Annotated in this window: 51 protein-coding genes and 1 pseudogene (2 of these 52 only partly in view); 19 read left to right on the top strand and 33 right to left on the bottom strand. The window is 57.0% G+C overall.

Features of this window, described 5'->3' with window-relative positions:
* Window positions 1–273 carry the beginning of a 2-hydroxyacid dehydrogenase gene (locus ABIE16_RS09645; protein WP_349734147.1) on the bottom strand. Its footprint begins 654 nt before the window's first position, so only the first 273 of its 927 coding nucleotides appear in the window; its start codon is at window positions 271–273; the stop codon falls past the left edge of the window.
* Window positions 274–283: 10 nt separating this feature from the next.
* Window positions 284–1,264: an isopenicillin N synthase family dioxygenase gene (locus tag ABIE16_RS09640; protein ID WP_349734146.1), complete on the bottom strand. Its 981-nt coding sequence runs from the start codon at window positions 1,262–1,264 to the stop codon at window positions 284–286.
* Window positions 1,265–1,456: 192 nt separating this feature from the next.
* Between ABIE16_RS09640 and ABIE16_RS09635 the strand changes: the two genes are divergently transcribed.
* The 3 genes from ABIE16_RS09635 (at window position 1,457) to ABIE16_RS09625 (ending at window position 5,120) form a co-directional block, all read left to right on the top strand.
* Window positions 1,457–3,493, top strand: a complete 2,037-nt coding sequence (locus ABIE16_RS09635; RefSeq protein ID WP_429521162.1) for an FAD-dependent oxidoreductase — start codon at window positions 1,457–1,459, stop codon at window positions 3,491–3,493.
* 55 nt (window positions 3,494–3,548) lie between these two features.
* Window positions 3,549–4,673, top strand: coding sequence for an S-(hydroxymethyl)glutathione dehydrogenase/class III alcohol dehydrogenase (locus tag ABIE16_RS09630; RefSeq protein WP_429521161.1), 1,125 nt, complete (start codon window positions 3,549–3,551; stop codon window positions 4,671–4,673).
* Between the two features lie 63 nt (window positions 4,674–4,736).
* Window positions 4,737–5,120, top strand: a complete 384-nt coding sequence (locus tag ABIE16_RS09625) for a VOC family protein (RefSeq protein ID WP_349734144.1) — start codon at window positions 4,737–4,739, stop codon at window positions 5,118–5,120.
* A gap of 69 nt (window positions 5,121–5,189) precedes the next feature.
* Here ABIE16_RS09625 and ABIE16_RS09620 read toward each other — a convergent pair whose 3' ends face one another.
* Complete coding sequence (locus tag ABIE16_RS09620; protein WP_429520975.1) at window positions 5,190–5,966, bottom strand: pyrroline-5-carboxylate reductase family protein; 777 nt, start codon at window positions 5,964–5,966, stop codon at window positions 5,190–5,192.
* Window positions 5,956–6,663, bottom strand: coding sequence for a TetR/AcrR family transcriptional regulator (locus ABIE16_RS09615; RefSeq protein ID WP_349734140.1), 708 nt, complete (start codon window positions 6,661–6,663; stop codon window positions 5,956–5,958). The genes ABIE16_RS09620 and ABIE16_RS09615 overlap by 11 nt, the downstream gene beginning before the upstream one ends.
* Before the next feature lie 231 nt (window positions 6,664–6,894).
* Between ABIE16_RS09615 and ABIE16_RS09610 the strand changes: the two genes are divergently transcribed.
* Entirely contained in the window at window positions 6,895–7,953 is a 1,059-nt protein-coding gene (locus tag ABIE16_RS09610) for an aromatic ring-hydroxylating dioxygenase subunit alpha (RefSeq protein ID WP_349734139.1), read from the top strand.
* 113 nt (window positions 7,954–8,066) lie between these two features.
* Window positions 8,067–9,017, top strand: a complete 951-nt coding sequence (locus tag ABIE16_RS09605; RefSeq protein WP_349734137.1) for a PDR/VanB family oxidoreductase — start codon at window positions 8,067–8,069, stop codon at window positions 9,015–9,017.
* A gap of 10 nt (window positions 9,018–9,027) precedes the next feature.
* Here the strand turns inward: ABIE16_RS09605 and ABIE16_RS09600 are convergent, their stop codons facing one another.
* From ABIE16_RS09600 to ABIE16_RS09580, 5 genes are all read right to left on the bottom strand, one after another.
* Window positions 9,028–9,741 carry a GntR family transcriptional regulator gene (locus tag ABIE16_RS09600; RefSeq protein ID WP_349734136.1) on the bottom strand — a complete coding sequence of 238 codons (714 nt, stop codon included), beginning with the start codon at window positions 9,739–9,741 and terminating at the stop codon, window positions 9,028–9,030.
* 98 nt (window positions 9,742–9,839) lie between these two features.
* Window positions 9,840–11,081 carry a thiolase family protein gene (locus ABIE16_RS09595; RefSeq protein WP_349734135.1) on the bottom strand — a complete coding sequence of 414 codons (1,242 nt, stop codon included), beginning with the start codon at window positions 11,079–11,081 and terminating at the stop codon, window positions 9,840–9,842.
* The gene (locus ABIE16_RS09590; RefSeq protein WP_429520974.1) at window positions 11,078–12,961 is read right to left on the bottom strand and encodes a feruloyl-CoA synthase; all 1,884 of its coding nucleotides are present in this window, start codon (window positions 12,959–12,961) and stop codon (window positions 11,078–11,080) included. Before ABIE16_RS09590 ends, ABIE16_RS09595 begins: the two co-directional genes overlap by 4 nt.
* A gap of 154 nt (window positions 12,962–13,115) precedes the next feature.
* Window positions 13,116–14,564, bottom strand: a complete 1,449-nt coding sequence (locus tag ABIE16_RS09585; RefSeq protein ID WP_429520973.1) for an aldehyde dehydrogenase — start codon at window positions 14,562–14,564, stop codon at window positions 13,116–13,118.
* Window positions 14,565–14,692: 128 nt separating this feature from the next.
* The gene (locus ABIE16_RS09580; protein ID WP_429520972.1) at window positions 14,693–15,523 is read right to left on the bottom strand and encodes a p-hydroxycinnamoyl CoA hydratase/lyase; all 831 of its coding nucleotides are present in this window, start codon (window positions 15,521–15,523) and stop codon (window positions 14,693–14,695) included.
* A gap of 212 nt (window positions 15,524–15,735) precedes the next feature.
* On the opposite strand from ABIE16_RS09580, the gene ABIE16_RS09575 reads away from it, so the two are divergent.
* Window positions 15,736–16,224, top strand: coding sequence for a MarR family winged helix-turn-helix transcriptional regulator (locus ABIE16_RS09575; protein ID WP_429520971.1), 489 nt, complete (start codon window positions 15,736–15,738; stop codon window positions 16,222–16,224).
* A gap of 57 nt (window positions 16,225–16,281) precedes the next feature.
* Here ABIE16_RS09575 and ABIE16_RS09570 read toward each other — a convergent pair whose 3' ends face one another.
* Window positions 16,282–17,592 (bottom strand): OprD family porin, encoded by a 1,311-nt coding sequence (locus ABIE16_RS09570; RefSeq protein ID WP_349734128.1) that lies wholly within the window; start codon window positions 17,590–17,592, stop codon window positions 16,282–16,284.
* Window positions 17,593–17,926: 334 nt separating this feature from the next.
* On the opposite strand from ABIE16_RS09570, the gene mhpT reads away from it, so the two are divergent.
* Complete coding sequence (mhpT, locus tag ABIE16_RS09565) at window positions 17,927–19,162, top strand: 3-(3-hydroxy-phenyl)propionate transporter MhpT (protein ID WP_349734126.1); 1,236 nt, start codon at window positions 17,927–17,929, stop codon at window positions 19,160–19,162.
* 126 nt (window positions 19,163–19,288) lie between these two features.
* On the opposite strand, the gene ABIE16_RS09560 is transcribed toward mhpT, so the two are convergent.
* The 5 genes from ABIE16_RS09560 to ABIE16_RS09540 form a co-directional block, all read right to left on the bottom strand.
* Window positions 19,289–20,899, bottom strand: coding sequence for a gamma-glutamyltransferase family protein (locus ABIE16_RS09560; RefSeq protein ID WP_429520970.1), 1,611 nt, complete (start codon window positions 20,897–20,899; stop codon window positions 19,289–19,291).
* An 84-nt stretch (window positions 20,900–20,983) separates the two neighbouring features.
* Window positions 20,984–21,763, bottom strand: coding sequence for an amino acid ABC transporter ATP-binding protein (locus ABIE16_RS09555; protein ID WP_349734123.1), 780 nt, complete (start codon window positions 21,761–21,763; stop codon window positions 20,984–20,986).
* Between the two features lie 2 nt (window positions 21,764–21,765).
* A complete protein-coding gene (locus ABIE16_RS09550; protein WP_057399498.1) occupies window positions 21,766–22,539 on the bottom strand; it encodes an amino acid ABC transporter permease in 774 nt (257 codons plus the stop codon).
* Window positions 22,540–22,551: 12 nt separating this feature from the next.
* Window positions 22,552–23,358 carry an ABC transporter substrate-binding protein gene (locus tag ABIE16_RS09545; RefSeq protein ID WP_349734121.1) on the bottom strand — a complete coding sequence of 269 codons (807 nt, stop codon included), beginning with the start codon at window positions 23,356–23,358 and terminating at the stop codon, window positions 22,552–22,554.
* Between the two features lie 72 nt (window positions 23,359–23,430).
* A complete protein-coding gene (locus ABIE16_RS09540; RefSeq protein WP_349734119.1) occupies window positions 23,431–24,099 on the bottom strand; it encodes a GntR family transcriptional regulator in 669 nt (222 codons plus the stop codon).
* A 353-nt stretch (window positions 24,100–24,452) separates the two neighbouring features.
* On the opposite strand from ABIE16_RS09540, the gene ABIE16_RS09535 reads away from it, so the two are divergent.
* A complete protein-coding gene (locus ABIE16_RS09535) occupies window positions 24,453–25,064 on the top strand; it encodes a TetR/AcrR family transcriptional regulator (RefSeq protein ID WP_349734118.1) in 612 nt (203 codons plus the stop codon).
* An 89-nt stretch (window positions 25,065–25,153) separates the two neighbouring features.
* Window positions 25,154–26,107: an aldo/keto reductase gene (locus ABIE16_RS09530; RefSeq protein ID WP_429520969.1), complete on the top strand. Its 954-nt coding sequence runs from the start codon at window positions 25,154–25,156 to the stop codon at window positions 26,105–26,107.
* A gap of 69 nt (window positions 26,108–26,176) precedes the next feature.
* Here the strand turns inward: ABIE16_RS09530 and ABIE16_RS09525 are convergent, their stop codons facing one another.
* From ABIE16_RS09525 to ABIE16_RS09500, 6 genes are all read right to left on the bottom strand, one after another.
* Window positions 26,177–26,356 carry a hypothetical protein gene (locus ABIE16_RS09525; protein ID WP_349734114.1) on the bottom strand — a complete coding sequence of 60 codons (180 nt, stop codon included), beginning with the start codon at window positions 26,354–26,356 and terminating at the stop codon, window positions 26,177–26,179.
* Window positions 26,357–26,557: 201 nt separating this feature from the next.
* Entirely contained in the window at window positions 26,558–27,661 is a 1,104-nt protein-coding gene (locus ABIE16_RS09520) for a polyamine ABC transporter substrate-binding protein (RefSeq protein ID WP_349734112.1), read from the bottom strand.
* 39 nt (window positions 27,662–27,700) lie between these two features.
* Window positions 27,701–29,038, bottom strand: coding sequence for an alginate export family protein (locus tag ABIE16_RS09515; protein WP_429520968.1), 1,338 nt, complete (start codon window positions 29,036–29,038; stop codon window positions 27,701–27,703).
* A gap of 118 nt (window positions 29,039–29,156) precedes the next feature.
* A complete protein-coding gene (locus tag ABIE16_RS09510) occupies window positions 29,157–30,419 on the bottom strand; it encodes a serine hydrolase domain-containing protein (RefSeq protein ID WP_429520967.1) in 1,263 nt (420 codons plus the stop codon).
* A gap of 220 nt (window positions 30,420–30,639) precedes the next feature.
* Window positions 30,640–31,761, bottom strand: a complete 1,122-nt coding sequence (locus tag ABIE16_RS09505) for a mandelate racemase/muconate lactonizing enzyme family protein (protein ID WP_429520966.1) — start codon at window positions 31,759–31,761, stop codon at window positions 30,640–30,642.
* Entirely contained in the window at window positions 31,748–32,866 is a 1,119-nt protein-coding gene (locus tag ABIE16_RS09500; protein WP_429520965.1) for an alcohol dehydrogenase family protein, read from the bottom strand. Before ABIE16_RS09500 ends, ABIE16_RS09505 begins: the two co-directional genes overlap by 14 nt.
* Window positions 32,867–33,404: 538 nt before the next feature.
* Between ABIE16_RS09500 and ABIE16_RS09495 the strand changes: the two genes are divergently transcribed.
* Window positions 33,405–34,172: an SDR family NAD(P)-dependent oxidoreductase gene (locus ABIE16_RS09495; RefSeq protein WP_429520964.1), complete on the top strand. Its 768-nt coding sequence runs from the start codon at window positions 33,405–33,407 to the stop codon at window positions 34,170–34,172.
* Window positions 34,173–34,184: 12 nt separating this feature from the next.
* Window positions 34,185–34,940 (top strand): SDR family NAD(P)-dependent oxidoreductase, encoded by a 756-nt coding sequence (locus ABIE16_RS09490; protein ID WP_150813136.1) that lies wholly within the window; start codon window positions 34,185–34,187, stop codon window positions 34,938–34,940.
* A gap of 78 nt (window positions 34,941–35,018) precedes the next feature.
* On the opposite strand, the pseudogene ABIE16_RS09485 reads toward ABIE16_RS09490, so the two are convergent.
* A pseudogene (locus tag ABIE16_RS09485) lies at window positions 35,019–35,108 on the bottom strand (short-chain dehydrogenase); the annotation flags it as partial.
* A gap of 208 nt (window positions 35,109–35,316) precedes the next feature.
* On the opposite strand from ABIE16_RS09485, the gene fdhA reads away from it, so the two are divergent.
* Window positions 35,317–36,516 (top strand): formaldehyde dehydrogenase, glutathione-independent, encoded by a 1,200-nt coding sequence (fdhA, locus tag ABIE16_RS09480; protein WP_019690396.1) that lies wholly within the window; start codon window positions 35,317–35,319, stop codon window positions 36,514–36,516.
* Between the two features lie 103 nt (window positions 36,517–36,619).
* On the opposite strand, the gene ABIE16_RS09475 is transcribed toward fdhA, so the two are convergent.
* From ABIE16_RS09475 to ABIE16_RS09430, 10 genes are all read right to left on the bottom strand, one after another.
* On the bottom strand, window positions 36,620–37,549 hold the full coding sequence (locus ABIE16_RS09475; RefSeq protein WP_349734100.1) for a DMT family transporter: 930 nt from the start codon (window positions 37,547–37,549) through the stop codon (window positions 36,620–36,622).
* A 36-nt stretch (window positions 37,550–37,585) separates the two neighbouring features.
* Window positions 37,586–38,599 (bottom strand): GlxA family transcriptional regulator, encoded by a 1,014-nt coding sequence (locus tag ABIE16_RS09470; protein WP_429520963.1) that lies wholly within the window; start codon window positions 38,597–38,599, stop codon window positions 37,586–37,588.
* Window positions 38,600–38,701: 102 nt separating this feature from the next.
* The gene (locus ABIE16_RS09465; RefSeq protein WP_150813140.1) at window positions 38,702–39,700 is read right to left on the bottom strand and encodes a 4-hydroxyproline epimerase; all 999 of its coding nucleotides are present in this window, start codon (window positions 39,698–39,700) and stop codon (window positions 38,702–38,704) included.
* Between the two features lie 12 nt (window positions 39,701–39,712).
* Complete coding sequence (locus ABIE16_RS09460) at window positions 39,713–40,561, bottom strand: ABC transporter permease (RefSeq protein WP_349734094.1); 849 nt, start codon at window positions 40,559–40,561, stop codon at window positions 39,713–39,715.
* Entirely contained in the window at window positions 40,558–41,406 is an 849-nt protein-coding gene (locus ABIE16_RS09455; protein WP_349734092.1) for an ABC transporter permease, read from the bottom strand. Before ABIE16_RS09455 ends, ABIE16_RS09460 begins: the two co-directional genes overlap by 4 nt.
* Window positions 41,403–42,521 (bottom strand): quaternary amine ABC transporter ATP-binding protein, encoded by a 1,119-nt coding sequence (locus ABIE16_RS09450; RefSeq protein WP_429521160.1) that lies wholly within the window; start codon window positions 42,519–42,521, stop codon window positions 41,403–41,405. Before ABIE16_RS09450 ends, ABIE16_RS09455 begins: the two co-directional genes overlap by 4 nt.
* Before the next feature lie 74 nt (window positions 42,522–42,595).
* Entirely contained in the window at window positions 42,596–43,447 is an 852-nt protein-coding gene (locus ABIE16_RS09445) for a glycine betaine ABC transporter substrate-binding protein (protein ID WP_429520962.1), read from the bottom strand.
* 68 nt (window positions 43,448–43,515) lie between these two features.
* A complete protein-coding gene (locus ABIE16_RS09440; protein WP_429520961.1) occupies window positions 43,516–44,862 on the bottom strand; it encodes an NAD(P)/FAD-dependent oxidoreductase in 1,347 nt (448 codons plus the stop codon).
* Window positions 44,859–46,376 carry an aldehyde dehydrogenase gene (locus ABIE16_RS09435; RefSeq protein ID WP_429520960.1) on the bottom strand — a complete coding sequence of 506 codons (1,518 nt, stop codon included), beginning with the start codon at window positions 46,374–46,376 and terminating at the stop codon, window positions 44,859–44,861. The genes ABIE16_RS09440 and ABIE16_RS09435 overlap by 4 nt, the downstream gene beginning before the upstream one ends.
* Window positions 46,369–47,280, bottom strand: a complete 912-nt coding sequence (locus ABIE16_RS09430) for a dihydrodipicolinate synthase family protein (protein ID WP_429520959.1) — start codon at window positions 47,278–47,280, stop codon at window positions 46,369–46,371. Before ABIE16_RS09430 ends, ABIE16_RS09435 begins: the two co-directional genes overlap by 8 nt.
* Before the next feature lie 780 nt (window positions 47,281–48,060).
* On the opposite strand from ABIE16_RS09430, the gene ABIE16_RS09425 reads away from it, so the two are divergent.
* A complete protein-coding gene (locus ABIE16_RS09425; RefSeq protein ID WP_429520958.1) occupies window positions 48,061–49,296 on the top strand; it encodes an aromatic ring-hydroxylating oxygenase subunit alpha in 1,236 nt (411 codons plus the stop codon).
* Between the two features lie 106 nt (window positions 49,297–49,402).
* Here ABIE16_RS09425 and ABIE16_RS09420 read toward each other — a convergent pair whose 3' ends face one another.
* On the bottom strand, window positions 49,403–50,365 hold the full coding sequence (locus ABIE16_RS09420) for a LysR family transcriptional regulator (protein WP_429520957.1): 963 nt from the start codon (window positions 50,363–50,365) through the stop codon (window positions 49,403–49,405).
* A gap of 448 nt (window positions 50,366–50,813) precedes the next feature.
* On the opposite strand from ABIE16_RS09420, the gene ABIE16_RS09415 reads away from it, so the two are divergent.
* The 6 genes from ABIE16_RS09415 to ABIE16_RS09390 all read left to right on the top strand — a co-directional run.
* Window positions 50,814–51,851, top strand: a complete 1,038-nt coding sequence (locus tag ABIE16_RS09415) for a quaternary amine ABC transporter ATP-binding protein (RefSeq protein WP_349734080.1) — start codon at window positions 50,814–50,816, stop codon at window positions 51,849–51,851.
* Window positions 51,852–51,859: 8 nt separating this feature from the next.
* A complete protein-coding gene (proW, locus tag ABIE16_RS09410; RefSeq protein WP_223508088.1) occupies window positions 51,860–52,864 on the top strand; it encodes a glycine betaine/L-proline ABC transporter permease ProW in 1,005 nt (334 codons plus the stop codon).
* 67 nt (window positions 52,865–52,931) lie between these two features.
* Window positions 52,932–53,975: a glycine betaine/L-proline ABC transporter substrate-binding protein ProX gene (gene proX, locus ABIE16_RS09405; RefSeq protein ID WP_174245515.1), complete on the top strand. Its 1,044-nt coding sequence runs from the start codon at window positions 52,932–52,934 to the stop codon at window positions 53,973–53,975.
* A gap of 87 nt (window positions 53,976–54,062) precedes the next feature.
* The gene (locus ABIE16_RS09400; protein ID WP_429520956.1) at window positions 54,063–55,412 is read left to right on the top strand and encodes an MmgE/PrpD family protein; all 1,350 of its coding nucleotides are present in this window, start codon (window positions 54,063–54,065) and stop codon (window positions 55,410–55,412) included.
* Between the two features lie 47 nt (window positions 55,413–55,459).
* On the top strand, window positions 55,460–56,494 hold the full coding sequence (locus ABIE16_RS09395) for a GlxA family transcriptional regulator (RefSeq protein WP_159389924.1): 1,035 nt from the start codon (window positions 55,460–55,462) through the stop codon (window positions 56,492–56,494).
* Between the two features lie 97 nt (window positions 56,495–56,591).
* On the top strand, window positions 56,592–57,671 hold the 5' portion of the coding sequence (locus ABIE16_RS09390; RefSeq protein WP_429520955.1) for an MFS transporter. It continues 72 nt past the right edge of the window; only the first 1,080 of its 1,152 coding nucleotides appear in the window; the start codon lies at window positions 56,592–56,594; its stop codon lies beyond the right edge, outside the window.

Raw genomic sequence — 57,671 nt, 5'->3', positions numbered from 1 at the left:
CATCGAGCTGTCTACCAGCCGTATTAGCGACACGTGAGCAGGCAAACGGGCCAAATCGAACTGATCAACTCCAGCCCCGGCAGCGTAGATGAGCCGAAGATTACCAAACTGCTCCGAAACGTTGGCAAGAGGCTCCCAAGCCAGGATGTAATGCACCTCTGCCGGGTCACCGATATCAGGCCATTGGCGGAACTCTAGTTCAGGGGCGAGCGTTGACAGGCAATCTCGCCATTTCTGCGCATCGGCGGGGTCGGCCATGTATAGGATGCACATAGAAAACTCCCTATTCGCCTTTCAGATGCGCATAGCTATCTACGAAACGCTTAAATTTGTGTTTACCACAAGTGTACGCTTCATACTTCGCGGGTAGGGCCTCACTCACGCAGGTTGGCACAGCCTCAACAACCGCATCGAAATCCAAATCAATAAAGAACGGTATTGAATAGCGCTCTAGACCGCTGGTATTTATGACGCGATGCATTGTCGAGGTGTAGCGATCGTTGGTGAGGGTTTGAACTAGATCACCAATGTTGACGATAAAAGTGCCTTCAACGGGTGGGGCGGTAACCCACTCCCCTGCCCGGTTCTTGACTTGTAAACCGCCAACTGTGTCTTGAGACAGGACTGTCAGGAAGCCGTAATCCGTGTGAGCACCAATACCGATCTCTTCCAGGGAGACCTTTCCTGTCTGAGGCGGATAACGCAAAACTCGCTGAATAGTGATGGGTTTGCGTTGGCGTTGTTCAAAATAATTTTGCGGCAAGTCCAGACTCAGCGCGATGCCGCCGATGAGCATTCTCGCAAGCGCCAATACAGCTGAATGATAAGCCTCGGCAACCGTTTCGAATTGCGGCAGTCCGGATGGCATTTGATTAGGGCCAAAAAACGGAGAAACCTCATCGTAATGGGCTCCGTAATCAAAGCACTCTTTGAAGTCGCGCGTATTAGCAGGGTCTACGTTTTCCGCATACATCGGGATGTAACCACGTAGCGTAAGCCCGGAGTTCACGATGTTAAGTGTGTTCTTCTCCTCGGATGGAAGCTTGAAAAAAAGTTTGGTGAGCCTGTACATCTCATCTATCAGTTGCTGCGAAACACCATGGTTTTTTATATAAAAAAAACCCACTTTTTCGCACGCTTCACCTATCTGGCTTGCCACCCGCAGCGGATTTTCGCCGTTTATGAGTGGCGAAATATCTATGACCGGGATTTCAGTGAACGCAGTTTGTTTGCTGGCCAAACGAACATCAAATAACTCAGTCACGCTTCTCTCCTTTCTAAATGGATGACAGACGCGGACGAGCCACACTCGTCCTTGTTTTGACGGATGTTAATCTTGGTTTTTTTGGCACGCAAGCAAAATGTACACCTGTGTCATCAATCGTTGACACAGGTGTACATTTATCCTAATTTTAAGTCACCGAGTCTGATGAAGCCCACTTTGGAGCGCACCACGATGTCCAGCGATCCCTTGCTGCAACCCTATAAAATCAAGAATCTGACCCTCAGAAACCGGATCATGACCACCTCCCATGAACCGGCCTACCCTGTGGACGGCATGCCCAAGGATCTCTACCGCGCCTACCACGTGGAGCGCGCCAAAGCCGGTGTCGCCCTGACCATGACTGCCGGTTCCGCTGCCGTATCCCGAGACAGCCCGCCGGTGTTCAACAATGTGCTCGCCTACAAGGACGAAGTAGTCGGATGGTTGAAGGACCTGACCGATGAATGCCACGAACATGGCGCGGCTGTGATGATCCAGTTGACTCACCTGGGCCGTCGCACCCGCTGGGACAAGGCCGACTGGTTACCGGTGGTGTCGCCATCGCACCGTCGGGAGGCTTCACACCGCTCCTTCCCGAAGAAAATGGAGGAATGGGACATCGAGCGGATCATCAAGGACTATGTAGATGCTGCGGAGCGCATGAAGGCAGCAGGTCTCGATGGCCTGGAGCTTCAGGCTTACGGGCATTTGATGGACCAGTTCTGGTCGCCGTTGACCAATGACCTCGACGGCCCTTACGGCGGGTCGCTGGAAAACCGCATGCGCTTTACCTTCGACATCCTGCGTGGCATCCGCCAGCGGGTCGGCGAAGATTTCCTGCTTGGGGTTCGCTACACCGGTGATGAAGAATTGCCCGGTGGCTTTACTGCCAGTGAGGGCATGCAGGTTTCTCACATGCTCAAGGACAGCGGACTGGTCGACTTCCTGAACGTAGTGCGCGGTCACATCGATACGGATGCCGGCCTGACTGATGTCATCCCGATTCAGGGTATGCGCAACTCGCCCCATCTCGACTTCGCTGGCGAGATCCGCTCCTCAACTGGCTTCCCGACCTTCCACGCAGCGAAGATTCCCGATGTCGCCACCGCGCGCTACGCGATCGCCTCGGGCAAAGTGGACATGGTGGGCATGACTCGCGCGCACATGACCGATCCGCACATCGTGCGCAAAATCATCGAGAAGCGCGAAGAAGACATTCGCCCGTGCGTGGGCGCCAACTATTGTCTGGATCGCATCTACCAGGGCGGCGCGGCCTACTGCATCCACAACGCAGCGACGGGTCGGGAAACCACCATGCCTCACGACATTCCCAAAGCCGCCGTCAAGCGCAAGGTGCTGGTGGTCGGTACCGGCCCTGCTGGGCTGGAAGCGGCGCGCGTCGCCGGTGAGCGCGGCCATGATGTAACGGTGCTTGAGGCGGCTGACCAACCTGGCGGGCAGATTCGTCTGACTGCACTGAGTGAGCGGCGCCGCGAGATGATCAGCATCATTGATTGGCGCATGGCGCAATGCGAACGACTGGGGGTGAAGTTTCACTTCAATACCTGGGCCGAAGCCGACACCGTGCAAGCCTTCGAGCCAGACGTGGTCATTATTGCGACCGGCGGCCTGCCGGATACCGAGGTGCTCCGCGCGGGCAACGAACTCGTGGTTTCAACCTGGGACATCATTTCCGGCGACATCAAGCCCGGTCGCAACGTACTGATCTTCGACGATGCGGGGGATCATGCTGCCCTGCAGGCTGCCGAGGTCATCGCGCAAAGCGGTGCGAGAGTCGAAATCGTCACCCCTGACCGCTCGTTTGCACCTGAAGTCATGGCCATGAACCTAGTGCCCTACATGCGCAGCCTGCAGGATCTGGACGTCACCTTCACCGTCACCTACCGGGTCGATACCGTGGAAAAACGTGATGGCGGGCTCGTTGCAACCTTTGGCAGCGATTACGGACAGGTTCACAAACAGCGCGTGGTCGATCAGGTGGTCGTCAACCATGGCACCCTCCCCCTGGACGACTTGTACTTCGACCTGCGTCCTCTCTCCACCAATGGCGGCGCGGTAGAGCAGCATGACCTGATCGCCGGCACGGCACAGAACATCGTCACCAATCCCGAAGGACGCTTCCAGCTGTTCCGGATTGGCGATGCCGTGTCTGCTCGCAACACCCACGCGGCCATCTACGACGCTTTGCGCCTGGTGAAAGAAATCTGAATCCGAACCTCCATTCCTGTTGGAACGGAGGCTCGCCATGAACAAGAGGGAAACCATGTCAGCAGTGACCATTAAATCGAAGGCGGCAGTCGCTTTCGGCCCAGGGCAGCCGTTACAGCTGGTGGACATCGATGTCGCACCGCCCAAGGCTGGCGAAGTACGGGTACGAATCGTGGCAACCGGTGTCTGCCACACGGATGCTTTTACCCTGTCGGGCGATGATCCCGAGGGGATCTTTCCTGCCGTGCTGGGTCATGAGGGCGGCGGGATCGTCGAGTCGATCGGCGAAGGCGTTACGTCATTGTCGATCGGCGACCATGTGATTCCGCTGTACACGGCCGAGTGCCGGCAATGCAAATTCTGTCTGTCGGGCAAGACCAACCTGTGCCAGGCAGTCAGAGCGACACAGGGCAAGGGCCTGATGCCTGACGGAACATCGCGCTTCTCCTTTCAGGGCCAGCCTGTGTTCCACTACATGGGCTGCTCGACCTTTTCCGAATACACGGTACTGCCGGAGATCTCCCTGGCCAAAATCCCCAAGGATGCACCGCTAGAACAGGTGTGCTTGCTGGGATGTGGCGTGACCACAGGCATTGGTGCCGTACTCAATACCGCCAAGGTCGAGGCCGGGGCGAGCGTAGCGATATTCGGGCTCGGCGGGATCGGGCTAGCGGCCATCATCGGCGCGAAAATGGCCAACGCCGGGCGAGTCATCGCCATTGATATCAACCCGGGCAAGCGGGACGTCGCCCTATCGCTCGGTGCAACCGATTTCATTAATCCCAAGGACTATGACAAGCCCATCCAGGACGTGATCGTCGAACTAACCGACGGTGGCGTGGACTATTCCTTCGAATGCGTCGGCAACGTCAACTTGATGCGAGCGGCTCTGGAGTGCTGCCACAAGGGCTGGGGTGAATCAATCATCATCGGTGTCGCCGGCGCAGGCCAGGAAATCAGCACCCGCCCTTTCCAACTGGTGACCGGGCGCGTCTGGCGCGGCAGCGCGTTTGGTGGGGTCAAGGGCCGCACTGAACTTCCCAGCTACGTCGAGAAAGCGAGCACCGGGGAAATTCCGCTGGAAACCTTCATTACCCATAACCTCGGCCTTGAAGACATCAACAAGGCTTTCGAATTGATGCATGCCGGGCAAAGCATTCGCACCGTCATTCATTTCTGACCAAGGCACTGCCGTGATAACGGCCAGCGCTCACACCCGCATCACAACCCCAAGGAAATCAGAATGTCTGTTTTTACCCATGTCACTGTCGGTACCAATGACCTTGCCAAAGCACGGAATTTCTATGATGGCGTTCTCAAAGAAATTGGTCTCAGCCGTGTTGCCGACCTCGATGAATCAGGCTCCATCTGGGGCGTGGATAAACCGTCGTTCTTCGTGCTGAAACCCGCCAATGGCAATCCTGCCAACGTTGGCAATGGCGTGACTATCAGCTTCGAAGCTCCAAATCGCGCAGCGGTCCATGCATTCCACGAAACCGCACTCGCCGCCGGTGGTACCTGTGAAGGCCAACCGGGTTCGCGTAACTGGGCAGAAAATGCCTATGCCGCTTACGCTCGGGACCTTGATGGCAACAAACTGGCTGTCTATTGCTTCAAGGCCGAATAATCGCAACCGTCTGACGCCTTTTGCAGTGAAGGCCCTTCAGCGGGCCTTCACTGTAGTCCCCTGCCCTGGCTACATTCCCCGCCGTGCAACCTCAGCGCCTGCCTTCACTGCCTGCCCCACAATGGACTCGATGTTCTGATCGGCCATCGACTGCAGCGCTGCCGCCGTCACGCCACGGTAAGCCATCAACGACTCAATCATTTGCTGCGGATCGCGGCTGGCAAGCATCTGACCGCCCCCCACTACTACGCCTTGTGCAGCGCGCTGCGCGATCACAAGGGGAATTCCCGCAGCCACCGCCTGATTAGTCAGTGCCATTTGCAACATTGCCGGGAAAGCCGGCCCAGTCCCGGACAATGCGCTGAGGTAATCGATACAGTCTTCATCAGGCACTTCGTCCGATGAACCTACGCACTCGAACAGTCGCTGCACCCACTTGCGGTCGCGTTCAACAAGATTTCCAACACTGTACCAGGGCGTGAAAGACTGCCTGATTTCGACGGCTGCATTCGGCATGGCCCGCACCACTGCATCCGCACCGGTGGCCGCGCTGATGGTTGCCGCCGGTACTCCAGCCATCAGGGAAATCACCAACTTGCCGCGGGCGTTGATCTGCAGTTCACGAAACTGCTCCGGCCGGATGGACAACACGACAATATCGCTGAGGTCCACCAACTGCTGGTTGTCGGCCAGCAGTCTCACGCCTGGCTCGAAGTTACTGACGCCGGAGCGGTTCGAGATCAACAAATGGTCAGGCTTGATGAAACCGCTATCAAGGAGTGCCTCGGCGATTGCACGCCCGAGCCAGCCAGTACCTCCGATGATGCCCAGGGTTCTACTCTCCATCGGCAAGGGACTCCTCGAATGTTTCGGCCAAGGGAACGAAAACGCCGGGTTCTTTTTCTGCGTAGCCGAACTTTCCATAAAAGCGGTCCAGCTCGCGCCGCTTAGGTACTTTGCCGGTAAACACACTCACGTACTGAGGAATCCGTCGAAATCGAACGACGATGTCTTCGCTGGTTTTCATGGAGATGTAGCCGATCTGCGTGAGGTAGATCGTCCTGGCCCGAACGTCGGCCCCCTCTGCGTCGTAGCCAAACCGTCGGAACATCGCGGCCAGGGCATTCATCCGTGCTTCATCGGCTAAAGCGATTTCAGCTGTGACCTCGTCCGATTGCAGCGCCCAACTGCGCACGGCAAATTCGAATTGCGAGTCGAACAGCTCAGGGTTCACCCAGCACTCGAAGACGTTGAGAATCGCTTCGGAAATACTTTCTGCGTAACTCTCGCATTGGCTGACCATACCGCCGGTGTTCTTGTCCCGCCATCGAGCCAGGAGTGCCGCGAGCAGCTGTTCCCGATCTTCATAGAACCAGTAGAAGCTGGTACGAGACAAATTCAAGCGTTTGGCCAGCGGCATCACCCGCACAGCATCCACACCCGACTCTTTAAGAGCATCGTAGGCGGCGTCCAGCCAGCCATCGACGGAGCCTCGCCAGCCTGCGTCCTGCGCTTTGGTTTTCGCCCTTCCTGTCTGTGACATCCGGGTTGCACCCTTAATCTGAAAATTCTCCTCCACTGTACACCCCAAGATCTGTCGCGTACACGGCATGTACACGGGCGTACATTTTCGAGACGCTCATTCGTAAATCTTGTGAGCGAATCACTAATGGATCCATTGATTATCGTTTATCGGGATTAAATTTGACATTTTGAGCGATAATTCACTTTAATGGATCCACTAAATAACAACAAATAACCTTGGAGAATCTCCATGTACCCCAAGAACACGTGGTATGTCGCCTGCACGCCCGATGAAATCACCAACAAGCCACTGGGCCGTCAGATCTGTGGTGAGAAGATGGTTTTTTATCGCGGGCACGAAGGCAAGGTGGCCGCTGTCGAGGATTTTTGCCCCCATCGCGGCGCACCGCTGTCCCTCGGTTATGTGGAAAACGGCAATCTGGTATGTGGCTATCACGGCCTGGTGATGGGGTGCGACGGCAAGACCGTGGAAATGCCTGGGCAACGGGTTCGCGGTTTTCCGTGCAATAACACATTTGCCGCGGTCGAGCGCTATGGCTTTATCTGGGTCTGGCCCGGCGATCAGGCGTTGGCCGATCCGACGCTGATCCATCACCTGGAATGGGCGGTCAGCGACGAGTGGGTCTATGGCGGTGGCCTGTTCCACATTCAGTGCGACTACCGGCTGATGATCGACAACCTGATGGACCTGACTCACGAAACCTACGTCCACGCGTCCAGCATCGGCCAAAAGGAAATCGACGAAGCGCCGCCGCTGACCACGGTCGAAGGTGACGAAGTTGTTACCGCCCGACACATGGAAAACATCATGGCGCCACCCTTCTGGCGTATGGCCCTGCGCGGCAACAATCTGGCCGACGATGTACTGGTGGACCGCTGGCAGATCTGCCGCTTCACCCCGCCCAGCCATGTGCTGATTGAAGTCGGCGTGGCCCATGCCGGCAAAGGTGGTTATCACGCCGACCCGCAGTTCAAGGCGTCGAGCATCGTCGTCGACTTCATCACACCGGAAACCGAAACCTCGATCTGGTACTTCTGGGGCATGGCGCGCAACTTCAACCCGCAGGATGAAGCCTTGACAGCGAGCATTCGCGAAGGTCAGGGCAAGATTTTCAGCGAGGACCTGGAGATGCTCGAGCGCCAGCAACAGAACCTGCTTCGCCATCCTCAGCGCAACTTGCTCAAGCTCAATATCGACGCCGGCGGCGTGCAGTCACGCCGCGTCCTGGAGCGCTTGATCGCCCATGAACAAGTGCAGCAGGAATCGCTGATCGCCTCCGCAAGCTAGAACGCTGCAAGCACGCAACCCTCCTCCCAAAATGCCGTGCCCCGTCACGGCATGAACCCCGTGAACAATAACCGGAAGTGACCACGTCGCTGGCAACACTCTGAGGATCGAACATGATCGAAGTGCTGGTGGTATCGCGCAATAACGAAGCCCAGGACATCTGCAGCTACGAATTGGCCAGTGTCGATGATCGACCGCTGCCGGCCTTCAGCGCCGGTGCGCATATCGATGTTCATTTGCCTGACGGCTTGATCAGGCAATATTCCCTGTGCAACCACCCCGAGGAACGCCATCGCTACCTGATCGGCGTGCTCAAGGACCCGACGTCTCGGGGCGGCTCACTGGCCATGCACGAGCAGATCCATCCCGGCACGCATCTGACAATCAGTGAGCCGCGCAACCTGTTTCCATTGAGCCATGAAGCCAGGCGCAGCCTGCTCTTCGCCGGCGGTATCGGCATTACCCCCATTCTCTGCATGGCCGAACGCCTGGCCCACAGCGGCGCGGATTTCGAACTGCATTACTGCGCCCGATCACGGGAGCGCGCGGCTTTTGTCGAACGCTTGCAGCACTCGCCTTTTGCCGACCGGGTGTTCCTGCATTTCGATCAGGAGCCCGAGACTGCACTGGACGCATCCAAGGTGTTGGCTGCGCCTCAGAACGACGTCCATTTGTATGTGTGTGGCCCTGGCGGCTTTATGCAACACGTGCTGGACTTGGCCAAGGCCGAAGGCTGGCAGGAGCAATGCCTGCATCGTGAGTACTTCGCCGCCGCCCCCATCGACACTCGCGCCGATGGCAGTTTCTCGATCAAGGTCGCCAGCAGCGGTCAGGTCTTCGAGGTCCCGGCCGACAAGAGCGTGGTGCAGGTGCTGCAAAATCAGGGAATCGAGGTCGCCATTTCCTGCGAACAGGGTATTTGTGGCACCTGCCTGACGCGGGTTCTGGAGGGCGTGCCGGAGCATCGTGACCTGTTCCTCACCGAGGATGAACAGGCCTGCAACGACCAGTTCACCCCATGCTGTTCGCGCTCGAAAACACCGCTGCTGGTGCTGGATATCTAGAACGTCGCGCCTATTCCGAGCGGAGAATAACCTTCATCCGCTCGCCTGCCGCCACCGAGCCGAAGATCTCGGCGTAGCGCAACGTGGCGTTGGCGTGCTCGCGCATGATCGCTTCGGCACGTGCGCCCTGGCGGTTGACCAGGGCATCGAACACCGAATGATGTTGCATGTGGGCGTAGTTGAAGCGTCGGTATTCCCGCACCATGTCGTTGCGGTCCACTGCCAGGGCTGTCACCGAAGCGAACGGCAAATGATCGTTGCGCGCCAGTGCGTCGGCAATTGCCGGGTTATGGCTGCCTTCGACGATCACCTCATGAAATCGCATGTTGAGGTCGTGATAGATCTCAAGGTCCTCTACGGTTACGTAGCCCTTGTCGAACAGCTGATCACCCTGCAACAGGCACAACTCAAGGGTCGCACGGGCTTCGTCCGACAACCCTCGCTCGGCGGTCTGGCGCGCCGCGAGGCCTTCGAGCACACCCCGCACTTCAACCGCACCGGCAATGTCATTGGGACTGACCGAACGCACTTGAAATCCGCGACCGCCAAAGCGCACCAGCAAGCCTTCCTGCTCCAGCGTGCGGAACGCCATGCGTACCGGCATCCGCGAGACACCAAACAGCTCCGCCGTGGGTATTTCCATCAACCGCTCGCCAGCCGCCAGTTCGCCCGAGGCGATCATCTTGCGCAACGCGACCAGCACCGTTTGACCGGGCTTACTCATCCAGGCAACTTCCAGAAAGGTGGGTCTGCATAGTAACGCAAGATAGTGACGCACGGCTTGGGCAGCGCACTTACACCGAAAGGCAGCGGTGTCCTGCCTCAGCCTTGATACGCAGGGTTCTCGATCAGCAGTGCCATGCCCTGCCCACCCCCGACACAGGCGGCGGCAATGCCATAACGCAGATTGCCCTCGCGCAGTTGCCGGGCCAGGGTCAGCACCAGACGCAATCCACTGGCGGCCAAGGGATGCCCCAAAGCGATGGAGCCGCCTCGCCGGTTGAGCCGGTCGCCGTCCAGTTCCAGCACCTGCGCCACGGCGAGCACTTGAGCCGCCTGGGCCTCGTTGATTTCTAGCAGATCGATGTCGCCAAGGGCCAGCCCGCTGCGTTGCAGTAACAGCTGGATGGCCGGCGCCGGCCCTATACCCATGAATTCCGGTGCCACGCCCACCACGGCACTGGCCAGCAAATGAGCCAACACCGGACGCCGGGCCGAAGAAGCTCGCCCTACCAGCGCGGCCGCGGCACCATCGACTACCGCGCAACTGTTGCCGGCCGTTTGCACACCACCGGCATGCACCGCCCGCAACCGGCGCAAGCCGTCCAGATCGGTGGGCCGTGGGTGGCTGTCACGTGTCACCCTGTCCACACCCCGTGGCAACTGAATACTTCGTGGCTGATAACCGGCCAGTTCAAAGCGCTCATTGCCGAGCGCCACGAGTTCCGGTTCAAACCAGCCGTCAGCCTGGGCCTGCAGCGCCAGTTGATGACTGTCGAGGGCGAAGCGATCCACTTCGTCGCGGCTCAGACCATGCCGCCGGGCCAGGTTGTCGGCGGTGGTGATCATGTCTACGCCCGGGGCCGGGTCGTAGAGGGCTTCCCAGAGAAAGTCCTTGAACGCTACCTGCGCACCGAGCCGGAAGCCGCTGCGGTGGGTGTAGGCGGCAATCGGATTTCGCGACATGGACTCGGCCGCCACGCATAAGGCCAACTGCACACCGTCATCCAGCTGCCTGGCGGCTTGCCGCAAGAGTTCGAAACCGGTGGCGCAGATGCGCTGCACTCCCAGTGCCGGAGTCTCTTGCGGCACGCCGCTGTAAAGGCCGATATGCCGAGGCAGCAAGTAGGCATCGAAACTGGCTTGAGCCATGGAACCGGCAAGCACGCTGTCCACCGAGGACGGATCGATAGCGGCGCGGGCCAGTACCTCGCGCCCGACCTTGATCCCCAAATCGATCGGCGAGACCTGAGCCAATGCACCGCCGAGGTCGACCCAAGGCGTGCGCACGGCTTCGAAAATCGCCACATCGCTAAAGCTCGAATACTGCCCCGCGCCACTCACGGCAGAGATCCGGCACGCAAGATGGAAGGTTCTTCGCCGCGATACAGCGCCTCAACCTTTTCGGCCCGCCACTGCAGCACCGCACGTTGGTTGATCGAGCCCTTGTCGGTGATTTCACCACGGTCGATGGACGCGGGTTCGTCGAGCAGCGCGATCCATTCCAGGCGGCTGGCATTACCGGTGGCGTTGCGGTTGAGCCGTTGCAGCCAATCGCCGAACCACTGACGCACCGACGCGCTGGTCAGGACCTCGGCATCGCTGGCGTCCGGACTCAAACCGGCCAGACGTCGGCATTCGTACAACCGAGGAAAGACCAGCGCACCCAGGCATTCGCGGTCCGGCGCGGCCACCACCAGATCCTGAACATAAGGCGAGCCCTCAAGCACTGCGCGATTGCGCAACGGGCCGACACTGACAAACACGCCGGAGCTGAGTTTGAAGTCTTCCGCGATGCGCCCGTCGAACATCAGCCCCAGTTGCGGATCACGGGCGTCGGCCAGTTTCAGCGCATCACCGGAACAATAGAAACCCTGCTCGTCGAACACCTCGGCGGTCTGCTGCGGCGCGCGCCAGTAACCGGGCATGATGTGCGGCCCACGGAAACGCCCTTCCAGCTTGCCGTCCACCGGGACCAGCCGCACTTCACAACCGGGAGCCGGCAGACCGATATAACCGGCCATGGACAGTGGCCCGGTGGTGAAGGTGCAGGACGGTGCCGCCTCAGTCATGCCGAGCCCGGCCATCATGAGAATGCGTTCGCCACAATGCTGTTCGGCGACCCGATCCAGGCGATCCCAAATCCTCTGGGACAAGCCGGCAGCGGCGAAGAAGAACAGCTTCATGCGCGAGAAGAAACATTCGCGCAACTCACCGTCCTGCTCCAGGGCGTTGACCAGTTCTTCCCAGCCCTTGGGCACGGTCAGGTAGGCGGTGGGCGATACCTCTTTGAGGTTGCGCAGGGTCTCGGCAAAGCCCTGGGCGGTGGGCTTGCCGTCGTCCAGGTAAAAGGTGCCGCCGTTGTACAGCACGATGCCGACGTTGTGGCTGCCGCCGAAGGTGTGATTCCACGGTAGCCAGTCCACCAGCACCGGTGGTTCTTCGCCGAACACCGGGAAGGTTTGCAACAGCATCTGCTGATTGGCGCAGAGCATGCGCTGGGTGGTGACCACCGCCTTGGGCAGCTTGGTGGAACCTGAGGTAAACAGAAACTTGGCGATGCTGTCCGGCCCAGTGGCCGTGAACGCGCAATCGGCCTCGGCACCGCCGGGCTGTTCCAGCAGGCTGGCAAAGCTCACCTGACTCCGGCCCGGTATTTGGCCACGCACGGTAATCAGCGGCGTTTGCGCCGGCAGCACCGCATCGATCGCCCGCTGATAGATCGCGGCGTCGCTGACGAACACCAGACCCGGTTGCAGCAGGTCGCAGACATGCCGCAACTTGGCGAAATCCTGAGACAACAACGAATACGCCGGTGAGACCGGGCTATAGGGAATGCCGGCGTACATGGCGCCCAGCGCAATCTGCAAATGCTCGATGTCGTTGCCCGAGAGGATCGCCAGCGGTCGCTCGGCCGAAAGACCGTAACTCAGCAGGCGTTGGGCAATGGCGCGGACGCTGGTCAGCATCTCGGCGTAACTCACCCGGCGCCAGTCGCCGCCGTCCTGGCGAGCAGCGATAAACGTCTGTTGCGGGCGCACCTGGGCCCAATGCACCAGGCGATCCAGCAAGCGGGCCGGCAACTCGGCCAAAGGTTCCAGGGAGCGCATATGCAGGATGCCCTGCTCTTCGCTGACCTCGACCGCAGGACGACCGATGGATACCTGCCGATAGCGCGTCGCACTGGCTTCGTTCTGGGTTGGCGATCTGAATTCGGAACTCACGTGGTTGTTCTCCATCAAGGCACACCACGGCTCGCAGAAATGCGTTCACCGGGGCATGGCAGCCTGCGACTGCAGCCTCGTTATTGTTATGTATGGCCTACACGCGGGCGACGATCGCTCTCAAGCGTTCGTCGCCCTACGGTGCGACGGCTGCTCAGATCGGGTAATGCCGTGGTCCGTTTTGCACGGTCACCCAACGTAATTGAGTGAAGTGCTCGATGGACGCCTTGCCGCCAAAACTGCCATAACCGCTGGACTTGACCCCGCCGAAGGGCATCTGCGCCTCGTCGTGCACGGTCGGTCCGTTGATATGGCAGATACCCGATTCGACCCGCTGAGCCAAGGCCAGAGCACGGCTGGTGTCGCGACTGAAGATCGCCGCCGACAAGCCGAACTCGGAATCGTTGGCCAAGCGCAACAGTTCTTCATCGCCCTCACCTCGCAGCACCACCGCCACCGGGCCGAAGGACTCTTCGCGGTACAGGCGCATGGCATCGGTGACGCCGTCGAGCAAGGTTGGCTGCAGAATGCTGCCCTCCAGCTGTCCACCCGTGACGGGGGTTGCGCCCTTATCGAGGGCATCGTCGATCATCAGTTTGATGCGCTCACCGGCATTGCTGTCCACCAGAGAACCGAGTACCGAACCTTCGGCATTGGGATTGCCCGCGGGCAAGGTGGCGATCTTCGCCGCCAGCCTGGCGACAAAGTCATCGGCCACTTTGGCATCGACGATCAGGCGCTCGGTAGACATGCAAATCTGCCCCTGATTAAAGAAGGCGCCAAAAGCCGCCGCCTCCACCGCCGCATCCAGATCGGCATCCTCCAGCACCAGAAACGGCGCCTTGCCGCCCAGTTCCAGCAACGCCGGTTTGAGATGACGCGCCGATAGTTCACCGACGATGCGCCCGACATGGGTCGAGCCGGTGAAGTTGACCCGACGCACCGCCGGGTTAGCGATCAGCCGCTCGACAATCGCCGCGGCATCCTGGGGTGCGTTGCTGATGACGTTGACCACGCCGTCACCAAGGCCGGCATCTTGCAACACCTGACCGATCAGCCGGTGCACCGCCGGGCTCAGTTCCGACGCCTTGAGCACCACGGTGTTGCCGCAGGCCAACGGCATGGCGATGGCGCGAGTGGCGAGGATCACCGGCGCGTTCCAGGGAGCGATGCCCAGCACCACGCCGCAGGGTTGACGCAGGGCCATCGCGAAGCTGCCGGGCACATCCGAGGGAATGATTTCGCCGTTGATCTGGGTGGTCATGCACGCGGCTTCGCGCAGCATGTTGGACGCCAGGTGCACATTAAAGCCGTACCAGTTGGCCATGGCACCGGTCTCGCCGGCGGCGGCGATGAATTCCGCGCTGCGCGTCTGCAACTGCTCGGCGGCGCGCAGCAAGCGGGTGCGTCGTTCATTGGGGGCCAGCGCTGCCCAGGCGGGGAATGCTGCTTTGGCCGCGGCCACCGCAGCATCGGCATCTTCCAGGGTGGCGGCGGCAACCCGCGACACAACTTCACCGGTCACCGGATTACGCCGTTCGAAGGTTCGACCGTCTCGGGCGGGGCACGACTGGCCGCCGATCAGCAGGGGCACGTCCAGCATGGTGATTCCTCTTTATTGTCTTTATCGGGAATACGTTCGAGGGGTTCACAGAAGCGCCGAGGCGCCGGGGCGAACAGCTGGCGGACGCTCGATCGCCCGGCCAGCTCGCCGTGATGCAAGGCCGGGGTTCAGCGTTTGTAAGCCTGCAAACCGGGCTTGATGCTCTTGTCGTCGAGGAACTGCTTCATGCCTTGCTCGCGACCGCCTTCGGTGTCTAGCAGGCGCGACTGATCGAGCTTGGCGTACAGGTAATCTTCGTTCTGCTCCCAAGTGAGTTCGCGGCAACGCTTGAAGCCATGCTTGGCTGCGCGCAGCACCACCGGGTTCTTCTCCAACAGATTACGTGCCAGCTCGATCGTCACGTCACGCAGTTGCGCGAGAGGTACGCTCTCGTTGACCAGGCCCATCTCGGCGGCTTTCTGCCCGCCAAAGGTCTTGCCGGTCATGATGTAGTACAGCGACTGGCGATGGCCCACGGTGTCGGCCATCGCCTTGCTCACCAGATTGCCCGGCGGAATGCCCCAGTTGATTTCCGACAGGCCGAAGGTCGCTTCATCGGCGCAGATCGCCAGGTCACAGGCCACCAGCGGGCTGAAACCACCACCGAAGCACCAGCCGTTGACCATGGCGATGGTCGGCTTGGCGTACATGCGCAGCAGTTTCCATTGCCATTGAGAGGCTTCGCGGCGGATTTTTTCCTGAAGGATTTCCGGACCGGCGTCCACTTCGCGGAAGTATTCCTTGAGGTCCATGCCCGCAGTCCAGGCTTCGCCCGCACCGGTCAGCACCAGTACACCAGCGTTCGGATCCTGCTCCAGGGTTTCCAGAACGTCGATCATCTCGCGGTTCAGGGTCGGGCTCATGGCGTTGCGTTTTTCCGGGCGGTTCAGGATGACCCACGCGATGCCTTCCTCGATTTCCACTTTGACCGTTGTCCAGCGACCTTCGTAATTGCTCATGGTGATGCTCTCTTGTTCTTGGCTTGACGATGGGTAAAAACTAAACCTCCAAACTAGTTATGTCAATTAACTATTAAGCGAATTAACCAAATATTTTCTGCCATCGAGCTCCTTGGAAATGCGACGTTTTAGGCTCCTGACGTAGCTATTCCTGACCAATCTCGTCAAACTAGATACCTTTATTAACCTGAAACCCGAGGGATTTCCCCGCAATGGCCAAGTCGTCCAAAAATGTCGCTGCCCCAGAAGCCCTGGCCGACGACGTCGAAATTCAGGCGCCGATGGACTCCGCATTGGACGAGCTGATTGGTTACGCCATGCGCCGGGCCCAGCTGAAACTGTTCCAGAATCTGATCAGCCGACTTGCGGCCCACGACTTGCGGCCCGCGCAGTTCTCGGCACTGGCGATCATCGAGCAGCACCCCGGGCTGATGCAGTCCGACCTGGCCAAGGCACTGGCCATTGAGCCGCCCCAAGTGGTGCCGCTGCTTAACAAACTCGAAGAGCGCGCGCTCGCAGTACGGGTACGCTGCAAACCGGACAAACGCTCCTATGGGATATTCCTCAGCAAGACCGGCGAGACGCTGCTCAAGGAGTTGAAGCTGATCGCCGCCGAGAGCGACATGGATGCCACGTCCGCCCTCGACAGCCAGGAACGCGAAGAACTGCTCAGGTTGCTGAAAAAGGTCTATCAAGCCTGACACGCGAATGCCGGCGCGCTCCAGGGGGGCGTCCGGATTCATTACAGATGAAACGGCTTACCAGATCGGCACGGTGTAGATCACCAGAAAACGGGTCTGGTTTTCATCGCGAAACGCCGCGCCGGCGGGGAAGTCGTTGCGATAGATCGACTTGCGCGCCATCAGCCCGACATCCTTCAGCGGGCCACTCTGGATCACGTACCCCAGCTCCATCTGGAACTCACGCTCCTTGCGGTCGTCGGCATTCAACGCCGCCAGTTCGATATGGTCACCGCGCACATAACGCAGGCGGCTCTTCAGGCCGGGTACCCCGGCGGCAGCGAAGTCATAGTCGTACATCGCCTGCCAGGTTCGCTCCTTGGCATTGAGAAAGTCCGAACTCATGGTCAGCTCGCTCATGCCCATCAACTCGGTGCCCGATACATAGGGCGTCGCCGTGTCGCCACTGGCGTGCATATAGCCAAGGCTCAAACGATGGCCGCCAAAGCGATAGCCGAACAGCGCCGAGAGGTTGCGGTTGTCCACTTTTCCGGCCTTGGCGGCGCCGTCTTCATCGCTGAAAAAACTGCGCAAGTCGCTGGTCAGCGTGCCCTCGCCCACCTGCACCGTGTGCAGCAACGCCAGGGTGTTCTGCTGATACAGGTCCGCGACTTCGGCGTGATAGACGCGCAGGCTGAGGTCCTTGTTCACCTGGTAATCGCCGCCGACATAGGCCATGTGCGATGAGGTGGCCGCGCCGTTGAAACGCCGGTTTGGCGAGGCGATGCTCATCGGCTGGTAGTCGGTGGAGTCACGCTTGTTGATGCGATCGATGTAGCCGGTGTTGAAGACAAGTCCGTCAATGTCCTTTGAGCTGAGCGTGGTGCCGCGAAAAGTCTGCGGCAGCAGCCGCGACGGGCTAGCGAAAGCGAACGGCAGGAAGATCGACACGTCGCCGGTTTTCACCGTGGTCTGGGCAACACGCATCTTGGCAGTCATGGCCAGGCGCGAATATTCGTCCGCCGCGCGCTTGTCACTGCTGGACACCGGCAGCAACTCAGTGCCACTGCGGTCCGGCGCCGAGTCCAGCTTGACCCCCATCAACCCACGAGCGTCCAGGCCGAAGCCGACACTCCCCGGGGTAAAGCCCGACTCCACAGTCATGATGAAACCCTGAGCCCATTCCCGGGCCGCGGTTTTCGCTCCGTCGTCCTTGTAATCCCGATCCAGGTAGTAGTTGCGCAAGGTCAAGGTGCCGTGACTGTCATCGATGAAGCCGTCAGCCAGCACTGATGGCGCAATCAAACTCAGGCCCAGCAAGGCCAGGTGGCGTGCGCGAACAGGTAGGGTTGAAGCTGCCGCAAGGGCGTCCCAAGAAAGATTTGGCATGTTCGATGTCCACTTATTGTTGTTGTTTTTTTGAACGGGATCGTTGGGGTATCCCGGAGATCTGCGGCCAGAGAATGGAAACAGCCTGACGCGGCGTCAATCAGAAATGACCGATAAACGAACATTAATATTGTTATCTATTTTATGAATAAGTCTATATCTGAATGTCATCCTATTGATTTAGATAGGTTTAATGATGTTTTTCAGCAGAAAATCCGAAGCATTCATTTTTTAGTTATCTTTGTTAATCTTATTTCCGGCCTGTCGCCGCCTCGGGTGAACAGGATCACGTTCATCTGTCAGCACACCCACAAAAACAAGAATGAGGTTCGCCATGGACACCCCATCACGTCGCACGACGCTGACCATTGCCCTGTGTTTTATCGTTGCACTGATCGAAGGTTTCGACCTGCAAGCTGCCGGTACCGCCGCCGCGGGCCTGCGCCAGACCTTTGCCCTGGACCCGAAATCGATGGGCTGGGTGTTCAGCGCCGGAATTATCGGATTGCTGCCAGGCGCCTTTTTTGGTGGCTGGATTGCCGATCGAATCGGCCGCAAGAAGATCCTCATTGGAGCGGTGCTGCTGTTCGGCGTGTTCTCCCTCAGCACCGCTTACGTCAGCAGTTTCTCCGGCTTGCTACTGGCACGCTTCATGACCGGGCTAGGCCTGGGCGCGGCCCTGCCCAATCTGATTGCTCTGTGTGCCGAGGCCGTGGGTGAGCAACGTCGCGGCACCGCGATCAGCATCATGTATGCCGGCGTGCCGTTGGGCGGCGCATTGGCGGCGGTGGTCGCCATGCTTTTCACCGATCATTGGCAGACGACCTTCATCATCGGCGGGCTCGCGCCCTTGCTGGTGGTGCCATTGATGATCCTGCTGCTGCCCGAGTCCAGCGCCTTTCGCCAGCAACAAGGCACTGTCACCGTGGCCCGCGCTTCAACCGGTCAGGCGTTGTTCGGCGACGATCGGGCTCGCGTCACCCTGGCGTTGTGGCTCAGCTACTTCTTCACCCTGACCGTGATGTACATGTTGCTCAACTGGCTGCCATCTCTGCTGTTGGAACAAGGTTTCAGCAAAGCAGAAGCTGGCCTGGTGCAGATGCTGTTCAATATCGGCGGCGCTATCGGCTCGCTACTTGGCGGAGTGCTGCTGGATCGCTGCAACGGCGTCAAGGTGGTGCTGTTCGTATACGCCGGATTGCTGACAGCGCTGGCCGGGGTCGGCCTGTCGGTGGGCATTGTCCCCATGGCTGTCGCCGGGTTTTCTGCTGGGTTGTTTGTGATGGCCGCGCAGCTGGTGCTTTACGCCCTGGCACCACCGTCGTACCCGACCTCAGTGCGTGCCACCGGCGTCGGTGCAGCGGTAGCCATCGGTCGTCTGGGGTCGGTAGCGGGCCCCTTGGCCGCGGGGCAGATTCTGGCAGCCGGGGCCGGCACCACTGGGGTGTTACTGGCGACTTCACCGGGGTTGGTAATTGCAGCACTGGCCATCATCAGTGTGATTGTCCGATCGGCCCTGCAACCTGTGCCCGAGCTGAGGACGGCGAACCCGGTCGCGGACAAACCCTGACCGCGATCCCTGACAAACTGATTCAAGCCAAGCTGTTCGGCGTTGCGAAGAAACGCAATGAGCGCACCGTCTGCCACAGAAACAAGAAAAGAGACCGAGGTCTCTTTTCTTGTTTTCAGCGGCCCGCTACCACACGGCGATATGGGAGTCGGCTCGCGGCTCGGTGCCGCCGCACAGCACTCCGGTGTCCGGGTCACGGATGATGATCTGCCCTCGGCCGTAGTTGATCAGGTCGCAATCAACCTGAATCTGGTGTCCGCGCCGTGCCAGCGAAGCGGCCAAGTCCCGAGACGCCCCGTGTTCGATGCCGACCTTCATATCTCCCAGCCATTGCCACCGTGGCGCGTCCAGCGCGGCTTGGGGATTGAGATCAAAATCCACCAGATTCATGACCATCTGCACATGGCCTTGGGGCTGCATGTAGCCACCCATGACGCCGAACGGTCCCACCGGTGCGTCGCCTTTACTGATAAAACCGGGAATGATCGTGTGAAAGGTTTTTTTGCCCGGTGCCAGGCAGTTCGCGTGGTCAGGGTCGAGACTGAATTCCTGTCCGCGGTTCTGCAAGGCGATGCCGCTGTCTGGCAGTACCACACCGGAACCAAAGCCGTGGTAGTTGCTTTGGATGAAGGACACCATATTGCCCTCCGCATCCGCCGTGGCCAGATACACCGTACCGCTGGCGTGGGGATCGCCAGGATTAGGTTCACGCGCCTGATCCGTAATCTGTTCGCGACGTTGACTGCTGTAGGCATCGCTGAGAAGGTCAGCCACGGCCACACGCATGTGCAGCGGATCGGTGATGTAATGCAGGCCGTCGCTGTAGGCCAGCTTCATGGCTTCCAACTGACGATGCCAGGTCTGCTGGCTGTCCCGGTGATCGAAGTCAAAGCCCTGAAGGATTTTCAGGGTCATCAGGGCCACCAGGCCTTGCCCGCTTGGGGGGATTTCCCACACATCGTAGCCGCGGTAGTTGATGCTGATCGGATCCACCCATTGGGCGCGATAGTCTTGCAGGTCGCTGGCTCGCAGGTAGCCGCCGGTGGCGCGGGAATGGGCATCCAGACGCTGAGCCAGTTCGCCGCGATAGAGGCTTTCGCAAGCGCTGTCCGCCAGTTCTTCCAGCGTTCGGGCTTGCGCCGGGTTGCGGAATAATTCACCGGCCTTAGGCGCACGGCCATCAATCAGGAACGTGTCGAACCATACGTCGAGCACTGGGTCTCGATGGGGGCTGAATTCATCCAGAGCGGTCTGCCATTGTCGGGCGACCACCGGTGAAAGTGGAAAACCATCTCTGGCCAGACTGATGGCGGGCTGCAGTAACTCGGCAAAAGGCAGCTTGCCGAACCGTTTGGACAACTCCGCCCAGGCCGAAGGGCAACCGGGCACCGTTACCGGCGTCCAGCCATAAAGCGGCATCTGCTCGTGACCACATGCCTTGACTGCATCGATGGTCAGCGCTGCCGGCGCATGGCCGTTGGCGTTCAGTCCGTGCAATTGGCCTTTGCTCCAGACCAGGGCAAAGGCGTCGCCACCCAAGCCGCAGCCGGTGGGTTCAACCACCGTCAGAGCCGCCGCCGTGGCGATCGCGGCATCGATGGCATTGCCGCCGTTGCGCATGATTTCGATGCCGGCTTCGGCGGCCAATGGCTGTGAAGCAGCGACCATGCCACGGCGTGCAAACACGTTCTGACGTTGTGACGGATAGGGATATTCGTGGGCAGAAAATTTCAACATGGCAAAAGTTCTTCCATACAAAGATTCATTGGCCGCAGGTGTCCGGGTCCATTGCCGGGTGAAAAAAAGACCCGACTGAGAAGATCACAGCACGCGGCTGAGAAAGGCCTGGGTTCGCGGGTGTGTCGGTCGACTGAAGATCTGCTCCGGCGGCCCCTGTTCGATCAATTCGCCCTGATCAAGCACCACCACGCGGTCAGCGACTTCTCGGGCAAAACCCATTTCATGGGTGACCACTACCATGGTCATGCCGTCATCGGCCAACTGCTTCATCACCTGCAGCACCTCGCCGACGGTTTCCGGATCCAGAGCGCTGGTGGGTTCGTCGAACAGCATGGCCTGGGGTTTCATCGCCAGCGCCCGGGCGATTGCCACGCGCTGCTGCTGCCCACCGGACAACATCGACGGATAATGCATGGCCTTGTCCGCCAGACCGACCCTGGCGAGCAAAGCCCGGGCCTGTTCCAAAGCTTCGGTGCGTGGCACGCCGAGCACCTGGATCGGTGCCTCAATGATGTTTTCCAGGGCGGTCATGTGGGGGAACAGATTGAAGCGTTGAAAGACCATGCCGATGTCCCGACGCTGGCGAGCGATGTTGCGCTCGGAGTCGCGCACCAGACTGCCGTCGGCGCGCTCGCGGTACCCCATGGAGCGACCGTTGACGCGAATGCGACCACCTTGAATATCTTCCAGCAGATTGATACAGCGAATGAAGGTGGTCTTGCCTGACCCCGATGCGCCGATCAACACCACCACTTCACCGCGCCGCACCTGCAAGGAAATCCCCTTGAGAATCTCCAGGTCGCCGAAGGACTTGTGAATGTCCAGGGCCTCGATGATCAGTTCTTCACTTTTGTGCGCCATGCTTAACGCCCCCTCAGCAATTTGAACGTGCTGCGACCGAACATGCGACTGCCAGCCGCTGGCGGTGCGGGTCGATCGGACTGTCCGAAACGCGCTTCCAGCCAACGCTGGAAGAAGCCCCAGAGGGTGGTCAGCAGCAGGAAATAAATCGCCACCACCAGATACAGTTCAAATACCCGGAATGTCGCCGACGTGACCATTTGCGTGCTCAGCAGCAACTCCTGCACGCCAATCACGCTGACCAGCGTCGTATTCTTGAGCATCACGTTGAACTCGTTGCCCAACGGCGGGACGATGACCCGGAACGCCTGAGGCAGAACGATTCGCCGCATCAGTTTGGCGAAGGTCATGCCCAGAGAACGCCCAGCCTCGTACTGCCCCTTGTCCACTGCGCCAATGCCCGCACGGATGATCTCGGCCATGTAGGCGCCTTCGTTCAGGCCCAGGGCGATGATCGCTGCCTGGATGTTTCCAGGCACCACCAGGCCAAACAGCTCCACGTCCTCAAAACGGAAGATCCCGCCGGCTGCCAATGCGGTATAGAGAAAGACGATCTGCACCAACAGCGGCGTGCCGCGCATCAGCCACACGTAAAACCGTACTGGCAGGTTGAGTAGCGGGTTGCGCGACAGACGCATCAGCGCTGCCGCCAGCCCCAGGACACAGCCCAGCGCCATCGCCAGCACACTGATCAGACAGGTCAGCCAGAGACCGGTGAGGTACACCCCGCTGGGCTGCAGCAGGTATTGCCAGAACACATCCCAATTGAAATTCATCGAGCGTTCGCCTCAGTCGAGTGTGTCGCTGGAAACATGCCATTTGCTCAGCAACTGCACGTAACTGCCGTCGCTGCGCATATCACTGATGATCTGTTGTACCGCCGTGGTGAGCTGCGGATCATCCTTGCGAATCCCCAAGCCGGTGAGGATCCGGCTGAAGGCCGGCACCCCTTCCTCGAACAGATCGGGCGCCATGGCAGCGTAGTAACCGGCGGTTTCCACGGTGGTACCGTAGGCGTCTACCTGACTGATGCGCAGCGCCTGAAAGGCGTCGGTGTCGCTGTTATAGACCACCAGTTTCATGGGTGTCTTGCCAGCCTTGGTCAGCTTTTCGTTCTCGGCGTCCAGCAAGGTTTTGATTGTCGAGCCGTTGAGCACTGCTACCTTGTGCCCGGACAGTCCTTCCAGGGTTTTGATGCCCTTTGGATTGCCTTTGGGGACTACCACTGACTGGCTGGAATACATGTAGTTGACGATGTCGATCACCTCACGCCGTTCGGGCTTGTCAAACAGCTGATCGACGATCATGTCGCATTGCTGAGCGAGCAATGCCGGCAGCAAACCGGAGAAGGGAATGACCCGCCATTGCACCGGTTTGTCCCCCAGCCGCTTGGCGATTTCCAGCCCCAGATCGACCGTCAGGCCCTTGGGTTTTTGCGCCTCGTCGAAAGACACCAAGGGCGGTGAATCCATGCCCGAGCAATACGTGAGTTTGTCGGCCTTTTGCAGTCGCTCCGGCACTTGGGGCGCGGCAACCGCCCACTGTGTACAGAGCCCGAGGGATACAGCGGCAAGTAACATATGACGTTTATGCATGACGAGACACTCCTGTTGTTTAGTAACGGGGCAGTACTCAAAGTCAAAACACTGTCGGGTTTAAGCCCGATTCTATTTTTCCGATTGCAGGAACTGGATCAGCGCCGGCACCGTGCCCTCGATATGCTGACGCACCACGGTCTCGGCCCGGTCGACATCGCCTGAGCGAATGGCGTCCAGGATCACCGCGTGTTCCTGGCGAGCGCTCAGTGGTTTTTCGCTGTGTTGCAGCCACAGCCGCATCGGCGCCTCGATCAGCGAATACAGAGCCGAGATCTGCTTCATCAGCCGAGGACGGCCGCTGAGGCTGCACAGGTATTCATGGAAGGCACGATGAAGCCTGACCCACTCGGCGCTTTCATCGCGGTAGTCATCCATCTCGTCCAGCATGCGCTCCAGAGCCGCCAGCTGACGCTCGCTAATCTTGGCCACGGCCACGCGGATGGCCAGGCCCTCGAGGGCACTGCGCATCTCGAAGACTTCGTGCAATTCGTCGAAATCCAGGCCACTGACAATGGCCCCGCGGTTAGGCCTCAGGGTGACCAGGCCTTGAGCATCGAGACGGCGAAAGGCTTCGCGCACCGGCATCCGGCTCATGCCGATTTCGCTGGCAATGTCCTCAGCGATCAGACGGTCGCCTTTGCGGTAACGACCGCCACAGATCGCTTCCAGCAGAAAGTTGTAAGCCTCCTCTTCAGCGGTCAGGGGCTGGCGTTCAACGTAGGTGGGAGCGAATTGCATAAAATCACCTTTTGCAGTTTTGTATCCAATTATCCATAGATCCAAAACAGCAGAAACCGTGCCAGTCCGCTTAGAACAGCCTCAAGCTCTTAATTGGAAAGGAGTTTCTACTCAAAAACCGATGATCTTCAGATGAGCGTGATACTCACCGTGTGCTACGAAATGGCCCAGCGCGCCCCAAATGGGTGAATAACGGTATCCAGGTAACAGATCATTTCGCCTGCGAAGGCTTTCGTTACAGTGAAAGAACGCACTACAGAAATTAGCGCTTTAAAAATTTTACTCGATTAAGTATTTTGCATAAATGATTGGGCGACATCCGCCCCCCTTATTCATAGCGACAAGGATCTCCCGTGAGCGGACTACGTGAACGTCAGAAAGTCGAACGACGCCAAGCCATCAGCAAGGCAGCGATCGAACTGTTTGAGCGCCAGGGTTTCCAGAACACCACCATCGAACAGATCGCCAACCAGGCTGGGGTGTCGGCGCCCACCGTGTTCAAGTACTTCGGTAACAAACAGGAAATCATTCTGGAAATCCTGCACGACGCCGACCAGCGTGCACTTAAGGACACCCGCAGCCAGATGCCTGACATTGAGGACCCGGTCGATGCCATGTGTTACCTGGAGCGGCGGCTGACCGGTTACGCACTGGAGGTCATGCACCCCAGCCTCTGGCGTGAACTGCTGCCACTGATATTGTTTGGCGGCGACAACGGGCTGCCCGAAGGCTATCGCGCCATGAACGATGCGCTCAGGGCTGAAATCAGTGGGTTGCTCAGAGAATTGCAGCAGGCCGGCAAACTTCGCGCCGACCTCGACGTCGACTTGGCCGCTTTCCTGTTGAACGACTATTCACACCTGCAGTTGTTCAGGCTGGTCAACCAGGAGCAGCCGGATATCGAGTCCCACTCCGCTCAGGTAAGGAACATCACCGAGCTGCTCTTTTACGGCATGCGGGCCTGAGAAAACACACGGATGCAATCACCTCGCAGGGTGTTTGGCTGAACGCCAAAAGCCAGAGGGCTGATTATTAAATCGAACGGCGGACCAGCATGAAAAAAGACTATCTGGGTAATTCAACGATGGAGAGTTCGCGCCTGGTGCTGGGCGGCAATGTCTTTGGCTGGACCGTCAACGAACAAGATTCGCTGAAGCTACTCGACGCTGCGTTTGAACTCGGTATCAGCACCTTCGATACCGCAGACGCCTATTCCATGTGGGCCAGTGGCAATAGCGGCGGCGAGTCGGAAGCCATCATTGGCAAATGGCTGAGTCAGAACAGCCACCGACGCAGTGAAGTGAAGATTATCACCAAGGTCGGGGCCGAACTCTCGCCCCATCAGCGCGGGCTATCGAAAGGCAGAATCCTGCAAGCCGTGGATGATTCGCTACGTCGACTGCGAACCGATTACATCGATTTGTACTTCTCCCACTACCCCGATGCCTCGACAGCACACGAGGAAACCCTGGAGACTTACGGCACGTTGATCGCCTGCGGCAAGGTTCGCTCGATCGGCGCATCCAACTACACCCTGGAAGATCTGCAGGCCGCTAAATTCTCTGCCGATCGTCACGCCCTGCCCCATTACGCCTGCCTTCAGGTGGAGTACAACCTCTATGATCGCCATGACTTCGAACAGCAGTTGCGTTCTTTTGCCCAGGCCGAGGGCTGCGAGGTCCTGACTTACTTCAGCCTGGCCTCGGGTTTCCTCAGTGGCAAATACAAAGGCCTGAATGACCTGACTCATAGTGCTCGCCGCGAGGACCTGGAAAAGTATTTCGATGAACGCGGCATGGGCATTTTGCACGTTCTGCATCAGGTGGCGCAGGAACAGCAGGTCTCACCTGCGGAAATCGCCTTGGCCTGGGTCATGCACCAACCCGGCGTTACCTCTGCCATCGCGAGTGCCACCAACCTGGAGCAACTGAATAGCCTGGCGCGTTCGACGCAGCTGGGGCTGGATACTCAAACCCTTGAACGATTGGACCTCGCCAGTCGCCTTTGAGACTGGCTCTACGTGATAGCTTGGGCACGTGGCTGGCATGACCAGCCACAAAACGAAGTCCGACTCACCTCAGGTCTTGAAACGCTCGAGCAAACGGCCTTGCTCAGTGGCCTGCCCACTGACATCGGCGATCTCCTGCGCCGATTCACGTGCGCTGAGCGTCAGGTCCTCGCTGAGCTGCCGGATCCGACCGACCGAACGGTTGACCTGCTCCGACACCGCGCATAATTCTGCCTCGTAAAGTGACAAACATGGTGCGTCTCCTGTGCCTCGCGTTCACACAAAAAAATGGCGACATACTTGTCGCCTATTAGAAGCAGATCCGTCTCACCCTGCTGCGCTGCCTGTCATCCACATGTGTCCGACCGGCGATGCGCACCAGCGACAAGGGTTAACAGAGGCAGTACTCAACAGCGTTCAGCCCGGCACAAAAGCGCCGGGCTACATTGATCAGCGGTTGGTCTTGATGCTGGTCCAGGTGCGAGTGCGGATCCGCTCCACGGCTGGCGGCATGGGCTGTAAGGCGAACAGGGTTTGGCGCGCTTCGTCCGGCACATACATGTTGGGGTTATTACGGATGTCGGCGTTCACCAGCGCGGTGGCATCCTTGTTGGGGTTGGGGTATCCGATCTTGTTGCTGATCCGGGCGATCACATCCGGGCGCAGGATGTAATTGATGAACTCGTGGGCCTCCTTGGTGTGGGGGGCGTTAACCGGCACCATCATCACGTCTGACCACATCGGCGCACCTTCCTTGGGTAACGCCATTTCCACCCTGACACCCTTGCCGGCGGCATCGGCCAGCTGTTTGGCCAGTGCCACGCCGCCCGACCAGCCCACGGCGATGCAGATGTCACCGTTAGCCAAGTCCATCCCGTAGCGCGACGAGTTGAAGTAGGTGACGTAAGGGCGAATCTTCATCATCGCCGCCTGAGCCTGCGGGTAGTCCTCGCGCTTCTGGCTGTTCGGGTCGAGGCCCTTGTAGTGCAAAGCGATGGGCACGATCTCGTTGGCTGCATCGAGGAAACCGACTCCACAACCGGCCAGCTTGGCGAGGTTCTCTTCCTTGAAGATCATATCCCACGTGTTCATCTGTACATTGGCGCCCAGAATCTGCTGGACCTTGTCGACGTTGTAACCGATCAGCGTGGTACCCCACAGGTACGGCGCAGCGTAGCGGTTGCCCGTGTCACCTACCGCTTCCAGGGATTTCATGAACTCCGGGTCCAGATGCTGCCAGTTCGGCAGCTGGTTGCGGTCCAGAGGCAGGACGGCACCCGCCGCGATCAAGTGGCTCAGGTTGGCGCTGCCGGGGTACACCACATCATAGCCAGAGTTGCCGGTGAGCAACTTGGACTCCAGGGTCTCGACGCTGTCGAACACGTCATAGATCGGACGGATCCCCGTTTCCTCCTGAAAGCTCTTGAGGATCTCCGGTGGCAGGTACTCGATCCAGTTATAGATCCGCACCGTGCGCTCTTCAGCCTGGGAAACGCTCGCCGTCAGCAACGACAGCGCAACGGACAACAGGGTGTTGCGTACGTTCTTGTTCATGGTGAAACACTCCTACGCGGCCGCGATGGCTCGCGACACTTAATAGCGGTAGGTGAAGTACAGTTCCAGCGCGCTGAATTTCTGATCATCGCCGAATACTTGCTTGGCAGCGGCCAGCGGCTTGACCCAGTTATACGACAGCGACGTATAGAACGACGGAGTCGGTGTCCAGTCGAGGAAAACCACGCTCTCATCGGCAAAGCGCCGATCGTTGACGGATGCGCCCATGTAGTTTTTCTCGTCCAGCCAGAACTGATAGTGAATCGCACCGAGGGTCAGGGTTGGGTTCAGGTGAGTTTTGAGTGAGAACTGCTGAACGTTTTCGTTGCTGTTGAACAACAGGTAGTTACCGACGATGTCCCCCACCAGCCAGGTGCTCCAGTCGATGAAGCCTTTGCTCAAAGGATCCCAGGCTTTCTGACGGTTGTCGGTAAGGTTGTCATCGCCGGAAAAACTGGCGTAGCGATAGCCAATAACCGGCGTCAGAGGCAAGGTATTGAAGGCATAGTCCGCCTGACCATACCAAGCCTTGGCATCGTAATCGACGCCCTCGCCGCTGCCTTTCTCCAGCGCGTATTCGGCGTTGAGCGTCAGGGCGGGCACGCCCGGCACTTTGGCGTTGAGTGCCCTTACGTTGTACACCTGCATCCCGTCCCGGAATCGGGGGGCGGTGCTGCCCTTGGGGCCCAGCGCATGAACCTTCATCGCCATGGCGCCCAGTGTCACCTGGTCGTCGAGGTTGTAATCCAGGTTGGCGCCCGTCATGCGGAAGTCACCCAGATCGTCGTCGGTGCGCAAGCTAAAAGCCTGGGCCTTCACCGCGCCATGATCCCAGGCCAGGATCGCAGAATCCTTGAAGGCGGTTCTTGGGCCAAGCCAGTAGGCGCCGTCATCGAGCTGGTCAAGGTTGCCGTCCATGACGATGAAGCCAGTGCCGATCATGTAGTTCTGGCGCCCGGCAGTCAGCGTCCATTCCCCGGCGCGGAAACCGCCGTAGAGCTCTTCGGCGGCCACATCACCGTCAGAGCTGCGCGTAAAGCCGCCGGCATCGCCATCGCCAAAGGTTGTAGCCGCCACGAGCGAGCCGCCGGCCAGCAGGCTGAGGTCGGACTGCAGCGAATAGTCCAGCTTGATACCTGGCTTTACGTAGAACTCCTGCCAGTCGATTTTCGTGCCGTCATTTTTGCCGCTGCGCATATCGACGCGGCCGCTGCCGAAGTTGACGTTTCGGGTGGAAAGGGTCGCACCGCCAGCGGTGAAGTTGACCTCCCCCTTGAGGTTGCCGTCCTCGAAGGTGTAGCCCGCCAACGCAACGTGGGTGGTCAAGGGTAAGCCGAACGCTAAGAGCGCTCGAGAGCAACGCGTCATCGAAACCATATGAAGCTCCTGTGTGATTATTGTTGTTACAGGGCAGTGAAATGGCGGCGCAGAGCGCCGCCAACACCTGGCCGAGCCAGGCGGATAGGACGCAAACTTCTTGTCGTTATGGGGCGTTTCAGTGAGTAAGGTGCGCGGCGATGGCACGCAGCATGCGCACGCTGTCAGCATCGAATGGGCCGACAGCCTCGGTCAGCGATGACTGCTTGACGATCACCACACCGGACGGCTTGTCGACGAACAGGTATTGGCCATGAATGCCACCGGCCATGATCGCCTGGCTGTGGTCGTTGAAGACGTACCACTGACTGCGGTAGGAAGCGCCGGGGGTCCATTTGGAGAACTCGGAGTTTTCGGCATAGATCGCCGGCTCGGCGCCGGCAAAGAGATGTGCAACCGTCTCGGTCGACAGCAGTTGCAGTCCATCCTGGCGACCATCGTTGGCCAGCAGGCGGCCGAAACGAGCCATGTCACGCAAGGTGGCGCTGAACCCGGCACCGGCGACGCTGCGTCCCCAGGGGTCGGCCATAAAGTAGCCGTCACGCTCACATCCCAACTGCTTCCAGATTTCTTGCAGCAACTGATCGCAGGCCTTGCCCGAGGCGCGCTCCATGACCCAGGCCAAGGCTTCGGTGGTGGCGGTCACGTAATGAAAAAAGCCACCGTGGGTGCCGCGTTTTTTTAGAGACGGCAGGTACTGGTACAGCGACTCGAACTGGGCGTACTGCGCAGGTGCAGGCTGAAAGCCACAGGCATAGCCGTACTGAGAACTCTCCGAGTTGGGGTCGTCATAGACCTCGCTGTACTCGATGCCCACGGCCATGTCGAACAGCTGGCGTACCGTGGCATCACCAAACGCGCTGCCCACCAATTCAGGCACGTAATACGCAGCAGGCAACGTTGGGTTGAGTACGCCATCACTGACCAGCTGCTCACCGAGGGTGCCGATCAGTGACTTGGTTACCGAGAACATGATGTGCCGGTCCCGGGGCTGTTGACCATTGAAGTAGCGCTCGAACAGCACCGTGTTGCCCTGCATCACCAAAAAGGCATCGGTCTGACTGGCCACCAGATGATCGATGACGCTGACACCCACACCACACTCACTGTCGAAGTGCAGCTCATCCAGCGCTTGTGGTGATTCTTGCAAAGTACTGACCGGCCCGGAGCCCGCCTGCACATCAATGGAGGGACGCAGGCGCGCCAGATTGCGAAAACCCCACTGACTGAACGGTGGGCGCATCCAGTTGTGCCAGGTAACGCGGCGTTCCGGCTCGGCCGGGAAGCCCTGCATAAGCGACGGTGCGAGGCGCGCGTCGAATGACGATCCATTAGTCTCGACGTAAAGACTGGCCAGTGAAGGCACGGTGTTCTGACTCATCGGGTTGATCCTGAAAATGACTCTGCGTGAGAGCAGATGCAGGAAAATAATTACCCGATATTATTTTTTAGTCAATAAAACATTTATACGAATTAACATATTCGTGATTGCTGCGCTTTTGCGAGCCCCCGAGTCGATCCACTGGCGGAAAAGGCACGAATTACACACAAAAAAACGCGGCGCACGAAGTCCTTCATGCGCCGCGCTGCTGGAGATTAACTCAGCGATATACCGCTACGGGTTCACCGATGACGTCCCGATTGATCGTGATGCCCAACCCTGGGGTCTGCGGGGCACGGATACGGCCATCCACCACGGGAATGTCGACGAGCGCCGTGACCGGTGGATACATATCGCGCGTATCAAGCACGCAGCGCAGATTTCGGTGTGGGATTGATTGCCCGAGGTGAGTCAGCGCAGCGAACGCTACCTGTGAGCCAGCGGTCTCCTGAACGCTCATCGTCAAGCCGGAGGTCATGCACATGTCGCGCAGACGTCGGGCTCTGGTCAGGCCGCCATGTTTGGAAACTTTCAGACCAATACCGTCTGCAGCCTTTTCGCTGATCAGCTGCATCACCGAAGCCTCATCCGTCGCCAGCTCATCCATGATCAGCGGCACATTGGTTCGCTGGCGCAGGGACATGTGCTCAGCCCAGGTGGCGCACGGCGCCTCAAGGACGAAGTCCAGCCCGGATGGCAGCAGTTTCAACATGCGCAATGCATGCTCTACCGTCAGGCCACCGTTGCAATCAACGATGAAGTATTCCTCGGGGCGGGCATCTGCAAGTGATGCCTCAATGCGCGCGGCATCCAGCGCGGGCCCACCCTCCTCCGGTGTCGCGCCGACCTTCACCGAATGCCCCAGGTATCCTTGCTTTCGAGTCTGAGCAACTCGACGACGCATGTCTTCAGGATCGCCGGCATAAGTTGAGTCGATGATCGGCATGGACTGTCCTGTACTACCGCCCAGCAGTTCACAAACCGGCATACCCACCGCTTTACCCAGGATGTCCCAGCAAGCCACATCGATTGCAGCTTTTGCATGGAGGTGGCCCATCAAGGTGCTGTCCATGACATCGTTGATTCGATCAACCTGTCGGGGATCCCGGCCGATGAGCATGTCTGCCATTTCGGCGATACCCGCTCTCACCCCCAGGGCGTGCGCTGCAATGTAGTTCGGGCCGAAGGGTGTCGACTCGCCCCAGCCTTCAAGGCCAGTATCTGTGCGAATACACACTATCGTGGAGTCAAAACTTGTGTAAGTACGGCCGCCTGACAGCTTGTAAACGCCGCCAGCGTATGGCAGATCGACTTGATAAACTTCAATTTCAATGATCTTCACAAACACTCTCCTGTGGTGGCACCAATACCAGTTTTCCCGCATAACGTTTTTCTATGAAATCATTCTGTGCCGTGGCAATTTCGGACAGCGGATAACTGTTGCTGACAAAGGGACGGATACGACCGTGTTCAATATGACTGACCAACTCATTGAAAACTGCATCCTCCTGGAAAGTGCAGCCATGAAACGTGAGGTCTTTCAAGTAAAGCGTTCGTAGATCCAGCTCGACGATTGGGCCAGCGATAGCACCCGAAACAGCGTAACGACCACCCCGCTTGAGCACTTGCAACAGCGCGGGCCAATCTTTCCCACCCACCAGGTCCAGCACCACGGAAACGCTGTTTTCTCCAAGCGTCTCAACCAGGTTTTCGTCTCGATGAATTACGCGATCGGCGCCCAGAGACAGAATTTGATCCGCCTTGCTTGCGCTGGTAATTGCGATCACCTCGGCACCGCGGCATTTCGCCAATTGGACCGCAGCCGATCCCACACCGCCGCTTGCACCGGTGATCAGTACTTTGTCGGCGCCACTGACGACTGCACGCTGGAGTAAAAGTTCGGCGGTTGAATAGGCACATGGAATCGAAGCTAATTCTATATCGCTCCAATCACTGTTCACCGGCCAGGTGTCCGCTGCCGGCGCTACTGTAAATTGCGCAAAAGCCCCATTGCAGTCCGAACCGTAGGTCCAGCACTCGAACGGCCGATTCTCAACCGGTGCTCGCAGCATGTTGCGTACCAGCACGCGCTGTCCGACTCGAGAATCGTCCACCCCTTGGCCAACCGCAACAATGCGTCCGCAGCAATCGGCACCCTGGATCAGCGGAAACTTGAGCGGAACACCGGACCAGGATGCGTCCTCAGTGTCGATCTTAGCGAACCCGGAAGCGCCGCCCGAATTGGTGTCACCGGTTATTTGTTTGGAGTACCAACCAATACGCGTGTTGATGTCGGTGTTATTGACTCCAGCAGCGCCGACTTTTATCAAGACTTCGCCGGCACCAGGGCGAGGCACTGGCACATCTGTATGGTATTCAAGCTGCTCAGTACCCCCATGCCCCTTCAGAAGCACAGCGTGCATGGTCTTGGGTAATGTAAGCGTCATTCGACTCTCCTAGTCATTTGGGGGTATACAACCTGTCTTAGGTTTTTTATTAGTCGGCGGATTTGCCAAGAGGTTGTTTGCTGCGTGTGCAAACAAAAGACTTTACTGGCGGTTATTTATTTTTATTCATTAGGCGCTCAAACTCTGTGCATTCAATGGCCCAGGTGTTGCCAGTAAAAAACGATGAGGTTTGTAAACTGCAAATTTGTAGCTTTCTACTTATAGAAAACCTTAGCAGTGGAGACTCCCTGGCCATAATGATATTTTAGATAGATAAATGATTACTTCACATTATGAACAGCTGACGTTCCGCGGGATTGTGCGCTATGGCCATGATCAATGCTCCCGCAGAGAATGGGCTGACAGTGAAACTACATTTCGCCCCATTCCAACCGCTCTGAGCACGATTCAAAATTTTCGATTCAGAAATTTTGGATAACGTCAGGTTATCCTTGGCCCGGTAAAAAAGTTGCTGGACGTTTCTATCCATTGAAATTAAATAATGGCTCCGCCAAAAAATTACCAAGTAGGTTGCCATATGAAATTCAATAATAAAGTGGTGGTCATTACTGGCGCTGCCGGCGGTGTCGGACAAGCGTTAGCATTATTGTTCGCCCGAGAAGGCGCAAAGCTTGTTTTGTCTGATCTTGACGAAGCCGGTTGCAAATCAATTTCCGCCAAAGTCCGTGACTTGGGCGCCGAAGTGCACTATGTAGCAGGCGATTTACGCCGAAAGGAATATTGCGAAGCGATTGTCCAGACTGCCGTCGATACTTTTTCGGGGATCGACATCGTATTGAACAATGCGGGCATCATTCCCCGCGGCACGATAGAGGAAACCACTGACGACATGTGGTTTGACGCCATGGGTGTAAACCTGAATGCGGTGTTCTTCATCTGCCGTGCCGCGATACCGCACATGAAAAATCGCCCAGGCGCCGCAATCGTCAACACATCATCTGTCTGGGGCATTTATCCCGGCCCCGCCCACGTGGCGTACTGCACAAGCAAAGGGGCCGTCGCGGCTTTAACCAAGAATCTGGGCCGCGATTGCGCGCCCTTGGGCATTCGCGTCAACGCCGTGTGCCCGCACGAAATCAATACCCCGATGATACGCAGCGGCTTTGCGCGTCGTGGCCTGGATCCGGACAAGGCCGTGCAAGAACTGAACAAGAGCGTGCCATTAGGCCGTATCGCCGAGCCTGAAGACATTGCGGATGTCATCGCATTTCTGGCGTCCGACGAGGCCAGGTACATCGCCGGCGAAACGGTAGAAGTCACAGGCGCCAAGCCGGTGTCCGGCTAAGGAGAGGTAGCGATGCTCAATGGTAAGAATGTAGTGGTGACCGGGGGCGGCAGAGGGATTGGCCGAGGCATCACCGAACAATTGCTTGAGGCGGGAGCTTCTGTGTTGATCGCTCAGCGCCAGGCACTGGACGCCGACTTGCAAAATCACCCTCAAGTCTATTTCGTCGAGGCTGATCTCGCCTCGATGGAGTCACCCAATTTGATTGCACAGTTTGCCCAGGAGCAGCTTGGCGGAATCGATGTATTGGTTAACAACGCCGGGTTCATGTTCGAGAAATCCATTGATGATATGACCGAACAGGACTGGGATCGCATGATGGCTGTCAATCTGCGGGCGCCAGCGTTCTTGTGCAAAGCGTTGGTGCCCCAGATGCGTCAGCGAGGCGGTGGCAGCATCATCAACATCGGCTCGATCGAAGGGATAGGCGCCAACCCTGAACATGCCGCGTACTGTGCCTCCAAGGCCGGCATCCATGGGCTGACCCGAGCCTTGGCAATCGATCTCGGCCGAGACGGCATCCGCTGCAATGCCATTGCTCCAGGGTGGATCAATTCCGAGTTGAGTGATGCGTACCTCGCCGCTCAAGCTGATCCGCGTGCGGCGCGCCATGCACTCCTGCGCCTTCATCCCGTCGGACGTACCGGATTGCCGGCCGATGTTGGCGGGACAGTCGTTTTCCTGGCCTCGGAGTCATCAGCCTTCATCACCGGGCAGGTGCTGGTGGTGGATGGGGGGCGCACGGCGAAACTGCCACTGCCGTTTTGATCGAATCAGCCTGAATTGCGGCGGAGGAAGTCACTTACTCTCCTCCGCCGCAATTTTTTGCGGCGGGCAACGCATTCATTACTTGGGTGCTTTGTTCTCTATCAGACAATTGCCACCATCGATCACCAGCAACTCACCGGTAATGTAGCTGGACTCAGGTGAGGCCAGGTGATTGGGTGCTAAATGCCCTCGCAGAGTGCTGATACCAGGCGTAGGATCGATACGATGACTGCTAATCACGCGTCGTTGGAAGGTGACTTCCAACCAATCTGCATTCACGCGCAAACGCAAGACATATACCGCCGCACTGTAAGGCCGCGCGCCCCTTCGCAGTACAAGGGCCGTGTTCTCACAACAACAAAAGCGAGGTGAAAGCATGTCTGGTAATCGTGGTGTCGTGTATCTCGGCGCAGGCAAGGTTGAGGTGCAGACCATCCCCTATCCAAAAATGGAAGACCCGCGCGGCAAACGCATTGACCATGGCGTGATCCTGCGCGTGGTTTCGACCAATATCTGCGGCTCCGACCAGCATATGGTGCGTGGTCGGACCACGGCCCAGGTCGGGCTGGTGCTTGGCCATGAAATTACTGGTGAGGTAATCGAGAAGGGCCGTGACGTGGAAAACGTGCAGATCGGTGACCTGGTCTCGGTGCCGTTCAACGTCGCCTGCGGCCGTTGTCGCAGTTGCAAGGAACAGCACACCGGCGTCTGCCTGACGGTCAACCCGGCGCGCCCCGGCGGTGCCTATGGCTATGTGGACATGGGCGACTGGGTCGGCGGCCAGGCCGAATACGTGCTGGTGCCGTATGCCGACTTCAACCTGCTGAAGTTGCCCGACCGCGACAAGGCGATGGAGAAAATCCGCGACCTGACCTGCCTCTCCGATATCCTGCCGACCGGCTACCACGGCGCGGTGACCGCCGGTGTCGGCCCTGGCAGCACAGTGTATATCGCCGGTGCCGGTCCGGTCGGACTGGCTGCCGCCGCCTCCGCCCGTCTGCTGGGTGCGGCGGTGGTGATAGTCGGCGACGTCAATCCGCTGCGTCTGGCGCATGCCAAGGCCCAGGGCTTCGAGATCGCCGACCTGACCCAGGACACTCCGTTGCACGAGCAAATCGCCAACCTGCTCGGTGAGCCGGAAGTCGATTGTGCGGTCGATGCGGTCGGCTTCGAAGCCCGTGGTCACGGCCATGACGGCGCGCAGCACGAGGCCCCGGCCGATGTGCTCAATGCGCTGATGGGTGTGGTGCGGGTCGCCGGCAATATCGGTATCCCCGGTCTGTATGTCACCGAAGACCCGGGCGCGGTCAACAAAGCCGCCAAGCATGGCAGCCTGAACATCCGTTTCGGCCTCGGCTGGGCCAAGTCCCATAGCTTCCACACAGGCCAGACCCCGACGATGAAGTACAACCGTCAGCTGATGCAGGCGATCATGTGGGACCGGATCAATATTGCCGAGGTCGTCGGCGTGCAGGTGATCAGCTTGGACGACGCGCCGCGCGGTTACCACGAGTTCGATGCCGGAGTGCCGAAGAAATTCGTCATGGATCCGCACAAACTGTTTAGCGCCGCCTAAGGAGCAGGTTGGAAAAAGGGCAGCTTTGAGCTGCTCTTTTTTATGGCCGTGTCTCGTCCTGGAAACTAACTACAAATTGAGTACTTCATACACTCAGGTATGTTCACGCCTTTGCCTTAATCGCATACAGCCCACCGATAATCACCAACGTGGCTCCGACAACCACCCAGGTATCAGGGCGCTCGGCAAAAACGATCACACCAATCAAAGTGGCGAACACCAGAAGCGCATAATTGAAAGGCTGCAGGGAAGAAGCGGTCGCGTATTTCAGTGCTTGAATGAAGAGAATCTGAGCAACTACCCCCGTCAATGACAGGATCCCCATCAAGAGGCCCTGGACCGGAGTCGGAGAAACCCATGCGGGCAGCCCCGCAAATGTGACCGTCAGGGCACCCACACTCGCCATAAAGAGCATGTTCGTTGCAAAGGAATCGTGCTGGCTAATCCGGCGCGTCAGTACGTTGAACACCGCGAACGCCAAAGCCGCCAACAGGGGAATCAGCGCCGCGAGATCAAAAACGCCCGCGCCTGGTCGAAGGATGATCAGTGTCCCGGTGAACCCTATGGCGGCGGCAATCCAGCGCCGCAGACCTATGAACTCCCCAAGCACGGCCCCCGCCAATGCCAGTGCCATTAGCGGAAATACGGCATAGAGCGCATGCATTTCGGCCAGGCCCAAATATCGTAGCCCCACTGCAAACAGTATGGTTTCACCCACGGCTAACAGCGCTCGAATGATTTGGAGCCAAGGGTGCTTACTGCGAAAGGACTCCTTGCCCCTACCTTGGTAGGCGGCATATCCGAGGGCAAAAACGACAAACACCCAATAGCGCATCATGACCAGTTGGGCAACCGGGAAGTCTTTGACAAGCACCTTGGTTAGTCCGTCCTGGCTCGCAAAGATAAGCATTGAAAGCAGGCATAGGAAGATCCCGAGTTGGGGCCTTGCGACCCCAGGACCAGCGGCAACGGTGGGCGTAGTTAAGTGCGCAGTATTTTTCGTTCGGTCGCTCTTCAATCGCAACTCGGTCATGCCCTCCTCCTTAAAATTTCAGCAATATCCGCTTTTTTATTTCACCAGCCGAGTTTCTCTCGAAGGCCGGTAACCAAAATACGAGCTGTAGCATTTGCTGAAATGGCTTGGTGAAACAAAGCCGCATGCGACCAGCACATCAACCTGAGACAGCTCTGTGTGCTGAAGCAATCGCCGTGCTTCGGTAATGCGTAATTCCAGGTAATACCGTTGCGGTGTTGTACCCAGCTGTTCTTTGAACAAGCGCTCTATTTGTCGACGGGAACGTCCGGCATAGACCGCCAGTTGGTCCATTTGCAGCGGTTCTTCAAGGTTGGCGTCCATCAGCTTGACCACCTCTTTAAGGGGGGCGCTCAACGAGATGTTCTGCGTCGGTTTGATACGCCGATAGCGCGACTCTTCGAAAGAAAGAATGTCTTCGATGCCTTCGACGAGCGCCTTACCGTGCAATCCCTTGATCCACTCCAGGGCCATGTGAAAAGCACCCGCCGGACTCGAAGCCGTGAGCCTGTCTCGATCCATGACAAATGCTTCACTGGTGACATGCGTGACTTTTGAAATTTCTGCGAGCGCGGGTCGGTGCTCGGGATGAATCGCACAACGATACCCTTCAAGCAAACCTGACACGCCCAAAAACCACGCCCCATTCCACAGCCCGGCCAGTGTGATACCAAGTTCCGATGCTGTTTTGAGGATGCTGATCAGCTCGTGATTGACTTTGAGTTCCGTGCGGTAGCCGCCGCATATGACCAGCAAATTAAGGTCTTTGAGTGCTGCGACGTCCAAACGCGCATCCGGTCGAATAACCAGGCCAAGGTCGCTGGTGACCTCTCCCTCCTGCAACCCGAAGGTTCGTGAAGAGAACAACGTAGGACGCAACAGGTTGGCAGTGACAATCGTATCGAGCGCTTGCGTAAATGCAGGCAACGAGAAGTGCTCGAGCAGTAAAAATCCTGCCCGGGCATGAGCCCTCGGCTCACTCCGAGTCTCGTCTAGATAGCGCAGGTTTTTACCTTTCATACACCCGCTGAAATCTCGTCGTTCGATCACTTTACGCCTCGCTTCTTTACACTAACAAACGCAGCCTTTGTGCAAACCACAGTTGAATCTGCGCATCCGAAGAATCAACCACTGGCGCCGTGACCAAACGGTTCATGCGAGCTGGAATCCGTGGGCTAGAGGGTCTTTGTCATCAACGAAAATAGTGTTGTGACCTATCACCTCCGCCCAGCCGCTGACACTTGGTCTCATGCCGTCGAAGGATCCGACTTTTACCGGCGCCTCAACTTTTCCTTCGTAAATCGTACCGATCAGACTTTCAAGTCGGTAAACGTCGCCGACGTTCAACCGACCCTTTCCAAAGAGCTGAGCCATCCGGGCAGAAGTACCGGTACCACCGGGAGAGCGATCAATGGCTTTATCACCGTAGAACACGGCACAGCGTCCATTCACGGTTCTGCTTTGTGGTTTGTCACACCAAATAATGTGGTGAACACCGCTGATTCTACCGTTCTCCGGATGCACAGGGTCACAAATGGCCGAAAGCGCTGCGCGCAGCTTCTGACTCAACCCCACGATGTCGGCCGTCGTCTGCCCTTCGAATCCAGTCCAGCACTCCTGTGGTTCGACTACCGCGTAGAAATTCCCGCCGTAGGCGATGTCCACCGTAAATGTTCCAACGCCAGGTACTTCCACCACCACATCGGCGCTGTGCAGGTAGCTGGCTACGTTGAACAAGCGAATCGACTCAACAAATTCGCCACCCATGGTGTATTCGACATCGACCCGTCCCGCCGGTGTTTCAATGGCCAGCTTTCCTGGCTCACGAGGTGACACCAAGCCCTCTTCAATGACCACGGTCGATAATCCGATGGTGCCCGCTCCACACATCGGCAGGCAGCCGCTGACTTCGATAAACAATGCACCGAAATCGCAGTCATCACGTACCGATGGATAGATGATGACGCCGGACATGATGTCGTGCCCCCGGGGCTCGAACATCAATGCGGTGCGTACCCAGTCGTGGTCACGCACAAAAATATCGCGCCGCTCCGCCATTGATACGGAAGGCATCAGCGGTGCTCCGCCCGCTACAACCCGAACCGGGTTGCCGCACGCGTGCGAATCAATGCAAAAAAAACTGCGTCTCATACTGAAGCCCTTTCAAAGAAGTTTTCTTGGGGAATGACGCTGCAACGCACCGCGTGACAGTCGATCCAACAGCAGAGCAATAGCGACAATGGCCAGGCCAGCTCGAAGCCCTAATCCCATCTCCATCCTGGAGAGGCCTCGGGTCACTTCGGCCCCCAGACCGCCCGCCCCCACCAAACCTGCCAGCACCACCATCGCCAGGGACATAAGGATGCATTGGTTCAGGCCTACCAACAGTGTGGGTGCGGCAGTCGGCAGTTCTATCTTGAACAAAATGTCTTTCGGCGAAGCACCGGACGCCTGGCCCAACTCGAGTAGATCCTTGGGCAGCTGCTTAAAGGCAAGGGTCGTTAGCCTGAGCATCGGTGGAATGCCATACACGATGGTCGCGATGATCGCCGGCACCCGCCCCAAGCTGAACAGCATCACTGCAGGGATCAGGTAAACCCAAGGCGGCACCGTTTGCATGATGTTTAGAATCGGCAGCAATACTTCATCGACACGCTTCACCCGGGCCGCCAAAACCCCCAGCGGAAAAGCGATGGCGACAGAGATCAGGACCGACACGCTGACGAGCGCAATTGTCTGGATGGACGCGCCCCAAAGGCCAGCGAACAAACAGAAAGCCAACATCACCGCAGCAAAAACAGCGACTCGCTTATTGGCAAAAAAGAACGCCGCTACGACGACAATACCAATGAACAAATAGGGATGGGGAGCAAGCAGAGCGCCCTCCACCGCACCCAGTACCGCCTCGATGAGTTGACTGATGCCCTTGAACACCCCATGCAAATTGGCGTTCAGCCAGTCAACGGCTGGAGCCAGGTAATCGCCTGGAGAAAACTGAATGTGCGTTGTCATTGGGAAGCCCCCACCCGCGTCCGTGCAGCGCTCTGCGCCAGACGATCCAGAATCATGGTCAGAATGACGATAGCGATGGCCGCGTTGATCGACTTGGCGATATCCAATGTACGGATGGAACCGTAAATCGCCTCGCCCAAACCGCCCGAACCCACGATGCCGGCGATGACCACCATGCCGAACGCCATCATCAGACTTTGGTTAACGCCAGCCATAATGCTAGGCATGGCGAACGGTAAGCGGATCTTGAAAAACATCTGCATTCCAGTCACGCCAGTGGCATCTCCCAATTCGATGAACTCCTTGGGCGTCATGCGAATCCCCAGGGAGGTCAGTCGTAGAGCCGGGGGAAGCGCAACGATAAAAGTCGCCAACAGCGCCGTGGCAGGCCCATAGCCGAGTAGCGCAATGGCCGGTAGCAGGTAGATATAAGGCGGCATCGTCTGAATCAAATCCAGACAAGGATCAACCACACGATCAAAGGCAGGCGCCAGACCAGCGATGACTCCCAGCGGAATGGCGACAGCCAGTGCCAGCACGGTGGCTGTGAGCACCAGGGCAAGCGTGCTGACTGTCTCTGGCCACAAACCAATAATGTCGCAAAACAACAAGGCCAGGCTTGTGAGAATCGCAAAGCGAACGCCCGCAACACGCCAGCCAATCAACGCCATGACAATCGCTACAACGTAATGCGGTGGATAGGCGATACACCACAGCACGCCTTCGTAAATGCCCTTCAGCACCGCATTGACGGCATCGAACACGAACTCGCCGTTATCCGAAAGCCATTCCAGTCCTGTATCAATGGAGGTATCAAACTGACTAGAAAAATCCGGCGTGCTCATGCGGACGCCCCCATCGCACTGGCGGTTGGTACTGGCGCCAACTCGTTGGGAATACCTTGAACGCCACGCAGCAGATCACGGGGCGTAATGATCCCTACCACTGTTCCGTTATCGACGACGGCAAGCGCATCGCGCTTGGACTTCATCGTCAATCCGATAAGCTCATTGATATCGGCGTCAAGAGAGGTTTCGCTGAGCCTGGTGATGTCGCAGGTCGGGTGTGCTGCCTGGTAGGCCCGGACAGACGTCATGACCGAGTGAGCCTTCACCAGATGCAGTCGGGAAATGCCGGCGACAAACTCAGCCACGTAGTCGTCAGCCGGGTTGAGCACGATCTCCTCGGCGGTGCCGACCTGAATGATGGCGCCATCCTTCATGATCGCAATGCGATCACCAATGCGGATGGCCTCATCCAGGTCGTGTGTAATAAACACCGCGGACTTGCCCAGTTCCTTGGTCAGCTGGCGGAACTCATCCTGCAACTGTCGGCGAATCAGCGGATCAAGCGCGCTAAATGGCTCATCCATCAAAATCACTTCTGGATCGGCAGTCAGTGCACGCGCCAGCCCGACCCGTTGTTGCATGCCGCCGGACAGTTCGCTTGGATAGCGTGAAGCCCACTCGCTCAATCCAACCTTCGCCAGCGCCTGCTCGGCCACTTTGTAACGTTCAGCCTTGCCCACACCCTGTACTTCCAGGCCAAACGCGGTGTTCTCAAGAACCGTCCGGTTAGGCAGCAAGGCAACGCTTTGAAAGACCATACCGATGTGACGCGCCCTCACCTCTCGCAGCTGTGCCGGCGACAAGGATGAAACGTCTTTGCCTTTGACCAGTACCTTCCCCGAGCTAGGGGTGATCAGCTTGTTCAGCAACCTTATAAGAGTGGATTTGCCACTGCCGGACAAACCCATGATGCAAAAGATTTCCCCCCGGCGAACCTGGAGACTGACATCGGAAACCCCGACCACACAGCCGTAGTTTTGCAGGATCTGGGTCTTTGAAAGACCCTGCTGGACAACCGCGTCCATGGCTGCCGGTGCACTTTTACCGAAGATTTTCCAAACCGACTGGCAGTCTACCAGCACTTCGTCAGTATTAATTGTGGCCATTGTCATTTCGCAATCCATCGAACCAGTTGTTTGCTGGTTTTTTAATTAATCAAAGGGCGGCAGTGGCAAACAAACAAAACTTAATAGTTCTTGATATTTCCCCAACGATTTACAAGATCTGTATGATCGTCAATCCAGCCCTTGATAGCCTCGTCCATGGTCTTGCCATCCTTCACTTCAGCATTCATCGCGGTGATGTCCGTGATAGGCACATAAACGCTGGCCATCAGTTCACGCGCACGCGGATTGGCTTCAGCGAAGCCTTTGTGTCCGATCCAGTAATAACCCTGCAATGGCGGGAATACCCCTTTTGGATCTTTCAGGAATTTGAGATCAAATTTCTTGGTCATCCACGATGGATCCCAGACGGTTACCGCCACCCATTCTTTGCGGTCGACTGCCGACTTCAAAGCCGCGGTCATTGCGGAAGTACTGCCTTCGACCAGCTTGAGCTTGATGTCGTACGCTTTGACGACATTGTTCGCGTCACTCATTAAACCCGAACCCGGCTCGATGCCAATGATTCTGTTCCCCAGTTTTTCCGAGTTTGCATTCAGCTGTTCAATGGAGTCGATGTCTACGTAACTGGGTACTGCCATACCCTGATAAAGACCATAGGAGACCGGCGACAGCTTCTCGATTTTGTTTTTATTCTTTTTCCAGTAATCGGCTGCGGCGTAATCAGTCTGGGAGGCCAACACCTGAATATCCCCTTTGCTTAGTGCAGCATAGGCTATACCCCACTCGGAAAACTCCACAACTTTTACGGTGTATCCGGCATTCTCAAGTACTTTCTTGGTTATGCCAGTAATGGGCACCAAGTCCTCCCAAGACATGGTGCCCATGACTATGTTTTTCTCTTCAGCGTGTACTTGCAAACTCATCATGCCCACAAGCGCGAGCGCGCAGAATGCCTTCCAAATATTCTTCATGGATTAATCCGTTCTTATTAGTGACTTGTTAAACGGCCTTTCTAGGAAAAGCCGACGACTTAAACTTGTTAACCTTCTCGCCCGGCCCAAAATTCATGCCAACGAATGACCGAACTGACGCCCAGCTTCGTTATTATTTTGGGTGGTAGCCTGCTGGGTCCTGGCGCGTGACTGAAACTATCCAGAAAATCAGAACGTGTCCCCGAAGCCAACTCCGCCGCCATTACACCTGCCAGGGTGCTCTTGACCGTTCCCAACCCATTTTCGCAGCAAGCCGAATACAGGTTTTCTTCGATCTCGCCAAATGCAGCGGCGCTGTTACGGCTCAAACACAGACGGCCGGCCCAGCTGAACTCCAACGGAGTGGATTTCAGTTCTGGAAAGCGTGCATCCAAGGAATGTCGCTGCTCTTTGGCAACTGCAGCTACACGCTCTGGTGTGACCTGGATACTCGGGTCGTAGGTGAACTTTGTCCGGATGACGATACGCGAGAGACCGTCTGAAGAAATCTTGCGAACGGTCGCACCCATTGGATCAGCCGGCAACAAGGCCCACCTGGCTTTGCCCGGTACATCCTTCCTGAATGCATTATCACTGTACGCCGCCGTCATGGAAGCGTAAGTGAAGACATGCAGCAGGCGGCCTTGATAATGGCCAAAGTCCTCAATGTGCCCGTTAACCCCCAGAATCACCTTGGGTGCGTGTACCATCCCATTATGGGATCGAGCGCTCCAACCGCTTCCCTGCTTGGTCAATTCAATAATGGGAGAGCGTTCGAACAGCGTGATTTTCCCTTCGAGCCCTGCGGCCAGGTCTCTAATGTATTGCGCGGGTTGAATCAACACTGCGCCGGGAGTGTAGATCCCACCGTGGTAATAGGTGGACCCGGTGATTGCGCGCATTTGCGCGGCATCAAACATCTCGAACTTCTCGCCAATGCGCACAAGGGATTGAGCGTAATTGACATTCAGCTTCAATCCTCGCTCAGTGGCGGCCGCGTTGATCTTTCCGGAAGGGTCGAACGTGTTGGCAGACATGCCGTATTCCCGCGCGGCTTCAGCGGCAAAAGCAATCGCAAACCGGTTTTGCGTGATTTCCAGCGCCGTTGCAGACTCACTCGCCACGGAGTACTCCCCGGACGACAGACTGTGCGGCACATCGATCATGAATCCAGAGTTTCGGCCCGCCGGCCCCTTGGCGACTTCATGAGCATCGACCACAACAATGCTGTCACCTGGGTGCAATTGGGACAGCCGGCGAGCGGCGGACAGGCCGGCAAAACCGGCACCGATAATCAGCCAATCCGCCGTCACGTTTCCATCAAGCATGCGGACAGGCGCAGTGCGTGCGGAAATCGCCTCCCAACCTGAAACCCCGGTGTCTACCGGCAGGCGCTTGATGGTATGGGTGCTCATTTTTCGGTCTCTTCATCCGACCGATCAGACACATCGATCCAGATTGTTTTAATTTCGGTGTACTGGTCATGGGCGAAAATGGATTTGTCCCGACCGCCGAAGCCCGACTCCTTGTAGCCACCGAATGGTGTCGACGCGTCGCCCTCACCAAAGCAGTTCACGGTGACGATGCCCGCGCGAATTTCCCGCGACAACTTGATTGCCCGCCGCAAGCTGCCGGTGTAAACCGAGGCCGCCAGGCCATAAACCGTGTCATTGGCCAGCGCAATGGCTTCGGAGATCGTATTGAAGGTGGTGACCGAGAGAATCGGGCCGAAGATCTCTTCCTGGAACAGCCGGTTGTCTCGACCAACACCGTCAATCACCGTTGGCTCTACAAAGGCACCGTCTTTGGTCGCGCCACCGTAAACAACTTCAAGCTTTCCGGCGGTGGCGTGCTCAAGGTACGACTTCACTTTTGCGAAATGCTCTGGGCTGACCAGCGAGCCTACGCGGTTCTGCGGATCGAGTGGGTCCCCCATCTTCCATTCGCGGATGTAGGCGCCCATGCGCTCCAGCAGCTCGTCTTTAACCGACGCATGGACGATCAGACGTGAAGTCGCGGAGCAATTTTCGCCCATGTTCCAGAACGCGCCATTAACGACATGCTGAGCGACGAGATCCAGGTCTTGGGCATCGTCCATCACCACGGCCGGATTCTTTCCGCCGCACTCAAGGACGATGCGTTTCAGGTTCGAATCGGCGGCGTAATGCAGGAAGCGGCGGCCGGTAGCGGTGGAGCCGGTGAAGCTCACCATGTCGACATCGTTATGCAAACCAATGGGCTCACCGACGTCTTTACCCGTGCCGGTCACAATGTTGAGTACACCAGCGGGTATACCGGCTTCAAACGCCAGCTGAGCGACACGCAACGTAGTCAGCGAGGTTTGTTCAGCAGGTTTGACGATGACCGAACAGCCCGCAGCGAGCGCCGGGCCGATTTTCCAGGCCAGCATCAGCAGTGGGAAGTTCCAGGGCAATACGCAGCCCACCACGCCGATCGGCTCCCGGACCACCATAGTCAGCGCGTCGCTGCCAACCGGGGCGGTATTGTCATAAATCTTGTCAATCAGTTCTGCGTGCCAGCGGATCGTGTGGATGGTGTCCGGGATGTCGACCAACTCACACTCACTGACCGGTTTGCCGCTATCGAGGCTTTCGAGGACCGCCAGTTCGTGTTGATGGCTTTCAAGCAGGTTTGCAAACTTCAACAGAACTGCTTTGCGCTCCCGAGGAGAAATAGACCTCCAGCGTCCATCCTCAAAGGCCTCCTTGGCATTGCTCACCGCGAAGTCGACATCATCGGACGAACAAGCTGCGATGTCGGTTAAAAAGTCACCGGTCGCCGGATTGTTCGTGGCGAAGGTTTTGCCAGAGATCGCGGGTTTAAACGCGCCATTGATGAACGCCTTGGATGGCAACGAAATGTCTTTGGCCAGAGCGGCATATTCGGCCTTGGTCAGAAGATCACCCATGGCTGGCTCCCGAAGAAATGTTGGCTACGTTACGTTTGAGTTCAGTAATGACCGACGCGAAACTCTGCTTTTCGTCCGCTTCAAGTGGCTGCAATGGCAGGCGCACGTTACCGACTTTCAATCCGGCAATTTCGCAGCCGTACTTGATCGACTGCACGAACTTGCCACCGTCCAGGGCATTCATCAGCGGCATCATTGCCGACATGATTTGACGGCCTTTGTCGAAGTTCTTTTCGATCACGCAGGCTTCATAAAGCGCTACGTGTTCCTTGGGCAGGAAGTTGGAACCTGCGCACACCCAACTGCGGGCACCCCAGGCAAAAAACTCGAGGGCCTGATCGTCCCATCCGCAGGACAAGGCGATGTTGGGGAACTGCCGGGCCAGCATATGCACCTGGCCCATGTCACCGGAACTTTCCTTGATGGCGACGACGTTTTTCGATTGGCTGACACGTGTGAAATATTCTTCATCCATCGAAACGCACATGCGCCCCGGATAGTTGTAAAGCATGAGTGGCAAGTCCGCTGCGCGATCGATAGTGAGGGCGTGAATCGCGTTTTCCTGTGAGGTTGGCAGCGCATAAGGCGGGGACGTGACAAGAATGGCGTCCGCCTTGATCGATTTGGCATCCTTGGCGTACTGAACCGCATCTTCGGTACGAATCGCCCCGGTACTGACGATCAGTTGCACCCGAGTGCCGATCACATCTTTGGCGTAGGCAGCCAACTCGGTGCGTTCTTCCGAAGTCTGCGCATAATACTCGCCGGTCGACCCGCCGATAATAATGCCGTGCACCTTCGCCTCAATCAGCGACTCCAAAACTTCCGAGTACACATTCCAGTCAATGTCCCCTTCAGAGTTATAAGGAGTGACTGCTGGTGTATAAATACCTTCAAATTTCAAGATAAATGCTCCGAATGCGAGTTAGGTGGAAGATCAACGGGCGCGTCAGCCTTGATGCCTTGAAGCGCGATAAAAATTTCTGTATTTCCACAGGACAGAGGAACTGACCTTTAAAGTCTTCGCAAAGAGCAGTTTTGCTGCTTTTCACAAATGACCTCCAGAGGTTGTTTTACCGACTAGTACGGTTAACTGTTGAATCCAGACTCGCATGGGCCAAGAAGGTGGTCAATAGAGTGCATGTCTGCCGTATACACTTCCAAACGGGCGCCTCACTCGCCACTGGAAATTTAATTCCTTTGATATTCAACAAGTTAAGAATTTTCCGCGGAGACTGCGACTTCAATTGATAACATTTGTTTATGCATTGATAAGAGTAAATGTTTCTTGTTGACGCATGATTGCCGTCGTAGCCTTACAACAGCGATATTCTACCGACGAATTGGCCAAAAGAATTTCTCGTACATTTGTTCCATTAGTTAGAAGGTTCGAATAAGGAACTGTAGAAAAATTGCTATTGATGCAAACATCAGCATTACAGGAATGTCTGCATCAGTAAGGACTCGAGCGAAATGAGTGCACGGATGGCACCACCATCCAAGAAGGCACATTTTTCGTAAGACGCTTCCTGGACGTGGCAAAACGTTCCGGTTCGCGGATAGAAGCAGCACGGTTTGATGGGCTTGCATCCACAGACGGTACTGCGAACTCAAGACCGTTTGGCCTCAGCTCGCAGAGCAGGCTGAATGTGTCGCCCCCTTGGTATTTTGGAGTGTGTTGACCGTGAGCACTAAATCGGCAGTTTCAAATCTAATCGCGCAGCGCAAGCCTGACCACGCGCTGCCAGGTGCCCTTTATAGCGATCCAGACGTTTATAGGCAGGATCTGGAACAGATCTGGCACAAAAGTTGGATCTTCGCAGGGCACACATTTGAGCTGGAGAAGTCGGGTCAGTACCTGTCGCTGCAAATCGGCGATTACCCTGTCACTATCGTGCGCGGTGCAGACAAGCAGATTCGTGCGTTCCACAACGCTTGCCGCCATCGCGGCTCAAAGGTGTGCCCGGAAGCAAGCGGCAAAGTCGCCAAACTGGTGTGTCCTTACCACAAATGGACATTCGAGCTGGACGGCAGACTGCTTTTCGCCGGGAACATGGGGGACGATTTCGACAAGTCTCAGCATGGGTTGAAGTCCGTGCATTGTGAGGTCGTCGAAACGTACATCTATGTGTGCGTAGCAGATGTCGCCCCAGACTTTTCGTCGTTCAGAAAATCCGTCACCCCTTTCGTTGCGCCTCATAACCTGGACGACTGCAAAGTCGCGTTTGAGTCGAACATCATCGAGAAAGGCAACTGGAAACTGGTTTTCGAGAACAACCGCGAGTGTTACCACTGCGATTTTACTCACCCGGAATTGATGCACTCATTCGTGGACAACCCATCAGTGGGTGGCGCTGGCGGCGACGAGGATCTCGAACTCAAAGAGCACTGGGATCGCTGCGAAGCGGCAGGACTGCCCAGCCGATTGGTCATGGATGATGAAGGTCGCTTCCGAATGACCCGCATTCCACTGTTTTCCGGGGCCGTCAGCTACACAATGGATGGCAAGCCTGCAGTCACTGGCCGGTTGGACACCTCCGGTGAAGCCAACATCGGAGCGCTGCTTTATTTCAACTACCCATCAACCTGGAACCACTTTCTGGGCGATCACGCGCTGAGCTTCCGCGTTCTGCCCATCGGTCCGGGCGAGACGTTGGTCACTACAAAATGGATCGTCAAGAAGGACGCGCAGGAAGGTGTCGACTACGACATCGATCGACTCACCAAGGTTTGGCTTGCAACCAATGACCAGGATCGAACCTTGGTTGAAGGTGCACAGGTCGGCGTCAGCTCTCCTGCTTACGAGCCAGGCCCATTGTCGGTGGCCAGCGAAATTGGTGTGTGTCAGTTTGATGATTGGTACTGCAAAACGATGCTTGATCACCTCAGTGACACGATCCCGTTAAGATCTGTCGGCTAAATGCAAAACTGCCGGTGGTGAGAACCACGAATGATCACCACCGGCATACCCAAAACTCCCCCCTCCTCGCACCCCGAGTCACTGCTCGGCCAGTACTCCCTATCTTCTAAACAGGTGAGGAAAACTGGGCGAGAATCCAGTCTCGTAGCCGGCAACAGGCGTCGTCATTGATCCGGTCTTCACGAAATGTCAGATAGTGCTGACTTTCGTGGAGAACCACTTCCTCTTTGATCGGCCGAATCAACGTGCCGCTTGCGATCAGGTTTGCAACCAGGTGATTCCATCCGAGGGCTACGCCCTGATGGGTCAACACCATGCTAATTACCAGGTTGTAGTCGTTCGCGTTGAAAACGTGAGGACTGTCGTGGGGGCGTTTCTCGATATCAACATCGTGATAAGCCAGCCAAACACCCCAGTCAACGTGCTCCGCAACCTGGGACCTGCCATAGGGGCTGAGGTTTAGCAAAACCCCGTCGCGTAATCCTTCCAGGCTGGACAGCTCAGGGTGCTCCTCTTTGTAGCGAGGTGTGCACACCGGGTAGATGACGTCATGAAACAACGGATAACTGCGGTAGCCATCCTGAATCCTGGCCATTTTGGTGATGAAGATGTCCGGAGTTACACCCGGCTCCATCGACAAAAAGTTTTGAGTGGTCACCAGATTGAGGTCGATGTCTGCGTTCTTGGTAAAAAACCCCGGTAGCTTGGCTGCGAGCCAGAGGGCTGAAAACGCGGGAGAACAGCAAAGCGTCAACGTGCGCTTGCCTGCATTGTTGGTGCGAATACGCTCCGCCGCTTGGGAAATGTTGACGAAAGAAATCTGTGCAGCATCAAAAAAGATGGATCCGGCTTCCGTCAACTCGACCGCTCGACCCACCCTCTTGAAGAGATCCACCCCAAGGTACGCCTCAAGCTCTCGAATCTGACGGCTGATTGCCGCTTGAGTAACGCACAGCGCTTCAGCCGCACGCGTAAAGCTCTGATATTTGGCGGCGGCGACGAATGACTTTACTGCTTTCAGAGACGGCATTTTCAGCAGCGTCATGTCTGGATCGATGTGCTTAACCATAACCTAGAGTATTGAATATCCGGTTCGGGGCCCTTTGAAGGGCCGTTTGGGACGAGATCGGCGAGAGGATTCCACCTAGAGCCTATGCTGGAGCGTAGCTGAAACAGAGGGTCTAAGACAGGGCCAGCGGTAGTCGCCTTCGCAACCAGCACTGTCGCAGTCGCAAATTGATACGATTAATTGATTGATAACATGACGTTATTGATTGGCTGGAAGAAATGTTGTTAGACGCTGACTCTATAAGGTAATAACTTGGGTCTCAAGGCACTGATTAATTCAGCGCCGATAAAACAAGAATAATAAACATCACATAATAAAGAGGATGGTCACAATGACTAACTCCCAACCTTTCTCTCAGCTTGACTGCCCCCATAAGCACCGCCTTAACTGATTAAGATAGGTATATCTAAATTCTTGATCTTACGTCGTATTTGCAGCAGGAGGGGTTATGAGTCTTGGTGACGAGATACTCTCGGTAAAAAACATTTACAAAGTCTTTGGTGCTCAGCCAAAGCTCGCGATGGAGATGCTGGCTCGCGGTGCTGATAAAAGTGAAATTTTCAGCAAAACCGGTCAAGTCGTTGGCGTTTTTGATGCCAGTTTCTCCGTAAAACGTGGAGAGATTTTCGTCATCATGGGGCTTTCCGGTTCCGGGAAGTCGACGATGGTCCGGTTGTTCAATCGACTGATCGAGCCAACCTCCGGAACGATCCATCTTAACGGACAAGAAATCACTGGTCTGTCGGACGCCGATCTTCTCAGCGTTCGTCGCAAAGACATGAGCATGGTGTTTCAGTCGTTTGCCCTGATGCCCCACATGAGTGTGATCGACAACGTTGCTTTCGGCCTGGAAATCTCGGGTGTAGAGGAAAGTGAACGGCATAAACGTGCACTCGAGGCACTCAAACAGGTGGGGCTCGATGGCCACGCCTACAGCTATCCGCACCAACTGTCCGGCGGTATGCAACAGCGGGTAGGCCTGGCCCGAGCGCTGGCCAATGACCCCGCCATCCTGCTGATGGACGAAGCCTTCTCGGCACTCGACCCGTTGATTCGCCACGAAATGCAGGGCGAACTGATTCGCCTGCAGGCAGAACAGCATCGCACCATCATCTTCATCTCCCATGACATTGACGAGGCGATTCGCATCGGCCATCGCATTGCGATCATGGAGGGTGGACGGGTAGTACAGATCGGTACCCCGCAAGAGCTGCTTTGCAACCCCGCGAACGACTACGTCAGAGCTTTCTTCAAAGGCTTTGATGCCTCGAAGATCCTCAAGGCTGGTGATGTTGCCAAAATTTGTGCAGAGCATCCGTACGCCGTGGATCAATCCACGCCTACGCTGCGCGACGATGTACTCCTGCAGGATGTCTTTCACATCGTTGCTGATGCCGTTAATCCAGTTGCCGTGCTGGATCGCCAGGGTGTGTTCAAGGGCACGATCTCCAAGAGCCTACTGCTTCAGACAATGAGCCGACATTAATAGTCTCTATTTGCTGGCTTGCCAGGCTCGGACATTCAGGTGATGACATGAACGAATTCAATTTTCTAGACCCGTTTCAATCCATCAACGTCCCATTGGGCCAATGGGTAGAAGTTGCCCTGAATTATCTGGTTCAGAATTTCCGCGAGGTATTCCGCTCGATTAGATGGCCGATCGACCAGGTACTTAATGGTATTCAGTTCGGATTGTTGGCTATTCCTCCGTCAATATTCATTATTTTTGCGACGCTCTTGGGCTGGCAGGTAGGAGGGAAAAAGATAGGCATTCTTTGTTTCGTCACCCTCACCCTTTTAGGAGTGATCGGCGTATGGAATGACGCCATGATCACCCTCGCGCTGGTGCTCACTTCACTGTTTTTCTGTGCAGTCATTGGCATACCGCTGGGTGTCCTGTGTGCCCGGAGTGACCGACTGGAGATGCTGCTGCGGCCGGTGCTCGATGCAATGCAAACACTGCCTGCTTTTGTTTATCTGGTACCCGTGGTGATGCTGTTTGGTATCGGCAACGTACCGGGGGTACTGGTCACGATCATCTTTTCGGTGGCGCCACTGGTCAGGCTCACCAATCTGGGAATTCGCCAGGTACCGGAAGACAAGATTGAGGCGGCCCGGGCTTTCGGATGCACCCCACGCCAGATGCTGAAGCGGGTTCAACTTCCTTTAGCTGCACCGACGATCATGGCGGGTCTGAATCAGGCATTAATGTTGTCACTTTCCATGGTGGTGATCGCATCAATGATTTCGGTTGGTGGGTTGGGGATGATGGTACTTCGCGGGATTGGCCGCCTTGATATGGGCTTGGCAACCGTCGGTGGATTGGGGCTGGTATTGCTGGCGATTTTCCTCGACCGACTGACCCAGGCGATGGGCGAACGCAGTAACAGGGCAACCAAAGGTGAGCACTGGTACCAGACAGGCCCGGCGGGTGTCGTTTACCGTCTGAAAAGAAAGAACACTGTTACAAAAATAGAAGTTAGTCCCAAGGAAAGTTAATCCGCTTAGCGGCGCGTTGTGAACCAAAAGAAATGCCAACTTCTTAACCCAGCCAAGGTAAACGATAATGAACTTCACAACCTTCGGAATAAAACAGAAATTCATTCATTCTGTGGCGCTTTTAGTTTTAGCGGTATCACCTGTGTTCGCATCGGCCGCAACGGCGCAGGAGCCCGGAAAAGGTGTATCAATCACCCCGATCTTTCCGTCAATCGCCGAGGAGCGGTTTCGCGGGGAGATTGCAATGGCGGGTCTCAAGGAATTGGGCTACGACGTTGAAACACCAAAGGAAACCGAGTACTCCACCATGATGGTGGCGATTGCCAATGGTGACGCGGACTTCTCAGTGCATTTGTGGGAGGAACTGCACAAATCTTTCTACGAGAAGGCCGGCGGCGATGAGACGATGGTGAAAACTGGCGCTATCATGCCGGGCGTGTTGCAGGGCTACATGATTGACAAAAAAACGGCCGATGAACACCACATCACTTCGCTCGCAGATTTGCAGAAGCCGGAAATTGCCAAACTGTTCGATGCCAATGGTGACGGTAAAGCTGACCTCACGGGTTGCAACCCGGGTTGGGGCTGTGAGCTCATCATTGCGCACCACATGAAAGCCTATGACCTGATGAAGACCGTTTCCAATAACCAGGGCTCCTATTTTGCCCTGATGGCGGACACTATCGCTCGTTATAAACAAGGTAAGCCGATTCTCTATTACACCTGGGTACCTCAGTGGATCTCCGGTGTTCTGGTCGAAGGCAAAGATGTTGTGTGGTTAACCGTGCCGCGTACGGATCTTCCAGGTGGCAAAAACGATGTCAACACTACCTTCAATGGTAAAAACCTTGGTTTCGCGGTAGACAGTGTCAAAGCGGTAATCAACAAAGAGTTTGCCGAGAAAAATCCGGCTGCCGTGAAGTTCCTGTCTGAAATGCAGATCACTACCGACGATGAAAGCGCGCAAAATCTGAAAATGCACGACGGTGAAAAAAGTGCAGCCGACATTACTCGTCACGCCAAAGAATGGATCGCGGCCCATCGCGCGAAATATGACAGCTGGCTGGCAGACGCACGAGCCGCGGCTAATACCGCCACCGCAAAAAATTAGTCCCTCCATTTAAATCTGCATAAAAGGTTGCCCTTCCCCGGGCAACTTTTTTATCCGTTTCGGCGTTCATCATTCAGGAATCATGAAATGCAGTTGTATTCATTCGTCCAGAATTTCAGTTACAAGGACGCGCCCCTGCATACACGCGAGTTGGTTAAAACTTGCCTGCTCGACATCATTGGTGTGGCCGCCGGTGCTCGCGACAATCAAACCAGCGTGATGCTCAAAACCTACGCTGACACCCACTACTCTGCCAACAAGCTGTCCAGCCGACTTTGGTTCGACGGCAGAGCCGTACATCCATTGGGCGCCGCGTATGCAGGCGGTTTCTGCGTTGATAGCCTGGATGCACATGAAGGTCACTTCACCTCCAAGGGGCATGCGGGTGCAACGGTTGTCCCGGCCATTGTTGCATTGGTAGACGCGTATCGCAGTCAGGGCAAAGATATCAGTGGCGAAGAACTCCTCAGCGCACTGTGCATTGGTTACGAGACTGCGTTGCGTGCAGGCCAGGCATTGATGGCCACTGCCCCTGAATATCATGCCTCAGGCGCTTTTTCCGGGATCGGGGTCGTTTGCGCCGGTGCCCGCTTGCTGAAGCTTGATGAAACAACGTTCCGTCATGCGCTGGGTATCGCGGAATACTTTGGACCCAGGTGCCCGATGATGCGCCTGGTGAGCTTTCCGACGATGTTGCGAGATGCCCACGGCGCCGGGGCGTATGCCGGACTGAACGCGCTACTGATGGCGCAGATAGGTGTCACTGGCGCGCCAGCCGCCACCGTTGAACCTTTGGAGATATCCACTTTCTGGCAGGACATCGGGACCCGCTGGGAGATCGATGAGCAATATTTCAAACCGTGGCCGGTATGTCGCTGGGCGCAACCGGCACTCACGGCCATGACCGATTTGATGCGAGCACATCCAGTCATCTCTGCTGAGTTGATCGAGACCATCGATGTCGAGACATTCCACGAGTCTGTGTGCTTGCAGGGGCATTTTCCGAAGAATGCGGATGAGGCCCAGTATGCGCTCGCGTTCCCACTGGCCGCCTTAGTCGTTCGTGGAAAGCTGGGCCCTGACGAAGTCACCGGGGATTCCATTCATGCGCCGGACATTTTGAACATCAGCGGGAAGATAACCCTTCATGAGGCGCCCGACCTGTCCGCCAGGTTCCCGGAGGAAATTCTCTCCCGCGTCACCGTTACCCTGAAAGACGGCACACGTCTGACGAGCCCAACCGCGACGGCCAAGGGCGACCCCGGCAACCCTATGTCGACTGCCGAACTCACGGCTAAATATCATTTGCTGGCTGATGACAGCTTGGGATCCACGCTCAGCAATGCGATCAAGAACAATATTGAAGCACTGCTTGAGAGTGATAACTGCCAGTCATTCTTTGATTTGTTGCTGTCTGCTCCAAAAACCGCTGTCTAGATTGCGCAACGGTTTCGTAGCTATTGGTCAGGTGTCAAAGAGGATATATGCCATTCGTATTCGAGAGCGTGCTTAAAGACAAGAACATGGGGTACTCCTACACGGCGGAGAAACCATTGAAGCCGCAGGCGGTGACTCGTGTAGCTTTCGTGCTTTTGAACAATTTCTCGATGATGTCGTTCACCGGCGCTATCGATGCGCTGGTGACCGCCAACCTGATTAGCGAGACACCGGCGTTTGAGGTGTTGACGGTCGGCATCAAGAACCGTCTGGTGATGAGCGATCTGGGAATTGCGATTTCAGCGGACCTGGAGTTATCCCAACTACCGGATCGTATTGACGTTCTGATCGTCGCTGGTGGTTTGCGAGTGAAGCTGATCAGCGACCCGCTATTACGGCGCAAGCTACGTAACGTTGCCTCTCTTGGGGCGACCATGGGCGGTTTGTGGAATGGTGCGTTTTTTCTCGCGGAAGCTCAGTTAATGGACGGTGTCGAGTGTGCCTTCCATCCAGATGGGCGAGCGATGATGGAGGATGTTTTCCCCAAAGTCCTGGTCACCTGTCGAACTCACGTATTAGATAAAAACCGTATCACGTGCGCCGGCGCCAGCAGCTCGTTACGAATGATGCTGGAGCTCATCACCGCTAAACAAGGCGTGTCGCTGACCCATGCTGTCGAGGAAATACTCAGTTGCGATCAAACTGCTGAAGTCTCCGGGATATCGACTGTCATCGTTGACTCTGACCCCACCTTGCCACAAACCCTGAAGCTCGCTTTAGAACTGATGCAAAAGAATATCGAAGAGCCGCTATCGATCGACGAACTGGCTGAATGTGTGAAAATTTCCCGACGACAATTGGAGCGGCGCTTCTGCCGTTTCGTGGGCGCCACGCCCACACGTTACTACCTTGAGCTGCGCTTGACTCGAGCGCGACAGCTTATTCTGCAGAGCAATCGGCCGATCACCGATATCGCGATTGCGACCGGCTTCTGTAGTTTCGCCAACTTCCATATGCGCTTTCGTGACTTCTTTGGCGTAGCGCCGAGTAGTTATAGAGCGACGTATGAGCGCAGGCGCTGAGTTTTCGACACCCGCGCACGCGCAAAACATACAAAACCCGCACTGTCTAAGCCGCGCAAATGATGGCTAGCATCATCGATAAGGATTACCGAGAATTATGAATGCTCCATCGCCGGTGCTGATCTCCGCCGCGAACCACAGCGAGCGGATGTCTACACGCATCGCCTTTCTTATCGCGGGCTTACTCATGTCCGCGTGGGCGCCGCTGGTTCCATTAGTTAAAGCCCGCGCTGGCCTGGACGACGGTGGTCTGGGATTGCTGCTTCTCGGCCTGGGTGGTGGATCAATTGCGGCCATGCCCTTCGCTGGATATCTCACGGCACACTATGGATGCCGCCCGGTCGTAATCTGGGCGACGATTGTCTTGTGTGCCGTTCTTCCGCTGTTGAGCACCATGGAGTGGCTGCCTGGCCTGGTGATAGCTGTAATCATCTTCGGTGCCAGCATGGGTATGCTCGATTGCGCCATGAATATACAGTCCGTCATCGTCGAGAAAAACAGCGGGCAGGCACTTCAGTCCGGCTTCCATGGCCTTTACAGCGTCGGAGGCATAGTGGGCGCCGGGGCTATGACCGCTTTATTGACCTTCGGGCTGGATCCACTGATTGCGGCGCTCTGTATCGTTACTACAGTTTTGGGATCGCTTTACAAGGCTGCGCCTACTTTGCTGACCTATGGCACTGAACGGGGTGGGCCATTGTTCGCGGTGCCCAGAGGTATCGTGCTGCTGTTGGGGGCGCTCTGTTTCATCGTCTTCCTGACTGAAGGTGCAATGCTCGACTGGAGCGCGGTATTCCTTGTCTCGAACCGAGGGTTAGAGCCGAGCATCGCCGGTTTGGGCTATGCATCCTTCGCCGCTGCGATGACGGTTGGCCGCCTGACGGGGGACGCCATCGTCAGCAAACTGGGCGGCGTGCGAGTCGTTGTGCTAGGCGGACTTTGCGCGGCCGCAGGCATGATCGTGTCACTTGGAATCGATGGCTGGCCCGCGTCCTTGATCGGCTACGCCCTGGTCGGGGCTGGCTGCTCGAACATTGTCCCAGTGATCTTTACCGCTGTAGGCCGCCAGCAACGTATGCCACAGGCGGTAGCCATTCCTGCTGTCATCTCGATGGGCTACGCGGGGATTCTGATCGGTCCTGTATTTATTGGAGCGGTCGCCCATCTGAGCACCTTG

Source organism: Pseudomonas sp. 2725, from assembly GCF_050434585.1.
Taxonomy (GTDB): Bacteria; Pseudomonadota; Gammaproteobacteria; order Pseudomonadales; family Pseudomonadaceae; genus Aquipseudomonas; species Aquipseudomonas jessenii.
The sequence above is the reverse complement of the archived record's forward strand: the minus strand, read 5'-3'. Positions and strand labels throughout refer to the sequence as shown.

Excerpts from the sequence above, each read along its gene's own strand:
- ABIE16_RS09635 (WP_429521162.1), top strand. The coding sequence starts at position 1,457 with ATGTCCAGCGATCCCTTGCTGCAACCCTATAAAATCAAGAATCTGACC.
- ABIE16_RS09630 (WP_429521161.1), top strand. The coding sequence starts at position 3,549 with ATGTCAGCAGTGACCATTAAATCGAAGGCGGCAGTCGCTTTCGGCCCA.
- ABIE16_RS09625 (WP_349734144.1), top strand. The coding sequence starts at position 4,737 with ATGTCTGTTTTTACCCATGTCACTGTCGGTACCAATGACCTTGCCAAA.
- ABIE16_RS09620 (WP_429520975.1), bottom strand. The coding sequence starts at position 5,966 with ATGGAGAGTAGAACCCTGGGCATCATCGGAGGTACTGGCTGGCTCGGG.
- ABIE16_RS09615 (WP_349734140.1), bottom strand. The coding sequence starts at position 6,663 with ATGTCACAGACAGGAAGGGCGAAAACCAAAGCGCAGGACGCAGGCTGG.
- ABIE16_RS09610 (WP_349734139.1), top strand. The coding sequence starts at position 6,895 with ATGTACCCCAAGAACACGTGGTATGTCGCCTGCACGCCCGATGAAATC.
- ABIE16_RS09605 (WP_349734137.1), top strand. The coding sequence starts at position 8,067 with ATGATCGAAGTGCTGGTGGTATCGCGCAATAACGAAGCCCAGGACATC.
- ABIE16_RS09600 (WP_349734136.1), bottom strand. The coding sequence starts at position 9,741 with ATGAGTAAGCCCGGTCAAACGGTGCTGGTCGCGTTGCGCAAGATGATC.
- ABIE16_RS09585 (WP_429520973.1), bottom strand. The coding sequence starts at position 14,564 with ATGCTGGACGTGCCCCTGCTGATCGGCGGCCAGTCGTGCCCCGCCCGA.
- ABIE16_RS09580 (WP_429520972.1), bottom strand. The coding sequence starts at position 15,523 with ATGAGCAATTACGAAGGTCGCTGGACAACGGTCAAAGTGGAAATCGAG.
- ABIE16_RS09575 (WP_429520971.1), top strand. The coding sequence starts at position 15,736 with ATGGCCAAGTCGTCCAAAAATGTCGCTGCCCCAGAAGCCCTGGCCGAC.
- ABIE16_RS09570 (WP_349734128.1), bottom strand. The coding sequence starts at position 17,592 with ATGCCAAATCTTTCTTGGGACGCCCTTGCGGCAGCTTCAACCCTACCT.
- mhpT (WP_349734126.1), top strand. The coding sequence starts at position 17,927 with ATGGACACCCCATCACGTCGCACGACGCTGACCATTGCCCTGTGTTTT.
- ABIE16_RS09560 (WP_429520970.1), bottom strand. The coding sequence starts at position 20,899 with ATGTTGAAATTTTCTGCCCACGAATATCCCTATCCGTCACAACGTCAG.
- ABIE16_RS09555 (WP_349734123.1), bottom strand. The coding sequence starts at position 21,763 with ATGGCGCACAAAAGTGAAGAACTGATCATCGAGGCCCTGGACATTCAC.
- ABIE16_RS09550 (WP_057399498.1), bottom strand. The coding sequence starts at position 22,539 with ATGAATTTCAATTGGGATGTGTTCTGGCAATACCTGCTGCAGCCCAGC.
- ABIE16_RS09545 (WP_349734121.1), bottom strand. The coding sequence starts at position 23,358 with ATGCATAAACGTCATATGTTACTTGCCGCTGTATCCCTCGGGCTCTGT.
- ABIE16_RS09540 (WP_349734119.1), bottom strand. The coding sequence starts at position 24,099 with ATGCAATTCGCTCCCACCTACGTTGAACGCCAGCCCCTGACCGCTGAA.
- ABIE16_RS09530 (WP_429520969.1), top strand. The coding sequence starts at position 25,154 with ATGAAAAAAGACTATCTGGGTAATTCAACGATGGAGAGTTCGCGCCTG.
- ABIE16_RS09520 (WP_349734112.1), bottom strand. The coding sequence starts at position 27,661 with ATGAACAAGAACGTACGCAACACCCTGTTGTCCGTTGCGCTGTCGTTG.
- ABIE16_RS09515 (WP_429520968.1), bottom strand. The coding sequence starts at position 29,038 with ATGGTTTCGATGACGCGTTGCTCTCGAGCGCTCTTAGCGTTCGGCTTA.
- ABIE16_RS09510 (WP_429520967.1), bottom strand. The coding sequence starts at position 30,419 with ATGAGTCAGAACACCGTGCCTTCACTGGCCAGTCTTTACGTCGAGACT.
- ABIE16_RS09500 (WP_429520965.1), bottom strand. The coding sequence starts at position 32,866 with ATGACGCTTACATTACCCAAGACCATGCACGCTGTGCTTCTGAAGGGG.
- ABIE16_RS09495 (WP_429520964.1), top strand. The coding sequence starts at position 33,405 with ATGAAATTCAATAATAAAGTGGTGGTCATTACTGGCGCTGCCGGCGGT.
- ABIE16_RS09490 (WP_150813136.1), top strand. The coding sequence starts at position 34,185 with ATGCTCAATGGTAAGAATGTAGTGGTGACCGGGGGCGGCAGAGGGATT.
- fdhA (WP_019690396.1), top strand. The coding sequence starts at position 35,317 with ATGTCTGGTAATCGTGGTGTCGTGTATCTCGGCGCAGGCAAGGTTGAG.
- ABIE16_RS09475 (WP_349734100.1), bottom strand. The coding sequence starts at position 37,549 with ATGACCGAGTTGCGATTGAAGAGCGACCGAACGAAAAATACTGCGCAC.
- ABIE16_RS09465 (WP_150813140.1), bottom strand. The coding sequence starts at position 39,700 with ATGAGACGCAGTTTTTTTTGCATTGATTCGCACGCGTGCGGCAACCCG.
- ABIE16_RS09460 (WP_349734094.1), bottom strand. The coding sequence starts at position 40,561 with ATGACAACGCACATTCAGTTTTCTCCAGGCGATTACCTGGCTCCAGCC.
- ABIE16_RS09455 (WP_349734092.1), bottom strand. The coding sequence starts at position 41,406 with ATGAGCACGCCGGATTTTTCTAGTCAGTTTGATACCTCCATTGATACA.
- ABIE16_RS09450 (WP_429521160.1), bottom strand. The coding sequence starts at position 42,521 with ATGACAATGGCCACAATTAATACTGACGAAGTGCTGGTAGACTGCCAG.
- ABIE16_RS09445 (WP_429520962.1), bottom strand. The coding sequence starts at position 43,447 with ATGAAGAATATTTGGAAGGCATTCTGCGCGCTCGCGCTTGTGGGCATG.
- ABIE16_RS09440 (WP_429520961.1), bottom strand. The coding sequence starts at position 44,862 with ATGAGCACCCATACCATCAAGCGCCTGCCGGTAGACACCGGGGTTTCA.
- ABIE16_RS09435 (WP_429520960.1), bottom strand. The coding sequence starts at position 46,376 with ATGGGTGATCTTCTGACCAAGGCCGAATATGCCGCTCTGGCCAAAGAC.
- ABIE16_RS09420 (WP_429520957.1), bottom strand. The coding sequence starts at position 50,365 with ATGGTTAAGCACATCGATCCAGACATGACGCTGCTGAAAATGCCGTCT.
- ABIE16_RS09415 (WP_349734080.1), top strand. The coding sequence starts at position 50,814 with ATGAGTCTTGGTGACGAGATACTCTCGGTAAAAAACATTTACAAAGTC.
- proX (WP_174245515.1), top strand. The coding sequence starts at position 52,932 with ATGAACTTCACAACCTTCGGAATAAAACAGAAATTCATTCATTCTGTG.
- ABIE16_RS09400 (WP_429520956.1), top strand. The coding sequence starts at position 54,063 with ATGCAGTTGTATTCATTCGTCCAGAATTTCAGTTACAAGGACGCGCCC.
- ABIE16_RS09395 (WP_159389924.1), top strand. The coding sequence starts at position 55,460 with ATGCCATTCGTATTCGAGAGCGTGCTTAAAGACAAGAACATGGGGTAC.